The 57,671-nt window shown below is 62.7% G+C and carries 50 protein-coding genes, 2 tRNA genes and 1 rRNA gene (1 of these 53 running past the window's edge); 22 read left to right on the top strand and 31 right to left on the bottom strand.

Annotation, left to right across the window (positions count from 1 at the left end):
- Positions 1-118 (bottom strand): 16S ribosomal RNA (locus MKZ40_RS09490); the annotation flags it as partial.
- A gap of 573 nt (positions 119-691) precedes the next feature.
- Positions 692-1,900, bottom strand: a complete 1,209-nt coding sequence (tyrS, locus tag MKZ40_RS09495; protein WP_175089064.1) for a tyrosine--tRNA ligase — start codon at positions 1,898-1,900, stop codon at positions 692-694.
- A gap of 156 nt (positions 1,901-2,056) precedes the next feature.
- Here tyrS and MKZ40_RS09500 point away from each other — a divergent pair, with 156 nt between their 5' ends.
- Positions 2,057-3,205 carry an anhydro-N-acetylmuramic acid kinase gene (locus MKZ40_RS09500; protein WP_175089063.1) on the top strand — a complete coding sequence of 383 codons (1,149 nt, stop codon included), beginning with the start codon at positions 2,057-2,059 and terminating at the stop codon, positions 3,203-3,205.
- A gap of 91 nt (positions 3,206-3,296) precedes the next feature.
- On the opposite strand, the gene MKZ40_RS09505 is transcribed toward MKZ40_RS09500, so the two are convergent.
- Positions 3,297-4,451 (bottom strand): PilT/PilU family type 4a pilus ATPase, encoded by a 1,155-nt coding sequence (locus MKZ40_RS09505; protein WP_175089062.1) that lies wholly within the window; start codon positions 4,449-4,451, stop codon positions 3,297-3,299.
- 139 nt (positions 4,452-4,590) lie between these two features.
- A complete protein-coding gene (locus MKZ40_RS09510; RefSeq protein ID WP_175089061.1) occupies positions 4,591-5,622 on the bottom strand; it encodes a type IV pilus twitching motility protein PilT in 1,032 nt (343 codons plus the stop codon).
- A gap of 195 nt (positions 5,623-5,817) precedes the next feature.
- Between MKZ40_RS09510 and MKZ40_RS09515 the strand changes: the two genes are divergently transcribed.
- The 6 genes from MKZ40_RS09515 (at position 5,818) to MKZ40_RS09540 (ending at position 11,052) form a co-directional block, all read left to right on the top strand.
- Entirely contained in the window at positions 5,818-6,570 is a 753-nt protein-coding gene (locus MKZ40_RS09515; RefSeq protein WP_175089060.1) for a YggS family pyridoxal phosphate-dependent enzyme, read from the top strand.
- Between the two features lie 88 nt (positions 6,571-6,658).
- A complete protein-coding gene (gene proC, locus MKZ40_RS09520) occupies positions 6,659-7,501 on the top strand; it encodes a pyrroline-5-carboxylate reductase (protein ID WP_175089059.1) in 843 nt (280 codons plus the stop codon).
- A 149-nt stretch (positions 7,502-7,650) separates the two neighbouring features.
- A complete protein-coding gene (locus MKZ40_RS09525; protein WP_043333437.1) occupies positions 7,651-8,232 on the top strand; it encodes a YggT family protein in 582 nt (193 codons plus the stop codon).
- A gap of 269 nt (positions 8,233-8,501) precedes the next feature.
- A complete protein-coding gene (locus tag MKZ40_RS09530; protein ID WP_175089058.1) occupies positions 8,502-9,704 on the top strand; it encodes a homoserine O-acetyltransferase in 1,203 nt (400 codons plus the stop codon).
- On the top strand, positions 9,697-10,311 hold the full coding sequence (gene metW / locus MKZ40_RS09535) for a methionine biosynthesis protein MetW (protein ID WP_175089057.1): 615 nt from the start codon (positions 9,697-9,699) through the stop codon (positions 10,309-10,311). Before MKZ40_RS09530 ends, metW begins: the two co-directional genes overlap by 8 nt.
- Positions 10,312-10,560: 249 nt before the next feature.
- Positions 10,561-11,052 (top strand): hotdog domain-containing protein, encoded by a 492-nt coding sequence (locus tag MKZ40_RS09540; RefSeq protein ID WP_175089056.1) that lies wholly within the window; start codon positions 10,561-10,563, stop codon positions 11,050-11,052.
- A gap of 144 nt (positions 11,053-11,196) precedes the next feature.
- Here the strand turns inward: MKZ40_RS09540 and MKZ40_RS09545 are convergent, their stop codons facing one another.
- Positions 11,197-12,279: a ChaN family lipoprotein gene (locus tag MKZ40_RS09545; protein ID WP_175089055.1), complete on the bottom strand. Its 1,083-nt coding sequence runs from the start codon at positions 12,277-12,279 to the stop codon at positions 11,197-11,199.
- Between the two features lie 185 nt (positions 12,280-12,464).
- Here MKZ40_RS09545 and MKZ40_RS09550 point away from each other — a divergent pair, with 185 nt between their 5' ends.
- Complete coding sequence (locus MKZ40_RS09550) at positions 12,465-12,797, top strand: Rieske 2Fe-2S domain-containing protein (RefSeq protein ID WP_175089054.1); 333 nt, start codon at positions 12,465-12,467, stop codon at positions 12,795-12,797.
- 49 nt (positions 12,798-12,846) lie between these two features.
- Here the strand turns inward: MKZ40_RS09550 and sfsA are convergent, their stop codons facing one another.
- A complete protein-coding gene (gene sfsA, locus MKZ40_RS09555; RefSeq protein ID WP_175089080.1) occupies positions 12,847-13,689 on the bottom strand; it encodes a DNA/RNA nuclease SfsA in 843 nt (280 codons plus the stop codon).
- Complete coding sequence (locus MKZ40_RS09560) at positions 13,689-14,873, bottom strand: aminotransferase class I/II-fold pyridoxal phosphate-dependent enzyme (protein WP_175089053.1); 1,185 nt, start codon at positions 14,871-14,873, stop codon at positions 13,689-13,691. Before MKZ40_RS09560 ends, sfsA begins: the two co-directional genes overlap by 1 nt.
- 274 nt (positions 14,874-15,147) lie before the next feature.
- Between MKZ40_RS09560 and dksA the strand changes: the two genes are divergently transcribed.
- The 10 genes from dksA (at position 15,148) to MKZ40_RS09610 (ending at position 25,243) form a co-directional block, all read left to right on the top strand.
- On the top strand, positions 15,148-15,585 hold the full coding sequence (dksA, locus tag MKZ40_RS09565; RefSeq protein ID WP_175089052.1) for an RNA polymerase-binding protein DksA: 438 nt from the start codon (positions 15,148-15,150) through the stop codon (positions 15,583-15,585).
- Positions 15,586-15,719: 134 nt separating this feature from the next.
- Positions 15,720-16,655: a tRNA glutamyl-Q(34) synthetase GluQRS gene (gene gluQRS / locus MKZ40_RS09570; protein ID WP_175089051.1), complete on the top strand. Its 936-nt coding sequence runs from the start codon at positions 15,720-15,722 to the stop codon at positions 16,653-16,655.
- Between the two features lie 142 nt (positions 16,656-16,797).
- Complete coding sequence (locus MKZ40_RS09575) at positions 16,798-18,384, top strand: sigma-54 dependent transcriptional regulator (RefSeq protein WP_254627033.1); 1,587 nt, start codon at positions 16,798-16,800, stop codon at positions 18,382-18,384.
- 362 nt (positions 18,385-18,746) lie between these two features.
- Positions 18,747-19,040, top strand: coding sequence for a hypothetical protein (locus tag MKZ40_RS09580; protein WP_175089050.1), 294 nt, complete (start codon positions 18,747-18,749; stop codon positions 19,038-19,040).
- 454 nt (positions 19,041-19,494) lie between these two features.
- The gene (pcnB, locus tag MKZ40_RS09585; protein ID WP_175089049.1) at positions 19,495-20,895 is read left to right on the top strand and encodes a polynucleotide adenylyltransferase PcnB; all 1,401 of its coding nucleotides are present in this window, start codon (positions 19,495-19,497) and stop codon (positions 20,893-20,895) included.
- Between the two features lie 46 nt (positions 20,896-20,941).
- On the top strand, positions 20,942-21,439 hold the full coding sequence (gene folK / locus MKZ40_RS09590; RefSeq protein WP_175089048.1) for a 2-amino-4-hydroxy-6-hydroxymethyldihydropteridine diphosphokinase: 498 nt from the start codon (positions 20,942-20,944) through the stop codon (positions 21,437-21,439).
- 169 nt (positions 21,440-21,608) lie between these two features.
- The gene (gene panB / locus MKZ40_RS09595) at positions 21,609-22,400 is read left to right on the top strand and encodes a 3-methyl-2-oxobutanoate hydroxymethyltransferase (RefSeq protein WP_175089047.1); all 792 of its coding nucleotides are present in this window, start codon (positions 21,609-21,611) and stop codon (positions 22,398-22,400) included.
- Complete coding sequence (gene panC, locus MKZ40_RS09600; RefSeq protein WP_175089046.1) at positions 22,400-23,254, top strand: pantoate--beta-alanine ligase; 855 nt, start codon at positions 22,400-22,402, stop codon at positions 23,252-23,254. Before panB ends, panC begins: the two co-directional genes overlap by 1 nt.
- Positions 23,255-23,376: 122 nt before the next feature.
- Positions 23,377-23,757 carry an aspartate 1-decarboxylase gene (panD, locus tag MKZ40_RS09605; protein WP_175089045.1) on the top strand — a complete coding sequence of 127 codons (381 nt, stop codon included), beginning with the start codon at positions 23,377-23,379 and terminating at the stop codon, positions 23,755-23,757.
- A 304-nt stretch (positions 23,758-24,061) separates the two neighbouring features.
- The gene (locus MKZ40_RS09610) at positions 24,062-25,243 is read left to right on the top strand and encodes an acetyl-CoA C-acetyltransferase (RefSeq protein WP_175089044.1); all 1,182 of its coding nucleotides are present in this window, start codon (positions 24,062-24,064) and stop codon (positions 25,241-25,243) included.
- Positions 25,244-25,412: 169 nt separating this feature from the next.
- Here the strand turns inward: MKZ40_RS09610 and pnp are convergent, their stop codons facing one another.
- The 15 genes from pnp to rlmE form a co-directional block, all read right to left on the bottom strand.
- A complete protein-coding gene (gene pnp / locus MKZ40_RS09615) occupies positions 25,413-27,554 on the bottom strand; it encodes a polyribonucleotide nucleotidyltransferase (protein WP_175089043.1) in 2,142 nt (713 codons plus the stop codon).
- 248 nt (positions 27,555-27,802) lie between these two features.
- Positions 27,803-28,072, bottom strand: a complete 270-nt coding sequence (rpsO, locus tag MKZ40_RS09620) for a 30S ribosomal protein S15 (protein ID WP_065392421.1) — start codon at positions 28,070-28,072, stop codon at positions 27,803-27,805.
- A gap of 98 nt (positions 28,073-28,170) precedes the next feature.
- Entirely contained in the window at positions 28,171-29,100 is a 930-nt protein-coding gene (gene truB, locus MKZ40_RS09625; protein WP_175089042.1) for a tRNA pseudouridine(55) synthase TruB, read from the bottom strand.
- On the bottom strand, positions 29,100-29,525 hold the full coding sequence (rbfA, locus tag MKZ40_RS09630) for a 30S ribosome-binding factor RbfA (RefSeq protein ID WP_043333400.1): 426 nt from the start codon (positions 29,523-29,525) through the stop codon (positions 29,100-29,102). Before rbfA ends, truB begins: the two co-directional genes overlap by 1 nt.
- Before the next feature lie 27 nt (positions 29,526-29,552).
- Positions 29,553-31,991 (bottom strand): translation initiation factor IF-2, encoded by a 2,439-nt coding sequence (gene infB / locus MKZ40_RS09635; RefSeq protein WP_175089041.1) that lies wholly within the window; start codon positions 31,989-31,991, stop codon positions 29,553-29,555.
- 28 nt (positions 31,992-32,019) lie between these two features.
- Positions 32,020-33,513, bottom strand: coding sequence for a transcription termination factor NusA (gene nusA, locus MKZ40_RS09640; RefSeq protein WP_054556444.1), 1,494 nt, complete (start codon positions 33,511-33,513; stop codon positions 32,020-32,022).
- Positions 33,514-33,589: 76 nt separating this feature from the next.
- Entirely contained in the window at positions 33,590-34,048 is a 459-nt protein-coding gene (gene rimP / locus MKZ40_RS09645) for a ribosome maturation factor RimP (protein WP_175089040.1), read from the bottom strand.
- A 123-nt stretch (positions 34,049-34,171) separates the two neighbouring features.
- A tRNA-Met gene (locus tag MKZ40_RS09650) sits at positions 34,172-34,248 on the bottom strand.
- Between the two features lie 103 nt (positions 34,249-34,351).
- Positions 34,352-34,438: transfer RNA gene (locus MKZ40_RS09655), tRNA-Leu, on the bottom strand.
- A gap of 62 nt (positions 34,439-34,500) precedes the next feature.
- Positions 34,501-34,887 (bottom strand): preprotein translocase subunit SecG, encoded by a 387-nt coding sequence (gene secG / locus MKZ40_RS09660; protein WP_043333391.1) that lies wholly within the window; start codon positions 34,885-34,887, stop codon positions 34,501-34,503.
- Positions 34,888-34,892: 5 nt separating this feature from the next.
- A complete protein-coding gene (gene tpiA, locus MKZ40_RS09665) occupies positions 34,893-35,639 on the bottom strand; it encodes a triose-phosphate isomerase (RefSeq protein ID WP_175089039.1) in 747 nt (248 codons plus the stop codon).
- Positions 35,640-35,854: 215 nt separating this feature from the next.
- Positions 35,855-37,204 (bottom strand): phosphoglucosamine mutase, encoded by a 1,350-nt coding sequence (gene glmM / locus MKZ40_RS09670; protein ID WP_043333386.1) that lies wholly within the window; start codon positions 37,202-37,204, stop codon positions 35,855-35,857.
- Entirely contained in the window at positions 37,201-37,992 is a 792-nt protein-coding gene (gene folP, locus MKZ40_RS09675; protein WP_175089079.1) for a dihydropteroate synthase, read from the bottom strand. Before folP ends, glmM begins: the two co-directional genes overlap by 4 nt.
- Positions 37,993-38,509: 517 nt before the next feature.
- Complete coding sequence (gene ftsH, locus MKZ40_RS09680; RefSeq protein ID WP_175089038.1) at positions 38,510-40,501, bottom strand: ATP-dependent zinc metalloprotease FtsH; 1,992 nt, start codon at positions 40,499-40,501, stop codon at positions 38,510-38,512.
- Positions 40,502-40,984: 483 nt separating this feature from the next.
- Entirely contained in the window at positions 40,985-41,608 is a 624-nt protein-coding gene (gene rlmE, locus MKZ40_RS09685; protein WP_225347478.1) for a 23S rRNA (uridine(2552)-2'-O)-methyltransferase RlmE, read from the bottom strand.
- A gap of 279 nt (positions 41,609-41,887) precedes the next feature.
- On the opposite strand from rlmE, the gene yhbY reads away from it, so the two are divergent.
- A complete protein-coding gene (gene yhbY / locus MKZ40_RS09690) occupies positions 41,888-42,202 on the top strand; it encodes a ribosome assembly RNA-binding protein YhbY (RefSeq protein WP_043333380.1) in 315 nt (104 codons plus the stop codon).
- A gap of 106 nt (positions 42,203-42,308) precedes the next feature.
- On the opposite strand, the gene MKZ40_RS09695 is transcribed toward yhbY, so the two are convergent.
- The 5 genes from MKZ40_RS09695 to dapB form a co-directional block, all read right to left on the bottom strand.
- Positions 42,309-42,761: a hypothetical protein gene (locus MKZ40_RS09695; protein WP_175089037.1), complete on the bottom strand. Its 453-nt coding sequence runs from the start codon at positions 42,759-42,761 to the stop codon at positions 42,309-42,311.
- A 125-nt stretch (positions 42,762-42,886) separates the two neighbouring features.
- On the bottom strand, positions 42,887-43,363 hold the full coding sequence (greA, locus tag MKZ40_RS09700; protein ID WP_043333374.1) for a transcription elongation factor GreA: 477 nt from the start codon (positions 43,361-43,363) through the stop codon (positions 42,887-42,889).
- Positions 43,360-46,590, bottom strand: a complete 3,231-nt coding sequence (gene carB, locus MKZ40_RS09705; protein WP_175089036.1) for a carbamoyl-phosphate synthase large subunit — start codon at positions 46,588-46,590, stop codon at positions 43,360-43,362. Before carB ends, greA begins: the two co-directional genes overlap by 4 nt.
- Positions 46,591-46,657: 67 nt before the next feature.
- Positions 46,658-47,803 (bottom strand): glutamine-hydrolyzing carbamoyl-phosphate synthase small subunit, encoded by a 1,146-nt coding sequence (gene carA, locus MKZ40_RS09710; protein WP_175089035.1) that lies wholly within the window; start codon positions 47,801-47,803, stop codon positions 46,658-46,660.
- A 614-nt stretch (positions 47,804-48,417) separates the two neighbouring features.
- Positions 48,418-49,224, bottom strand: a complete 807-nt coding sequence (gene dapB, locus MKZ40_RS09715; RefSeq protein WP_043333367.1) for a 4-hydroxy-tetrahydrodipicolinate reductase — start codon at positions 49,222-49,224, stop codon at positions 48,418-48,420.
- 210 nt (positions 49,225-49,434) lie between these two features.
- Between dapB and MKZ40_RS09720 the strand changes: the two genes are divergently transcribed.
- Entirely contained in the window at positions 49,435-50,463 is a 1,029-nt protein-coding gene (locus tag MKZ40_RS09720) for an esterase-like activity of phytase family protein (protein WP_175089034.1), read from the top strand.
- Between the two features lie 175 nt (positions 50,464-50,638).
- Here MKZ40_RS09720 and dnaJ read toward each other — a convergent pair whose 3' ends face one another.
- The 3 genes from dnaJ to grpE all read right to left on the bottom strand — a co-directional run bounded on the left by dnaJ (position 50,639) and on the right by grpE (position 54,709).
- The gene (dnaJ, locus tag MKZ40_RS09725; RefSeq protein ID WP_175089033.1) at positions 50,639-51,790 is read right to left on the bottom strand and encodes a molecular chaperone DnaJ; all 1,152 of its coding nucleotides are present in this window, start codon (positions 51,788-51,790) and stop codon (positions 50,639-50,641) included.
- A gap of 169 nt (positions 51,791-51,959) precedes the next feature.
- Positions 51,960-53,882, bottom strand: coding sequence for a molecular chaperone DnaK (dnaK, locus tag MKZ40_RS09730; protein ID WP_175089032.1), 1,923 nt, complete (start codon positions 53,880-53,882; stop codon positions 51,960-51,962).
- Positions 53,883-54,085: 203 nt separating this feature from the next.
- Positions 54,086-54,709, bottom strand: coding sequence for a nucleotide exchange factor GrpE (gene grpE / locus MKZ40_RS09735; RefSeq protein WP_175089031.1), 624 nt, complete (start codon positions 54,707-54,709; stop codon positions 54,086-54,088).
- A gap of 377 nt (positions 54,710-55,086) precedes the next feature.
- Here grpE and recN point away from each other — a divergent pair, with 377 nt between their 5' ends.
- Positions 55,087-56,757: a DNA repair protein RecN gene (gene recN, locus MKZ40_RS09740; RefSeq protein ID WP_175089030.1), complete on the top strand. Its 1,671-nt coding sequence runs from the start codon at positions 55,087-55,089 to the stop codon at positions 56,755-56,757.
- 194 nt (positions 56,758-56,951) lie between these two features.
- On the opposite strand, the gene fur is transcribed toward recN, so the two are convergent.
- Positions 56,952-57,374: a ferric iron uptake transcriptional regulator gene (fur, locus tag MKZ40_RS09745; protein ID WP_043333352.1), complete on the bottom strand. Its 423-nt coding sequence runs from the start codon at positions 57,372-57,374 to the stop codon at positions 56,952-56,954.
- Between the two features lie 78 nt (positions 57,375-57,452).
- On the opposite strand from fur, the gene bamE reads away from it, so the two are divergent.
- Positions 57,453-57,671, top strand: partial view of an outer membrane protein assembly factor BamE gene (gene bamE, locus MKZ40_RS09750; protein ID WP_166019032.1) — the 5' portion only. The gene runs 210 nt beyond the window's last position; the window shows 219 of its 429 coding nt (coding positions 1-219); its start codon is at positions 57,453-57,455; its stop codon lies off the right edge, out of view.

Here is a 57,671-nt window from a genome sequence, read left to right on the forward strand (position 1 = left end):
TTACTCACCCGTCCGCCGCTCGACGCCTTCTAGCAAGCTAGAATCGTTTCCGCTCGACTTGCATGTGTTAAGCCTGCCGCCAGCGTTCAATCTGAGCCATGATCAAACTCTTCAGTTGAAAGCTTGATAGTCTGTTAAGCAGACCAAACTTGGTTCAGAGTCAAACTTCTCGTGAGAGGCTTGCTCCGATATTTGATGACCTTGTCACCACTCATCGGCAAGCGCTCACACGAATTACCTGATCAAATTTTTAAAGAGCGTCGCTGTGAAGCGAGGAGGCATATTCTACCCAGAACGCTTGAAAAGTCAAGCACTTGATGATGAGTCAGTCGACTGCCTCTAAGCATCATCAAGCGGTGAGGAGCATTGCTCGATCACCTGTTCCGTAAGGAGTGCGGCGTATTCTAGCGAATCGCCCGGGATTGTCAATCGATGATTCCGAAGCGAACTTCAAAAACATCAAGCAAAACAATCACCTGCAAACCTCTTTCACCGCTGGTAACGCCATGCGTCCCCGGCAGCGGATGCGTACTTTACGCACGAACCGCCGTGAGGGCAAGGGCTTTCTTGAGAGAATCTCGCCACGATGAGGCCAGGCGCTCAGAACGCGCTCGGCCCCACCATGTCTGGTGAGGCCGAGCGGGAGGTGACTTACGACAGCGACTTCTCAGTAATAGTACATCTGAGTACCTCAGCGCGTCACGGTCACTCGTGCGTAGCGCTTCTTGCCCGCCTGGATGACGATGGTAGTATCGAAAGGTGCCATATAGGAAGGCTCGACCACTTCGCCATCCACTTTCACGCGGCCATTCTTGAGCATGTCCTTGGCCTGGGCACTGTTGTTGGCCAGACCCGCACGATTGATGACCGCCGCGATCGGCGCCACCTCGGCGCCCTCCAGGCTGACGGTGACATCCGGCATGTCCGCCGGCAGCTCGCCGTCAGCCAGCTGATTGCCGCTGGAAAGGTGCGCCGTCGCCGCCGCGTCTTCATCGTGGAAGCGTGCCACCAGCTCGCGTGCCAGCTCCATCTTGATATCACGCGGGTTGGCGCCGTCGTCGATGCTGGCCATCAGCGCCTTCACTTCATCGAGAGGACGCAGCGACAGCAGCTCGAAGTAACGCCACATCAGCGAATCCGGCATGGAGACGATCTTGTTGAACATCTCGCCCGGGCGGTCATTGATGCCGATGTAGTTGCCCAGCGACTTGGACATCTTCTGCACACCATCCAGGCCTTCGAGGATCGGCATGGTGATCACCACCTGCGGCTCCTGGCCGCGCTGGCGCTGAAGCTCACGCCCCATCAGCAGATTGAACTTCTGATCGGTGCCGCCAAGCTCGATATCCGCTTCCAGCGCCACGGAGTCATACCCCTGGATCAGCGGGTAGAGGAACTCGTGGATGGAGATCGGCTGATTGCCACTATAGCGCTTGTCGAAATCGTCACGCTCGAGCATGCGCGCGACCGTGCTGGAGGCCGCCAGCTCGATCATGTCACCCGCGGAGAGCTTGCTGATCCATTCGGAGTTGAAGGCTATGCGCGTCTTCTCCTTGTCGAGAATCTTGAAGACCTGCTCCTGATACGTCAGGGCGTTGGCCTTCACATCCTCTTCGGTCAACGGCTTGCGCGTCACGCTCTTGCCGGTGGGGTCGCCGATGCGGCCGGTGAAATCACCGATCAGGAAGATGATCTCGTGACCGAGGTCCTGCAGCTGGCGCAGCTTGTTGATCAGCACCGTATGACCGAGGTGCAGGTCCGGCGCCGTCGGATCAAAGCCCGCCTTGACCTTGAGCTTGCGCCCGGACTCGAGCTTCTTGATCAGCTCTTCCTCGACCAGTACCTCATCGGTACCGCGCTTGATGATCTCCAGCGCTTCCACTACTGACTTGTCGCTCATCCTGCCCTCTCTGACCGTTGCTGCTCCCCTCGTAGCGGGGCATGTTGGCCGAGAATGTTAGCATGACGAGCATGGCATGCACCCCCTGCCGCAGGGCGGCGTGCTCACGAGCTTCACGCCCCTGTTGCACGCCCCTCCAATGATCGGGAGATCCCAATGGCGCTTTACCTTGGCTTGATGACCGGCACCAGCCTGGACGGACTCGATATCGCCTTGCTCGATATCGCCCCCTCCTCGCCAGACCACGAGCGGATTCGCTTCATTGATGGGCTCGACCTGCCGCTGCCCGAGACACTGCGGTCTCGCCTCTGGCAGCTGATGCATTGTGATGAAGCATGCTTCGCGGATCTCGCCGCCGCCGAGAAGGCGTTGGCTGAACTGGCTGCCAGCGCGGTGACGCGCTTGCTGACACGCCAGCAACTGACTGCAGAGGAAGTCACGGCCATTGGCAGCCATGGCCAGACCATCGAGCATCGCCCCTATGGCTTCAGCGATCAGCCATGCCACACGCCCTACACCCTGCAGCTCGACAATCCCAGCCTGCTGGCCGAGCTGTGCGGCATTCCCGTCGTCGCTGACTTCCGGCGCCGTGATCTGGCCGCCGGCGGTCAGGCGGCCCCGCTGGCGCCCGCCTTCCACGCTGCTCTCTTCAGTCAGCCAGGCCAATGGCATGGGCTGCTCAACCTGGGCGGCATCGCCAATCTGACACTACTTCCCCCTCAGGGCTCCACAGCTGACATCATCGGCTTCGACACCGGCCCCGCCAACTGCCTGCTGGATGCCTGGCATGCGCGTCATCGTGGTACCGCAGTGGATCAGGACGGTCAGTGGGCCGCCAGCGGCAAGGTGATTCCCGACTTGCTCGAGAGATTGCTGTCGGCCGATTACTTCCGCCGACCACTTCCCAAGAGCACCGGCCGCGAAGACTTCCATCTCGACTGGCTGGCTCAGCATCTGACCGGCGACGAGTCACCGGCCAACGTGCAGGCCACGCTCCTGAGTCTGACCGTCGAAAGCATCGTGCGAGCATTGGAGCAGACCGGCGTATCACTGGCCGCGCTGACCCCCTGCGGTGGCGGGGCACGCAATGGCGCCCTGCTCACGCAGCTGGAGCAGCGCCTGGCGCAAGGCGAGCAGGCGACGCCCCTCGTATCCTGCACTGACATGGGCTGGAATGCAGACCTGCTCGAAGCCAGCGCATTCGCCTGGCTCGCGGCACGCAGAGTACTGGAGCGCCCCGGCAACCTGCCCAGCGTCACTGGCGCGAGCGGCCCGAGAGTGCTGGGCGGCCTCTACGCTCGCTGACCCTCATCGGATACGAAAAAGCCGCCCTTCTCGTGATGAAGAGGGCGGCTTTTGATTGAGACAATCACTGCGCTGGCATCACCGACACGCCTCAGTCGTCATCCCCTTGCAACGAGAAGCGACTGGCGGCGTTCATGACATCCAGCTGGGCTTCCTGGGCACTATCGGAATCACCGAACTTGATCATCAGGCGCAGGTCGTTGGCGGAATCGGCATGCGCCAATGCCACTTCCTCGGTGATCAAGCCCTGCTGATGCAAGGCGTAAAGCGATTGATCGAACGTCATCATGCCCTGTTGCTGCGAACGCTTCATGACGTCCTTGATCTCGACCACCGCGCCCTTGCGGATCAGGTCGACAATCAACGGCGAACGCAGCATCACCTCAATGGCAGGCACGCGCTGGGTGGTGTTGCCGCTCTTGTGAGGCAACAGCTGCTGGGCCACGATGCCCTTGAGGTTCAGCGACAGATCCATCCACACCTGTTCGTGACGCTCCTCCGGGAAGAAGTGGATGATGCGGTCCAGCGCCTGGTTGGCATTGTTGGCATGCAACGTCGCAAGACACAGGTGACCTGTCTCGGCGAAGGTCAGCGCGTGCTCCATGGTCTCACGCGAGCGGATCTCGCCGATCATGATCACGTCCGGCGCCTGACGCAGCGTATTGCGCAGCGCCACCTCGAAGGACTCGGTATCGATTCCCACTTCACGCTGCGTCACGATGGAGCGCTGATGGGGATGGATATACTCGATCGGGTCTTCGATGCAGATGATATGCCCGCTCGAGGTCTGGTTGCGGTGCTGTATCATCGCCGCCAGCGAGGTCGACTTGCCGGCGCCGGTACCGCCGACGAAGATCACCAGACCACGTTTGGTTTCGGAAAGCCCCTTGATGATCTCCGGCAGCCGCAACTCTTCCAGGCTGGGAATCGACAGCTGGATGCGGCGAATCACCATGCCCATCTGGCTGCGCTGGTAGAAGGCGCTGATCCTGAAGCGCCCGACTCCCGGCAGACTATGCGCGAAGTTGGCCTCGCGCTCTTCCTCGAAGCGCTCGCGCTGCATGTCACTCATCGGTGCGAGCACCAGCTCTCTCACCTGATCGACACCCAGCTTCCTGTCACCCAGCGCCACCATGCGGCCATTGACCTTCATCTGCGGCGGTGTGCCAGTGGAGATGAACAGGTCCGAGCTGCCCTTGCTGACCATCAACTGCAGAAGTTCATGCAGCCATTCATGAGGAGTCATGAGTTGTATCCCGATATGCGCCTTGAGAGTCGCGCCCAAGGCCTCGCGCTGAAATGCCGTCCCATGAACCTGAAAAGTTGACGTGTTCCGGCCCCTGCCCCACCTACCTGCAACGTGATTGTCGGCCCTCCTGGCGAATTCAGCTCAACAAGCCCTTGGCTTTCGCCTGAGCATCTTCATTGGTCACCAGCCCTTCAGCCAACAGACGCGTCAGCGCTGCATCCAATGTCTGCATGCCCAGGGCACCACCGGTCTGGATGGAGGAGTACATCTGCGCCACCTTGTCCTCGCGGATCAGGTTACGAATGGCAGGCGTCGCGATCATGATCTCGTGAGCCGCCACCCGGCCACCGCCAATCTTCTTGAGCAGTGTCTGGGCGATGACGCCCTGCAGGGACTCGGACAGCATCGAGCGCACCATTGCCTTCTCCTCGCCGGGGAAGACGTCAATGATACGGTCGACGGTCTTGGTCGCGGAGGTAGTGTGCAGGGTGCCGAATACCAGGTGACCCGTCTCGGCCGCGGTCAGAGCCAGACGGATGGTCTCGAGATCTCGCAGCTCCCCGACCAGAATGACATCCGGGTCTTCACGCAGCGCTGAACGCAGCGCGGGCGCGAAGCCGTGGGTATCACGATGCACTTCACGCTGGTTGACCAGACACCGCTTGGACTGGTGCACGAATTCCACCGGGTCCTCGATGGTGAGAATGTGGTCGTACTTGTTCTCATTGATGTAATCGACCATTGCCGCCAGCGTGGTGGATTTACCGGAACCGGTCGGCCCGGTGACAAGAATCAGGCCGCGCGGCAGCATGCACATCTTGCGGAAGGCTTCACCGAGCCCCAGATCCTCCATCGTCAGCACTTCCGAGGGGATGGTGCGGAAGACAGCCCCCGCGCCACGCCCCTGATGGAAGGCGTTGACACGAAAGCGCGAGACACCCGGCACCTCAAAGGAGAAATCGGTCTCGAGGAATTCCTCGAAGTCACGGCGCTGCTTGTCGTTCATGATCTCGTAGATCAGCGCGCGCACCTGCTTGTCATCCATTGACGGCACATTGATGCGCCGCACATCACCGTCGACACGAATCATCGGTGGCAAACCTGCGGACAGGTGAAGATCCGACGCGTTCTGTTTTGCCGAAAAAGCCAGCAGTTCGGTAATATCCATGCAGTTCCCTCGCGAAGACCGAAGCTCTTGTACCAACGAGTCTTGTGTACTCTGGTGAAAGTGTGAAGTGGCTCTTCAGTAGATAGTGCGATGGGCACCATGTCACCAGGCCTGTCACGCCCATGCCATTGATGACATGCCTGACACCGTGCCAGCCATCGCCAGGTTGTTCCGCAAATTCTGGAGCCGAGCCGCATGACCGCAGTCCCCGACGACGAAGCTTGTGTTACCCAGTGTATCCTAGAGGCCCGTGCGCGGCTGGAAAAGGCATTGCAGGCAAGTAAACGCAACGCTGAATCGGCGCAAGTGCTGGCCGTCAGCAAGACCAAACCCGCGACGCTGATGCGCGCTGCCTGGCAATCCGGCCAGCGGGCCTTCGGCGAGAACTATCTGCAGGAAGCGTTGGACAAGCAGCAGGCGCTGTCGGACCTCACCGATATCGAATGGCATTTCATCGGCCCCATCCAGTCCAACAAGACGCGCGCCATCGCTGAGCACTTCGCCTGGGTGCATACCGTGGAACGCGAGAAGATAGCACGCCGACTGAGCGAGCAGCGCCCCGGTGAGCTTGGCGCGCTCGATGTCTGTCTGCAGGTCAATATCTCCGGCGAAGCCTCCAAGGCTGGCGTGGCACCCCAGGAACTGCTGGCGCTGGCCGAGACGGTGATCGCGCTGCCCGGGCTGCGCCTGCGCGGCCTGATGGCGATTCCGGCCCCCTGCGCCGCCGATGCCAGTGAGACCGAGCGCCGTGCGCCCTTCCGCCAGCTGCGCGAGCTGCTGGAGCGACTGCAGACGCGCTTCCCCGCCGCCAGCTACCCGCAGGCCCAGCTCGATACTCTCTCGATGGGCATGAGCGCGGATCTTGAGGCCGCCGTCGCCGAAGGCGCGACACTGGTACGCCTCGGCACTGCCATCTTCGGCGCACGTGACTACTCCCACGACCACTGAGTCCAACGCTCGCTGAGGCAAATCCAACGCTCACGCAAGGCTCTCGAGCTTGCCGCCAGCCCTCCCACTGAATGACCAGGAGCACCGCATGACGCACCAGAGCACCGCTACACCGCGCACCATCGCGTTCATCGGCGCCGGCAACATGGCCAGCGCCATCTTCGGCGGCATGGTCGATGCCGGCTATCCCGCGGACCGCATCATCGCCACGGCTCGCTCGCGCGAGACACTCGATGCCCTCGAGCAGCGCTACGGCGTAAGCACGACCCAGGACAACGCCTACGCCGTCTCGCAAGCCGATGTAGTGGTGCTGGGCGTCAAGCCACAGATGATGCATGACGTCTGCCAGGCGCTGACCCCTGCGGTGCAGAACCGCAAGCCGCTGATCGTCTCGGTAGCGGCCGGCATCACCTGCGACAGCCTCGAACGCTGGCTGGGCGGCGACCTCGCCATCATCCGCTGCATGCCCAACACGCCGTCACTGGTCGGTGTCGGTGCCAGCGGCCTCTATGCCACCCCCCAGGTGACGGAGGAGCAGCGCAGCTTGATGGATGAGATGCTGACCGCGGTCGGTATCGTCGAGTGGGTCGAGGAAGAAGGTTTGCTGGAAGCCGTCACCGGCATTTCCGGCTCCGGCCCGGCCTATTTCTTCCTGTTCATCGAGTCGCTCGAAGCGGCAGGCATCGAGCTGGGGCTGAACGCCGAGACCGCGCGCCGCCTGGCGATCCAGACCGCCCGCGGTGCCGCCGAGATGGCCTTCTCCAGCGAGCATGAGCCTGCCGAGCTGCGCCGTCGCGTGTGCTCGCCGAATGGCACCACGGAGCGCGCCATCAACAGCTTCGAGGAGGATGGGCTGCGCGATATCGTCGAGCGCGCCGCCAAGGCCTCCAGCGTGCGCGCCGCCGAGCTTGCCCGCGAGCTGGATCGCTGACAGCCTCTGCTCCACTGACAACTCCTGCAGGCCGCTGGCAGCCCGGGCCACAACAGGCCATCATGCGCTGTTCATCCGTTGTTGGCATGCTAGCGGCATGACGCGTGCTCTAACGCGCGCCCACTTCTCACCGTCTTAAGGAAAGCCCCATGGGTGCTATGGGTAATATCGGACTTCAGCTGGTCACCATCCTGCTGCAACTGTTTGTCTACATCCTGATGCTGCGCTTCCTGCTGCAGCTGTCCCGCGCGGACTTCTACAACCCGGTCACCCAGTCAGTGGTCAAGGCGACCAACCCGCTGGTGGCCCCATTGCAGGGCATCCTGCGCCCGCTGGGTCGCTTCGACATCGCCACCCTGGCCGCGGCCTTCATCGTCGTCAGTCTGGTACTGGTCGCGATCGGCGCCCTGTTCGGTGGCGGCATGCTGCCGGTCGGCTTCATCGCGCTGACGGCACTGGGCACCATTCTCGACAGCATCATCAACATTTACTTCTTCGCGCTGATCGCGATGATCATCCTGTCGTGGGTCGCTCCGCAGGCCAACCACCCGGGCGCCATCCTGGTCCATCAGCTGGTCGATCCGATCATGAAGCCGGTGCGCAAGGTGATTCCGTCGATCGGCATGCTCGACCTGTCTCCGATCTTCGTGTTCATCGCGCTCAACCTGGTCGGCAGCCTGATCAACCAGACCCTGCCGTCACTGGGCATGCTGCGCAGCGCCTTCAGCTAAGCCGGGACTCCGCCAGCAAGGATGGCTCGCAGGCGCCCAAGGCACATGCCGACGAAATCAGCGCCCGCCACGGACTCCCGTGGCGGGCGCTCTTGCATCGCGTGCCACTGGATCACGCGTGCGCACGCTGTGCTAGAGTGAGCCCTCGGCCGAAGCCAGAACCACGGTGCACGAGACGCCCACAAGGCGCATCACCGCGGCTTCGCGCCCCGGACACGGGCCTTGCCCCGAACACTCTGCTGGACATGATGCTGGAAACCTTCACCACGATGCCTGATTCCCTGCCCCCGGATTCGGTCGGTCTCGTCACGCCTCAGACTGCCCACTTCGATACCCCGCTGGAGCTGGCCTGCGGCAGACGCCTCGAGCAGTACTCGCTGGTCTACGAGACCTACGGCGAGCTGAACGCGGACGCCAGCAACGCCATCCTGATCTGTCACGCCCTCACCGGCCACCATCATGCGGCTGGCTATCACGCCATGAGCGACCGCAAGCCTGGCTGGTGGGACGACTACATCGGCCCCGGCAAGCCCATTGATACCTCGCGCTTCTTTGTGATCGCGCTGAACAACATCGGCGGCTGCCACGGCAGTACCGGCCCGACCTCGATCAACCCGGAGACGGGCGAGCAATGGGGGCCTGACTTCCCGTTGGTAACCGTGCCGGACTGGGTCGAGAGCCAGAAGCGCCTCGCCGAGTCTCTCGGCATCATCCGCTTCGCGGCGGTGGTCGGCGGCTCGCTGGGTGGCATGCAGGCGCTGCAGTGGGTGATGGACCACCCTGATCGCGTCGGTCACGTCGCCATCATCGCCTGTACGCCGAAACTATCGGCACAGAACATCGCCTTCAATGAAGTCGCGCGTCAGGCGATTCGCTCTGACCCGGAATTCCATGACGGCTGGTATTCGCGTGTCGATGCCGTGCCCAGACGCGGCCTCAAGCTGGCGCGCATGGTCGGTCACATCACCTATCTTTCCGAGCATTCGATGGGTACCAAGTTCGGGCGTGACCTGCGTCAGGATCGCCTCAACTTCGGTTACGACGTCGACTTCCAGGTCGAGAGCTATCTCCGCCACCAGGGCGATACCTTCTCCACCGCCTTCGATGCCAATACCTATCTGCTGATGACCAAGGCGCTCGACTACTTCGATCCTGCCGCCACGGCAGGCGATGACCTGTCCGCGGCCATGGCGCCGATCAGCTGCCCGGTACTGGTGGTCAGCTTCACCACCGACTGGCGCTTCGCGCCGTCACGCTCGCGCGAGCTGGTCAACGCCATGATCCATGCCGGCAAGTCGGTCAGCTACGCCAACATCGACTCGCCGCACGGGCATGACGCCTTCCTGCTGCCGGGCGAACGCTACCAGACGGTGCTGGGCAACTTCCTGACTCGCGCTTACGACCACGCCTGTGGCGCCAAAGCCACGAAAAAGCCGAAAAAGCCGAGCACCAGGGAGACCAGCCATGCGTAACGACCTCGCCCAGATTCATGACTGGATTCCCGAAGGCGCGCGCGTGCTGGATCTGGCCTGCGGTGACGGCACCCTGCTGGCCTCCCTCAAGGAGACCAAGCAGGTCTTCGGCTATGGTCTGGAGATCGACCCCGACAACATCAGTGCCTGTGTCGCCCGTGGCGTGAACGTCATCGAGCAGAATGTCGATGACGGCCTGGCCAACTTCGCCGATGACACCTTCGATCGTGTGGTGATGTCCCAGGCATTGCAGGTACTGCGTCGCCCGGACCGTGCGCTGGAGGAGATGATGCGCGTCTCGCGTGAGGCCATCATCACCTTCCCCAACTTCGCCTATTGGCGTCACCGCCTGCACCTGGGCCTCAAGGGGCGCATGCCGGTCTCCAAGTCGCTGCCTCATGCCTGGTACGACACGCCGAACATCCATCTGTCGACCTTCGCGGACTTCGAGCGCCTGTGTCGCGCCCAGGGCCTCAAGATCATCGACCGCGCGGTCGGCAATGGCGATCACGAGCCGCATCCGGCGGCGACCTGGTGGCCGAACCTGTTCGGGGAAGTGGCTATCTTCCGCGTCTGTCGCGACAACTGCTCGCCCGACCAGCGCTGAGTCAAGGCGCGCTACAGCAGTCGCCACAGACCCAGCGCCAGGTACCGCAAGAAAACGGCCGACAGGACACTCCTGTCGGCCGTTTCGCGTCATGACACCACCAATTCTTCCGCGCCGCGATAGCGCTGCACTATCCGGGCCATGCACAGACAGTCGCAACTAAAGTCTATATACTTTCGAGGTAAACGCAGCTGAGGATCACGGCTCGCACTTCCGGTGAGGTGCGCCGGCATCCCGAGGAGAGAGTGCATGAACTTCCATACCCGCAAATGGGTCAAGCCCGAAGACCTCAACCCCAACGGCACCCTGTTCGGTGGACGACTGCTGGCCTGGATCGATGAAGAAGCGGCCATCTACGCCATCGTCCAGCTGGGCACCTCGCGCGTGGTCACCAAGTTCATGTCGGAGATCAACTTCGTCTCCAGCGCGCGTCAGGGCGACATCATCGAACTGGGCATCACCGCCAGCGCCTTCGGTCGTACCTCGATCTCGCTGTGCGTCGAGATCCGCAACAAGATCACCCGCGAACGCATTCTGACCATCGACCGCATCGTGCTGGTCAGCGTCGATGCCGACTTCAAGCCCGTGCCCCACGGCCGCACGCGTATCACCTATATCGAAGACCGTTTCCGTGAGCAGGCCGGCAGCAATGACAGTCATAACGACGGTCACAGCGACGAGACGCCGCAGAAGGCACCGCGTCGTCGTGCCGACAGCGCGTCGGACCTCAAGAACGCCTGATCGCGTCGCTATTCAGGTCGCGACACGCAGGTCGCACCAACGAAAAAGGCACCTCACAAGAGGTGCCTTTTTTCATGCCGAGCATTCAACCCGCTCCAGTGCTGCTGATGTCCGGGGCCTGACCAGGCAGGGCCTGACTAGCCTCTAGCTGACGGTCGTCTGCATCGTCTCACGCAAGCCTTCACAGGCATCCACGACTGGCGCCGTCGCCGGCGTGAACCACACCAGATCGTAAGCCGGCGCCGCACCGGCGCTCTCCGGCAGATAATCGGCGAGATGCGTCAGCGGCTGCCCCGCGTCATCCCAGGCGACCGGCATCAGCGCTACGGACAGCGTGCTGCCATCCAGCCAGCGCGGCACGCCGATATCGCGACGGGCATGGCCGGAGCCACACACCAGCAGGCTGGTGGTGCCATCAGCCGCCAGGCCTTCCAGACGTTCTGCCATCTGCTGATCCCGCGCCAACTGCGCACGCAGCATCGCGTCCAGGCGCTCTGCGCCCAGCAGGCCACAATGGCCTTCATCCAGTGCCTCACGCTGCAGGCGCAGGACCGCTTCCGGCAGTGCCAGCGGCGACTGCCCCGGTGCCATGCTGGCCTCCAGCTGTGCCACCGACAGGCTGGCAGACGCCAGTGGCGCACCACTGTCCAGCGCTCCGCGCAGCAGAGGGGCGTAGTCGGTGAAGGGCCAGCGCGCATTCCAGGCCAGCAACTGCTGGAGCTCATCATCCGGCAATCCCGAGACCGCAAGCGAGGTACGATTGGTCAGTGATAGCGCGGCGTCCTGGGTCGTGTCCAGCATCTCCAGCGCCACACCGCCCAACTGACGCCGCGCGACCAGCGCATCGATCAACCAGCGTTCCAGCTGGTGATGATCCGGATTGTCGTGATGCTCGCCCAGCAGCACCATCGAGTGCGCCTGGCTCCAATCGACCAGCGCCGCTGGCGATAGACGACGATTGCCCTCCGCGACCAGAATGCTGCCCAGCAACGGGTGGGACGCCTCGGGATCATGCCAAGCCGGCAGCGGTGGCAATGGCCCGTTGGCCGGCTGAGCGGCCTGTGCGAGCGGGGTGCTCAGTGCCGTGCCCAGCACGGTAAGCCCGCCCGCCGAGACGGCCATGCCGGCCAGCAACTGGCGACGGCTCACCCCGGCCGTGCGCTCAGGTGTCCCGGATTCGTTGCTGGAGCGGAAGCTGGAAGTGATCGAGCGGCGAAATAGCGACATGAAGATGACTCGGCATGGAAGGAAGCGGCAAGACACGGTAAAAGACCACAAGAGAGCGTGCCAACGCTGCCATGATACCCGATGCGAGCCCCCTCATGTCCGAAAGGCCACCAACACTCCCCCAAGGGCCCTCATCCAGGCTGTGCTTGAGACTGCCGCTGCCATCACTGCCCGTCGGCCGCAGCATGCCACTGACACTCGATGATGGCCGCCCGGCCCTGCTGGTGATGCAGCCCGATGGCCCGCGCGCCTTTCTCGACCGCTGCCCACACCAGGGCAGCCGAATGCTGACCGAGGACGAGACTGACGATCCCTACATGGACGCGACCGGCGGCTTGATACTCTGCCACCGCCATCAGGCCTGTTTCGAGCCGCATCACGGCACTTGCATCAGCGGCCCCTGCGTCGGCCAACGATTGACGGCGCTAGACGTTGAGCTGGTGCACAACGACGCCTCGCCAACACTGTTGCTGCTGTGGGAGACCGCAGGCAGCGGTGGAGACATGAGGGAGAAATGATGGAAAGAGACATGAGCGCTGACTGACAGGCTGAGCGCCAGCGACCTGATCAGCCAGCAAAGCGCACGTCATGCAGTGGCAGCGCGCGCGTCAGGCCCAGTCTTGCTCGCCACAGTGGCTGGCCCGCATCCGAGAGAGACTCTTCGAGGGTGATCTGCATGCCCAGCGCCAGCACCTCGACACCGGCGGCCTGCGCCCGGGCAAAGGCCTGCGCATAGGCCGGGTCGAGATGCGCCGCCGGTGCGACATCCTCGATCCCGTCATGGGCGACGCAGAACACCAGCACGCAACGGTGACCTGCTGCGACCAGCGCCGCGAGACTGGCCAGATGACGCTGGGCACGCGTACTCACCGAGTCCGGGAAATAGCCGTGACCGTCGGCTTCGCGCAGTGTCAGTTGCTTGACCTCCAGATAGATCGAGGCCGCGCCCTCCTCCTTCGGCCACATCTGGAAATCGAGCCGTGAGCGCTCCGGCGTGTCATTTCCCGGCAGCAGGACCTCGACACGTGACTCGCGCTTGAGGCGCGCAAAGTCGGCGAGCCTCATGTCGTGCAGCGCGCTGACGCTGGCCTGCTGCAGCGCCGCCTCGACATGGGCATTGGCACGTCCGGTGTGCACCGCCACCAAGGCCTCACGCCGACCGTCAGCGCCGGGCGGATCCAGCGGCAGGCGAATCAGCTCCCAGGTCCAGGCGAGCTTGCGCTTGGGGTTGTCGGACGGCGACAGCCATACCTCACAACCTTCCACGCACACCGCGCGCATCGAGCCGGTATTCGGACAATGCGCCGTCACCACCTCACCTGCCCGCTCCCCCTCGAGCAGCTCCACCTCGGCGAAGAAGCGCTTGTAGCGACGGATCAGGCGACCACGATACAGCCCCTCAAGCACCATCAAGCCGACACTCCTGCCCGGGTGACACGCCGCTCAAGGAAACGCTCCATGCGGGCCAGGGCCTCGCGCAGACGCGCCTCATCGGCGGTGAAGGCGATACGCACATGGCGACGCCCTTCGGCCAGCGCGAAGTCCGTACCCGGCGTGATGGCGACATTCTCTTCTTCCAGCAGTGCGCGGCAGAAGGCCTCGCTGTCATCACTCAGATGCGAGATATCCAGCCAGACGTAGAAGGCACCCTGCGGCGGCACCGACGGCGCCAGCCCCAGGCGCTCTAGCCCGTCCAGCAGTACGCCACGACGGGCTTCGAGTACCTGCCGACGACGCTCGAGCTCTGTTTCGCATTCCGGCGTGAAGGCCGCCAGCGCCGCATGCTGTGCAGGAGTCGACGCGGCCAGGAAGACATTCTGCGCCAGGCGTGACAGTGGCTCGACCGCGGCTTCCGGTGCCACCAGCCAGCCCAGCCGCCAGCCCGTCATGCCGAAGTATTTGGAGAAGCTGTTGATGACGAAGGCGTCCGGGCACTCCGCCAGTGCGGTGTGCGCAGGCACGCCATAGGTCAGTCCCTGATAGATCTCATCCACCAGCAGTTGGGCATCTCGCGACTGACACAGCTCGCCCAGCGCCTTCAATTCCTCGGGCGACAGCACGTGTCCGGTGGGGTTGGAGGGCGATGCCACCATCACGGCCCGCGTGTTCTCGCGCCAGAAATCATCGGCAAGTTCAGCGGTCAGCTGCCAGCCACTCGCGGCACTGACGGGCACCACATCCAGCTGGGCATCCACCAGGCCCATGAAGTGACGATTGCAGGGGTAGGTCGGGTCAGCCATCAATACGCTGTCGCCACGCTCGGCGCACAACAGCGTGGCCAGCAGCAGGGCACCGGAGGCGCCGGGCGTGATGATGATACGGGAAGGGGAGACCGTGACGCCGTGACGGCGCTGATAGTCAGCCGCGATGGCCTCGCGCAGGGCCGGCAGGCCGCAGGCGGGGGTGTAGCGCGTCTGACCGGCCGCCAGCGCCGCTTGGCCGGCGGCGATCACCGCCGCAGGAGTCGGGAAGTCGGGCTCGCCCACTTCCAGATGGATGACGTCATGGCCCGCGGCCTCGCGCGCCTGAGCGGCTTCCAGCAACGTCATCACACGAAAGGCGGCAACGGATTCAAGACGACGGGCAAACTGCATGATGGCACTCCTCGGGGTCGAAGCATCATTCTAGGCAGCTGCCGAGCCCCATTCCCACCCCCTTGGCACAGGAAACTCCGTGTTTTCTCGAACCCGCCTGTGCATGAGTCGGTACAAACTATCGTCGGAGTTCGGTTGCAAACTTGCCATATTTACGCTAAATAAGCTGATCTTCTCGCGAGGGCAGCAGTCAGGACAGCCCCCTCGCCGTGGCCAAGGAGGCAGTGCAACAGACTGTCGACGGCCCAAGTCACTTGCGGAATGAGGCGGTCCCATGCCATTAGCTGAAACCAAGCCGGAAGCGCTTAAGAAATTCACCCCGTATGAGCCGGCAGCGGGTGAAGAGTACATGAACGAGAAGCAGCTAGCGCACTTCCGCCAGATCCTGATGGAGTGGAAACAGGAGCTGATGGAAGAGGTCGATCGCACCGTGCGTCACCTGCAGGAAGATGCCAACAATTACGCGGACCCTGCAGACCGTGCCACTCAGGAAGAAGGCTTCAGCCTCGAGCTGAGAACACGTGATCGCGAGCGCAAGCTGCTGAAGAAGATCAACGAGACCATCGAGAACATCGATGAGGACGACTACGGTTTCTGCGAGTCCTGTGGCATCGAGATCGGTATTCGCCGTCTGGAAGCACGTCCGACCGCTACCCAGTGTGTCGACTGCAAGACACTGGCCGAGCTGAAGGAAAAGCAGCTGGGCCGCTAAGCCCTGCTGTCGATGAAGCGACGTCAGGCCGTCGCCCTCATCCCCCATACGGGCACCCTCCTCGGAGCGGTGCCCGTATGCGTTCAGGCCCTGCTGCCTGCGAATCCCCTACCACGAAGGATGACGGAGCCCACATGCCTACCGCCTACCGTGGCCGCTTTGCCCCCACCCCTTCCGGTCCGCTGCACGCGGGCTCACTTCTGGCTGCCGTCGCCAGCTATCTCGATGCCCGCCATCACGGCGGCGAGTGGCTGGTGCGTATCGAGGATATCGACCCTCCTCGCTGCCCCGCCGGGAGCGCCGATACCATCCTGCGCCAGCTGGATGCCTTCGGTCTGCAGCGGGATGGTGAGCTCCGCTATCAGAGCCAGCGTCACGCCGCCTACGCCGATGCACTGGAACAACTGAAGGCCAGTGGTATCGCCTACCCGTGTGACTGCTCGCGCAAGCAGTGGCGCGAGCATGCCATCTACCCCGGTTGGTGCCGTGAGCGGACCGAACCGCCCGAGGGCGAGCATGCCTGGCGGCTGGACGTGCGCGCGGCAGAGCGCTTCGGCGGCTCCCGGGCCATCGCTGGCTGGCAGGACCGCCTGCAGGGCACGGTCCAGCTGGATCTTGTCACGCTAGGCGACGTGGTGCTCAAGCGACGCGATGGCCTGTGGGCCTATCAGCTGGCCGTGGTGGTGGATGATGCCGAGCAGGGCATCACCGATGTCGTGCGCGGGCTCGATCTGCTCGACAACAGCCCCTGGCAACGTCTGCTGCAATCCGCGCTCGACCTGCCGATGCCACGCCTGACGCACCTGCCGCTGATCACGGCCGACAATGGCCAGAAGCTCTCCAAACAGAACCTGGCGCCGGCCCTGCCGGAAGACGCCAGCGCGATTCGAACGCTGCTGCACCATACCCTGACACTGCTCGGTCAGGCGCCGCCGCCCGAACTGGCGACCGCCAGCCCCGCTGAGCAACTCGCCCACGCCACTCCTCGCTGGTCACTTGCGGCGGTCGGCACCGCGCCGTCACTCAGTGCAGCCACTGCTCCAATGACAAGGACTGATGAAGGCAGCTGAGGGCAGCCGAGACCGGATACGCCATACAGTCGGAACGCCTGACAACAGCCACGATTGTCGGATTGCCACCCCTGTGGGAACAGGACAGACTCGAGCGACAGTCATCCCCTCATGCACACCCTCAGGCGAGCGACATCACCCCATGGCCCGGATTCTGATCGTCGAAAAGGAAGGTGCTTCGCGCAACACGCTGCAGCATCTGCTGGAGCGCGAGGGTCACGACGTGGTGCAGGCCAGCGGCCTGGAGGATGCCCGTCTGCAGCACCCCGCCGACTTCGCGCTGGTGATCTGCGACAGCGAACTGGCCGGAGACCATGCCGTCCCGATCCTGCGTGCCAGCCGGCCGACCCCCGTGCTGCTGCTGGCCGACGACCCCAGCCTGCATGCCGCCATCGGCTGCCTGAAGGCGGGGGCAGCCGACTATCTTCCCAAGCCGTTTGACCAGCAGGCCTTCGCGCGCAGCGTGCGAGATGCGCTGTCTCTGCCACGCCTGGGGGCGCCGAGTGCTGCGCCGCCTCCGCCCCAGACGCATGCTGGCACGACCAACAAGCCGGTGGAGATGATTGGCCATTGTCGCGCCATGCAACAGGTCTACACCCGCATTCGCAAGGTAGCGCCCGCCGATGTCACCGTGCTGGTACTGGGTGAGTCCGGCACCGGCAAGGAGCTGGTCGCGCGCGCCATTCATCGCCAGAGCGAACGCCATCAGGCGCCGCTGATCTGCGTCAACTGCGCCGCCATTCCCGAGACGTTGATCGAGTCCGAGTTGTTCGGCCATGAAAAAGGTGCCTTCACCGGCGCCACCAGCTCGCGCACAGGCCTGATCGAAGCCGCCGATGGCGGCACACTGTTTCTGGATGAGATCGGTGAACTGCCGCTGGATGCCCAGGCACGCCTGCTGCGGGTGCTGCAGGAGGGCGAGATTCGCCGCGTGGGGGCCATCGAGACCCGCTACGTCGACATTCGCCTCATCGCCGCGACCCACCGCAACCTGCATCAGCTCTCGGCCAGCGGCGAGTTCCGCCTCGACCTCTATTACCGCTTGAACGTGATGGAGATCGACCTGCCGCCCCTGCGTGAGCGTGGAGATGACGTGCTGGAACTGGCCGAGCATCTGCTGGCCGGCATCGCCCGCAAGCATGGCCGCGATGGCATGCGACTCTCCCAGCGGGCGCGCCAGGAAATCCATCACTACGCCTGGCCCGGCAATGTCCGTGAGCTGGAAAACGCCCTCGAGCGGGGCGTCATTCTGGCGGAGCGTCGCATCATCGCCCCTGAGGACCTCGGCCTGCGCACGCCCTCAGGGCAGCCGCTTCAAGCAGCGCCCGCCGCCACAACAGCCGACTCGGTGCCCTCCAGTGTTCAGGTGCCCAAGACAGCGGGCAAAGGGGCGGCGAAAGGTGCAGTGAAAGGTGCCGCCAGTGGCTCAAGTCCCGGAACGACTTCCGCGTCTGTCACAGGTCAGCCCGCGGCCGGCCAACAGGGCACGGGCCTACCACCGCCTGCGGACACCCCGCGCAGCGGCCTCTCGGTGATCGGCGATGCCGGTGAGGAGGAAGACCTCTCGCTGGAGGACTACTTCCAGCACTTCGTGCTCGAGCATCAGGACCACATGAGCGAGACAGAGCTCGCGCGCCGCCTCGGCATCAGTCGCAAGAACCTCTGGGAGCGGCGTCAGCGCCTGGGCATTCCACGCCGCAAGGGCCGCCGCAGCTCTCCCGCAAACTGACATTGGCGTGATGAAGCTTGAGCGGCACTGGAGCACTGACGCTGGCGCACAGAAGTCACTGCGCTGAAGTCACTGCGCTGAAGTCACTGCACCATGCAGGTGCCCTCCCGGGCGAGCAACCCGCCTGCGGCGCCACCTTGCCTGCCATAGATCCCCGCATCATCGATGGCATCGCTAGACTTTAGTGTCGAAAGACTCGAAAAAAACCCAGCTCAATCATTAGCTTGCAAGCCACTTCGTTAGACCTTCGCACCAATTGTTACCATCGACCCCAAATCATGACCCCATCCAGCGCACCAATGGCCACGTCAGGTAACACCTCGCACCTCTCTACACCTCACGTCTCAGCTACCTATGTCTAAATGACTGAATTGCTGGTTTTTTTTAAGCTGTGGCACATCCGATGCAATAACACGGTCAAGAAAAAGAACAACCGGAAATACGAAGCGCGCCCAACAACAACAAGAACGCGCAATGCTTCGAAAACCCTCGACACCAACAAGAACAATACCCGTCGAGCGCGTGACATTGATGATGAACCGCATGCCTCACTACATGAGTGGTGGCAGGCAAGAGCCAAAACAAGAACAAACGGCCGCAGTTCATCATCCGCCGATCCAACAACAACAAGATATCGGCAGTCCGGAATCTACTGACCAGGACGCGACGAATCCGGCCTCGAGCACCAACAAGAACAACAGGCTCGACCCCGGATCACCCCCGAAACAACAACAACTCGCGGGGGGAGGCTACTCAGCCGTCGGTGAATGGAAGATTGTTTTGAATACGAGATGGTCACCGAACAGACAGCCAGACAACAACAACATGATCTGCAACACGAAGGATCTGTCTGCATTGATTTGTGACTGTGGTGCGTATTCAGGGCGATGCGCCATCACGAAAAAGAACATCCGCTCAAGGATGCGTGTACCCTACCTGCAAGGGAGACCGAGTGATCGGTCTCCCTTTTTCCTTGTCTGAGAGGTGATTCTTGCCTCGTCAGACGCCTTGAAGTGCAGAGTCGGCCCCTGGATGGCAGACCGGCGCTTTGCCAAGGTATCTGCCCTCGGCTACACTGGGCGGCCTGCCACGCACGAGTCGAATCGCTGCATGCTCAAAGGATTTACCCGCTTTCTACAACGCCCCGGTGACCGCTTGAAGACGCTTTTCAATGCAACTGACGCGCCCGCGGCCCCATTGCCCAGCCTGCGTGTGATACCGCGGGATGAGCATCCCGTGTCCCGTCGCCAGCTCAGCGAGAATGCGCTGAAGGTACTCTATCGCCTGCAAAGCGGTGGATATCAGGCCTATCTGGTCGGCGGCTGTATCCGTGATGCCCTGCTCGGACAACGCCCCAAGGACTTCGACGTGGCCACCAACGCCACGCCGGAACAGGTCCGCGAGCTGTTCCGCAATGCCCGCATCATCGGCCGTCGTTTCCGTATCGTGCACGTGCGCTTCGGTCGTGAGGTGATCGAGGTCACCACCTTCCGCGGCAAGCCGGCCGATAGCACGCCCAGCCAGCATACCCAGCAGTCGGAAGACGGCATGTTGCTGCGCGACAACGTCTTCGGCTCCATCGAGGAGGATGCGCTGCGCCGCGACTTCACGATCAATGCCCTCTATTACGACGTGTCCGATTTCACGATCCATGACTGGGCCAATGGCGTACGCGATATCGAAGCGCGCATGATTCGCCTGATCGGGGATCCGGAAACACGCTATCGCGAAGACCCGGTGCGCATGCTGCGTGCCGTCCGCTTCGCCGGCAAGCTGGACTTCGACATCGAGGAGGCCACGGCCGAACCGATGTACGAACTGGCCCCGCTGCTGCTGCAGATTCCGCCGGCGCGGATGTTCGAGGAAGTGCTCAAGCTGTTCATGTCCGGCTATGCACTGGAAACCTTCCATCTCCTGCGTGAGTTTGGGCTGTTCCAGATGCTGTTCCCCGAGACGGAAGAAAGCTTCGCGCATTATCACTGGTCCATGCCGCTGATCGAGAAGGCACTGGCCAGCACGGACGACCGCATCCGCGAAGACAAGCCGGTCACGCCGGCCTTCCTGTATGCCGCCCTGCTGTGGCCGGGCGTCAAGGCGCGTACCGATCAGCTGATCGCCAGTGGCATGCCCGACATTCCGGCAGCCCACCAGGCGGCCCAGCAGGCGATCGCTCGCCAGCTCAACCACACCTCGATCCCGAAGCGCTTCAGCATTCCGATGCGCGAGATCTGGGACATGCAGGCCAAGTTGCCGCGTCGCCGTGGCAAACGCGCCTTCCAGACCCGCGAGCATCCTCGCTTCCGCGCCGCCTACGACTTCCTGCTGCTGCGTGAATTCGCCGGCGAAGTGAAGCCGGGGCTGGGCAAGTGGTGGACCGACTTCCAGGAAGTCGATGCTCGCACCCAGGTCACGATGATCGAAGGTGTCTCCGATGAAGGCCCCGCCGGCAGCAAGCCAGCCGGCACCAAGCGTCGCGGCAAGCGTCGGCGCAATGGTCGCGGCCAGGGCTGAGCAGTGGCTCGCCTGAGCCACTGCCGTCTCCACGCAGGAACTCCGCATGATTTCGACAGCCTTGATTGGCCTCGGCGCCAATCTTGACGATCCGCGCGCTCAACTGGAGCGCGCGCTTGAGGCTCTCGACCGGCTGCCGCTGACCCGCTGCACGCGACATTCTCGCCTGTATGCCAGCAAGCCGGTCGGCCCGCAGGACCAGCCCGACTTCGTCAACGCCGTTGCCGAGCTAACGACCCGCCTGTCCCCCCTCGCTCTGCTTGATCAGCTGCAAGCCCTTGAACAGCAGCATCGTCGCGTGCGACTGCGTCACTGGGGTCCCCGCACACTGGATCTTGACCTGCTGCTCTTCAATGACAGCAGGATCTCGACGCCGCGTCTCGTCGTACCCCATCGCGAAATGCTCAAACGTGGTTTCGTGATGCGTCCGTTGGCTGACCTGCTGGGCCCGCAGTGCCTCAGCGTGCTGGGCGAGGAGAATCTCGAAACACTGGCGTCTCGAGTTGAGGGCGATGACTTGCTCCCCCTCGGACCTCAGGAGTAGAGTTTCGCCATCTTGTTACCGTCGTGCCCACTTTGGCCTGTGCGGTAACACTTTCTGGTAACACCGGCCCGTGTCGCTCGCAGTCCGCCCTCGGCGGCCTTCTCGCGATCGCGGCTGCTCGACGCCACGGGCAGCCGCGTCATACGCGCCGCAACGAGTAAGCGTCCCGATGAAAAACGTCACCCTGAGCACCCTGCGCCGCCTCAAGGCCGATGGTGAGACGTTCAGTTGCCTCACCGCCTACGATGCCACCTTTGCTCATCTTGCCAGCGATGCCGGCATTGAAGTGCTGCTGGTCGGCGACTCTCTCGGCATGGTCCTGCAGGGCCATACCAGCACCCTGCCCGTCACCATCGATGACATCTGCTACCACACCGCCGCCGTGGCACGTGGCAAGCAAGGCAGCCTGCTGATGGCCGACCTGCCCTTCATGAGCAATGCCAGCACCGACATCCTGCTCGACCATGCGGCGCGTCTGATGCGTGCCGGTGCCGAGATGGTCAAGGTGGAAGGCGAAGCCTGGCTGGCCGGTGCCGTCACTGCACTCGTCCAGCGTGGCGTGCCGGTCTGCGTGCACATGGGCCTGACGCCACAGCACGTGCATGCCTTCGGCGGCTACAAGGTACAGGGCCGCGACGAGGCCCGCGCCGAGCAGATCATCTCCGATGCCCGCACGCTGGAAGCCGCGGGTGCCGCGATCATCCTGCTCGAATGCGTGCCGTCCGAGCTGGCCGCGCGCATTCGTGATGCTGTCGAGGTGCCGGTGATCGGTATCGGTGCCGGCGTGGACGTCGATGGCCAGATTCTGGTCATGCACGACATGCTCGACCTGACGCCCGGCCGCAAGCCGCGCTTCGTCAAGAATTTCATGAGCGATGCCGGCAGCGTGCAGGAGGCCTTCGCCGCCTACCACCAGGCGGTCAAGACGCGCAGCTTCCCGGCGCCGGAGCACGGCTTCTGATGAAAACCGTCTCCCAGATCAACGCCCTGCGCGAGCAACTCGCCCAGGCACGCCGCGATGGCCTGCGTATCGCGCTGGTGCCGACCATGGGCAACCTGCATGCCGGCCACCTGTCGCTGGTCCGTGAAGCGCGCCGCCATGCCGACATGGTTGTCGCGAGCATCTTCGTCAATCCGCTGCAGTTCGGCCCCGGCGAAGACCTCGACAGCTATCCGCGCACCCTCGAGGCCGACCAGAATGCGCTGGCCGCCGAAGGATGTGACCTGCTGTTCGCCCCCTCGACGGCAGAACTCTACCCCACGGGCCGCGACGGGCTGTGCAACGTGCAGGTGCCGGGCGTTTCCGAAGGCCTGTGCGGCGGCAACCGTCCGGGTCACTTCGATGGCGTCGCCACCGTCGTCAGCATCCTGTTCAATCTGGTACGCCCTGAAGTCGCCTGTTTCGGCGAGAAGGACTTCCAGCAGCTGGCAGTGATCCGCAAACTCAACCGCGACCTGCATTTCGGCATCGAGATCATCGGTGTGCCCATCGTGCGTGCAGAGGATGGTCTGGCGCTGTCATCACGCAACGGCTACCTGAGTGAGCAGGAGCGCGCCATCGCGCCGCGTCTCAAGCAGTGCCTCGATGCCCTGAAAGCTCGTCTTGAGCAGGGCGTGGCACGCGATGTGGCGCTACGCGAGGCCCTGGCCGCCATCAGCGAGAGCGGCTTCAAGCCGGACTACCTCGAACTGCGCCGCGCGGCTGACCTGGGGCCAGTCGAGAATGACACCCGCGAGGCGGTGATACTGATCGCCGCACACCTGGGCCGTACGCGCCTGCTCGATAACCTGAAGGTCGCCTTGCCGGTGGCCTGATGCCTGATTAGACTGCGCCGCCTTGCACCCTGGCGTGGCACTGTCCGCCACGTCAGACGCGCCATGGCCCTGGTCCCAGGGCCTTGATCTGCGCCCGGCGGCGCTCAACTGGAGACATCCTGATGCAAGCCATCATGCTCAAGGCCAAGCTGCACATGGCCCGCGTGACTCACGCCGTCCTCAACTACGAGGGCTCCTGCGCCATCGATGGCGACCTGCTCGACATGGCAGGCATTCGTGAGTACGAACAGATCCAGATCTACAACGTGGACAACGGCAAGCGCTTCACCACCTATGCCATTCGCGGCGAAGAAGGCTCGAAGATCATTTCGGTGAACGGCGCCGCAGCCCACCAGGCCGACGTCGGCGACCGCGTGATCATCTGCGCCTTCGCCAACTATGCCGAGACCGAACTGGACGCGCACAAGCCCTCCATGGTCTACCTGATGGAAGGCAACGAGGTCAGCCATACAGCTAATGCCATTCCGGTCCAGATGGCCTGAGCACGCCTTGCTGCCTGCTGCTCTACGCTCGGAGGGCTGATGATTCAGGCCTCGAGCCTGCCGCGAGCGCTCCAACACGACGCCAGCCCTGCCTGCCAGAGCGCTGGCGTCGTGCCGTCTAGATAAGCGATACGTATGGCTAAAGGCTGACACTGGAGATGTCCTTTGGCGATTGCCGCACCGCACAAAACTGCCTTATGCTGGAATCTCACCTCAGCAGGACTGCGCCTCGCCCGCTTGATGGCATGGCCATAGTCGCAGCCAATTGACTCAGACAGTCTCGCAAGAGAACAGGAGCGTTCAGATGCAGGATGTGGTGATCGTAGCAGCCCGTCGTACCGCCGTAGGCGCCTTCGGTGGCAGCCTGGCTGACATTTCCGCCGCGGATCTCGGCGCACATGTCATCAAGGATATCCTCGCCAGCACGGGCGTCAGTGGCGATCAGGTCGATGAAGTGCTTCTGGGCCAGGTGCTGACAGCAGGATGCGGTCAGAACCCGGCACGTCAGGCGGTCATCAAGGCAGGCTTGCCGGAAGGCGTGCCCGCCATGACCATCAACAAGGTCTGCGGGTCTGGCCTCAAGGCGCTGCACCTGGCCACCCAGGCCATCCGTTGCGGCGATGCCGAGCTGATTCTGGCCGGCGGTCAGGAAAACATGTCCCTGTCTCCGCACGTGTTGCCCAACTCGCGTAACGGCAAGCGCATGGGCGACTGGAAGGCGATCGATTCCATGGTCCACGACGGTCTGTGGGATGCCTTCAATGACATCCACATGGGCATCACCGCCGAGAATCTGGCCGAGAAATACGAGATCAGTCGTGAAGCCCAGGACGCCTTCGCGGCCGCCTCTCAGCAGAAGGCCTGCGCAGCCATCGAAGCTGGCCGCTTCAAGGGCCAGATCGTCCCGGTCGAGATCCCGCAGCGCAAGGGCGACCCGATCGTCTTCGATACCGACGAGAACCCGCGCGCCGGCACCACGGCCGAGAAGCTCGCGGGCATGCGCCCGGCCTTCAAGAAGGACGGTACCGTTACCGCCGGCAATGCCTCGGCGCTCAACGACGGCGCTGCCGTGGTCATGCTGTGCTCCGCCGACAAGGCACGCGAGCTGGGTCTGACGCCGCTTGCAACCATCAAGGCCTACTCCAACGCGGGTGTTGATCCGAAGATCATGGGCATCGGCCCGGCGCCGGCGACTCGCCTGTGCCTCAAGAAAGCCGGCTGGAGCCTGGAAGACCTCGACCTGATCGAAGCCAACGAAGCCTTCGCCGCCCAGGCCCTGTCGGTCAACAAGGAGCTGGGCTGGGATGTCGACAAGGTCAACGTCAATGGCGGCGCCATTGCCCTCGGCCACCCGATCGGCGCCTCCGGCTGCCGTGTGCTGGTCTCGCTGGTCCACGAGATGATCGAGCGTGATGCCAAGAAAGGTCTGGCGACCCTGTGCATCGGTGGTGGTCAGGGCGTCGCGCTGGCCATCGAGCGCAGCTGATCGCTCCCATCTGTACCCCCGCCTGAACCCTCCCTGCTCGCGCAATCTTGAGCAGGGAGATATGCAAAAGCCCCCGCCAGGGCACTGGCGGGGGCTTTTTCTTGCCCGGAGAGCTCACCTCTCACGCAGAGCAGGCAAGACCGGGGCGGGGACGATCCGCGACGATCGGTCAGTCCTGGGCGACGGCCTCTTCAGCCTGAGCAGCGGCAAAGGCCGCCTTCTCTTCTTCGCTGATCTCTTTCAGCGACAGCTTGACGCGATTGCGGTTGTCGATGTCGAGCACCTTGACCACCACCTCATCGCCTTCGTTGAGGTAGTCACGTACGTCATTGACCCGCTCCTCGACGATCTGCGAGATGTGCAGCAGACCATCGGTGCCCGGCATGAAGGTGATGAAGGCACCGAAGTCGGCGATGCGCGCCACCTTGCCGGCATAGAGCTTGCCGATCTCAGCCTCGGCAATGATGCCCTCGACGTATTTGGCAGCCGCCTGAGCCTGCGCCTTGTGCTCAGCATAGATGCGCACGCTGCCATCATCGTCGAGATCGACATTGGCGCCGGTCTCTTCACAGATCTTGCGGATGGTGGAGCCGCCCTTGCCGATCACGTCACGCACCTTGTTGGGGGCGATCTTGAGGGACAGCATCGCCGGGGCATTGTCCGAGACTTCCTGGCGACTGGCGGCCAGTACCTCATTCATCTGCGCGAGGATGGTCAGACGTGCCTCGAGGGCCTGTTCCAGCGCCTGCTCAAGAATCTCCTCGTCGATCCCCTCGATCTTGATGTCCATCTGCAGCGCGGTAACGCCTTCGGCGGTCCCCGCGACCTTGAAGTCCATGTCGCCGAGGTGGTCCTCATCGCCGAGGATATCGGTCAGTATCGCGACGCCATTGTCGTCCTTGACCAATCCCATGGCGATACCCGCGACCGGTGCCTTGAGCGGCACACCGGCATCCATCAGCGCAAGAGAGGCCCCACAGACGGATGCCATCGAGCTCGAACCATTGGATTCGGTGATCTCGGAGACGACACGGATCGCGTAGGGGAAGGCCTGCAACGACGGCAGCATGGATTCGATGCCCCGACGCGCCAGACGCCCATGGCCGATCTCACGCCGCTTGGGCGCGCCGATGAAGCCCGTCTCGCCGACGCAGTAGGGCGGGAAGTTGTAGTGCAGCATGAAGCGGTCCTGCTTCTCGCCGGACAGCCCTTCGATCAGCTGTGAGTCGCGCGTGGTCCCCAGGGTGGCAGTGGCGATCGCCTGGGTCTCACCGCGGGTGAACAGCGCCGAGCCATGCGCCTTGGGCAACACGCCCACCGCCATGTCCAGCGGTCGCACGGTGCGGGTATCACGACCATCGATACGCGGCTCGCCGGCGATCACGCGCTGACGCACGATACGCTTCTCGAGCGCCGCGAAAGCCGTGGCGACAGCCTCGACACTGAAGCGCGCATCATCCTCGGCGCCCAGCAGGTCGATGGCCTGCGCCTTGAGCGCCGACAGACTGTCCTGCCGCGCCATCTTGTCACTCAGGCGATAGGCATCACCGATCTGGGTGGCGAAGCTCTGCTCCAGCGCCTCGACCAGCACGCGGTCGAGTTTCTGCGGCACCCACGCCCACTTGGGACGATTGACCTTGGCGGCGAACGTCTCGATCCCCGTGATGGCTTTCTGCATCTCGTGATGGCCATAGAGCACGGCGCCGAGCATCTCGTCTTCCAGCAGCTCCTGGGCTTCGGATTCGACCATCAACACGGCCTTCTCGGTGCCCGCCACCACCATGTCCAGCTCGGAATGCGCCAGTTCGCTGTAGCCGGGATTCAGGAAGTAGCCGCGCTGCTCGCTGAAGCCGACGCGCGCCGCACCCACGGGGCCAGCGAAGGGCACACCGGAGATGCAAAGCGCTGCTGAGGTGCCGAGCAGTGCCGCGATGTCCGGGTCGACATTGCGCTCCGCCGACATCACCGTGCAGACCACCTGCACCTCATTCATGAAGCCTTCGGGAAACAGCGGGCGCATCGGACGGTCGATCAAGCGTGAGGTCAGGGTTTCCTTCTCGGTGGGACGCCCTTCGCGCTTGAGGAAGCCGCCGGGGATACGCCCCGCCGCGTAGGCCTTCTCCTGATAATGGACCGACAACGGGAAGAAGGACTGGCCGGGTTTCGGCGACGCCTTGGCCACCACGGTGCACAACACCGAGGTATTGCCCATGGTCACCATCACGCTACCGGTCGCCTGACGCGCGATGCGGCCGGTCTCGAGGGTGATGGTGTCATTACCGTACTGGAAGCTGTGCGTTACCGGGTTCACGGCGCATGTCCTTTAATCTGATAGTCATCGATGCCAGGCGCTCATGGTAAAGCGCGCCACAGGCAATGAAAAGCGGGTTGATCCCACGCGACAAGCGGGCTGCAGCGCGGGTCGAGCCTCTGATCTGAAGCCCGGATCACCTCGGTATCAGGCACAAAAAAACCGACACCGCCCGCAGGCAGTGTCGGTTTTCCTGTGCCCACCGGGGGCCCGCCATGCACCGAAGTGCATGGCGGCAACATCGCTGATTAGCGACGCAGACCCAGACGCTGGATCAGAGCGGTGTAACGCTCGAAGTCCTTGCGCTTGAGGTAGTCAAGCAGCTTGCGGCGCTGGTTGACCATGCGGATCAGACCACGACGGGAGTGGTGATCCTGCTTGTTGGCCTTGAAGTGACCCTGCAGGCCATCAATGTTGGCGCTCAGCAGAGCAACCTGAACTTCCGGGGAACCGGTGTCGTTCTCGCCACGGCCGAATTCGGAAACGATCTCAGCCTTCTTCTCAGCGGTAAGTGCCATCTGTCTCTCCAGTAAGCAATATGCTTGATAGATTGGAAATGTCGAAGACCACGCATATTTGCAGTCTTCATGCGGCTTGCGGCGAGGCCGCAATCAGCTCACCCAGCCGCCGCCTCGACGGCAGAACTGAGCAGTCGGCGAGGAGCGATGACGCCCTCCGCCGCAATCCGGACCAGCCCGAGCAACTGCTGGTCCTGATACACACGAGCCAGGGAATCCACTTCCAGCGATCCTGTCGTCGTTTCGGCCTGCTGACCACGCAAAATCATCCGCGCCATCCCGGCAGTGATGTCGAGACGCGGGAGATGATCGAGCAGGATGTCGACAGGTAACAGAACGCCTTCACGTGCCTGCTGATCAGCCAGCGCTTCGAGGCGCTCGAAATCCAGCATGGCATCACCCGTGAACGGGCCCGTCTTGAGACGACGCAGTGCCGTGAGGTGGGCTCCACAGCCCAGCGCCTCGCCGATATCCTCGGCCAGACTGCGTATGTAGGTACCCTTGCTGACCGCCACTTCGATCTCGATGCCATCGGAGTGCCGCGCAAGAAGCGACATATTGTAGATGGTAACGCGACGAACTGCACGCTCGATTTCAACCCCCTGGCGCGCCAGCTCATAGAGCGGACGTCCCTGGTGCTTGAGCGCGGAGTACATCGGCGGCACCTGATCTATCTCGCCACGGAACCTGTCCAGCACCGCGTCCAGCTCGGCCTGCGCAATCTCGGGAATCTCCCGCTCGCGAATCACCGTACCTTCCGCATCACCGGTATCGGTGACCTGGCCAAACTTGACCCGTGCCCGATAGACCTTGTCTGCCTCAAGAAGATGCGAGGAGAACTTGGTCGCTTCCCCGAAGCAGACCGGCAACAGGCCTGTCGCCATCGGGTCGAGCGTGCCGGTATGACCGGCCTTCTGTGCCTGGTAGAGGCGACGAGCCTTCTGAAGCGCATAGTTGCTGGACATGCCCTTGGGCTTGTCCAGCAACAGTACGCCATCGATCGGCAAGCCGCGACGACGACGGCCCATCAGGCGTCCGGCGTGGTGCCCGGGGCACCGTCTTCGCTGTCGTCATCACCACGTTCTGCACTGCGCTTGCGATCGTCGGCGACCGCATCGTTGATCAGTGAGGACAGGTGATGGCCACGAACGACGCTCTCATCGTAATGGAAGCGCAGTTCCGGTACATGACGCAGCTGAATGGTGCGCGCCAGCTGGGAGCGCAGGAAACCTGCCGCGCGCTTGAGCACGGCGAGGTTCTCCTTGATGCGTTCCGGGCTGTCGTCACCCAGCAGGGTCACGTAGACATCGGAGTAGGACAGGTCGCGGCTGACCTTGGCGGCGCTGACCGTCAGCATACCAAGGCGCGGGTCCTTGACCTCGCGCTGAATCAACAGCGCGAGCTCTTGCTGGATCTGGTCCGCCACGCGGTCAGTACGGCTGTATTCACGCATCCGTGATCTCTCCTTGCAGGGGCGCTATCAGAGCGTGCGCTCGACCTGGATCTGGTCGAACACCTCGATCTTGTCGCCAACCTGCACGTCGTTGTAGTTCTTGACGCCGATACCACATTCCATGCCGTTGCGGACTTCGTTGACGTCATCCTTGAAGCGACGCAGGGATTCCAGCTCGCCTTCATAGATGACCACGTTGTCACGCAGCACGCGGATGCGCTTGGAGCGGTACATGGTGCCTTCGACGACCATGCAACCGGCGATCGCGCCGATCTTCGGTGCCTTGAAGACATCACGCACTTCGGCAACACCGACGATCTGCTCGCGGAATTCCGGTGCCAGCATGCCAGTCATGGCCAGCTTGACCTCGTCGATCAGCTGATAGATGACGCTGTAGTAGCGCAGATCCAGACCTTCACGCTCGACGATCTCACGCGCGGAGGCGTCAGCACGGACGTTGAAGCCGACCAGGATCGCTTCGGAAGCGAGTGCCAGGTTGGCATCGGTACCGGTGATGCCACCGACACCGGAAGAGACCACGGCCACCTTGACTTCTTCGGTGGAGAGTTCTTCCAGCGCGCCACGAATGGCTTCCAGAGACCCCTGCACGTCGGCCTTGAGGACGACGTTGACCTTGGCGACTTCGTCCTGGCCCATCTGGGAGAACATGTTCTCCAGCTTGGCCTTCTGCTGACGTGCCAGGCGCACTTCGCGGTACTTGCCCTGACGGAAGTTGGCGACTTCACGTGCCTTCTTCTCGTCCGGTACCACGGTGAACTCTTCACCGGCGTCCGGCGTGCCACCCAGCCCCTGGATCTCGACCGGCATGGCCGGGCCCGCGGAATCGACCTGCTTGCCGAGTTCGTTGATCAGCGCACGCACACGGCCGTAATGCAGGCCGGCGAGGACGATATCGCCCTTCTTCAGCGTACCGTTCTGGACCAGCACGGTCGCGACCGGACCACGGCCCTTGTCGAGACGGGACTCGACCACGACGCCCTTGCCCGGCGCGGACGGCACGGCCTGAAGTTCGAGAACCTCAGAAACCAGCAGGACACCTTCGAGCAGCGCGTCGATGTTCTCGCCGGTCTTGGCGGAAACGTGGACGAACTGGGTATCACCCCCCCATTCCTCGGAGATGACACCGTGCTGGGACAGCTCATTCTTGACGCGGTCCGGATCAGCACCCGGCTTGTCGATCTTGTTCACCGCCACGACCATCGGGACACCCGCGGCCTTGGAGTGCTCGACAGCCTCGATGGTCTGCGGCATCACGCCGTCATCGGCAGCCACCACCAGGATGACGACGTCGGTCGCCTTGGCACCACGAGCACGCATGGCGGTGAACGCCGCGTGGCCCGGGGTATCCAGGAAGGTGATGTCACCGTTGTCGTGCTCGACGTGGTAGGCACCGATGTGCTGGGTGATACCACCCGCTTCACCTGTGGCGACCTTGGTGCGACGGATGTAATCCAGCAGCGAGGTCTTGCCGTGGTCGACGTGACCCATGACGGTGACAACCGGCGCGCGGGTGATCTGCTCACCTTCGTAGGAGATGCCTTCGAGAACGGCTGTCTCGAGTGCGTCATCCTTGATCAGCTTGGGCGTGTGACCCATTTCCTCGACCACGATGGTCGCGGTTTCCTGATCGATCGTCTGGTTGATGGTGACCGCAGCGCCCATGTTGAACATGGTCTTGATCACTTCAGACGCCTTGACGGCCATCTTGTCGGCGAGGTCTGCCACTGAGATGGACTCAGGGATGGAGACTTCACGGACGAAGGTCTGGACCGGCTTCGGCGGCTGACGGTTGGCATCACGGCCACCACGACGACCACCGCGACGCTCGGCGCGCTTGACCTTCTTGGCCCCGCCACGCTTGCGTTCACTACGGTCTTCACGGGCTTCGCGACGATCACGTGATTCATCACGCGGCGCAGCCTTGGCGCGACGCGGTGCATCACCACGCGGCTCCTTCGGCGGCGCATTGACTTCCGGCGCAGCGTCGGCGGCCGGCGCAGCAGCCGGTGCACTCTGACGAGGACGCTCTTCGCGACGGTTGTCATTGCCACGACGCTCTTCGCGCTGCGGTGCCGCAGCCGGCTTGTCCGCAACGGCAGCTGCCGGTGCAGCAGCCGCCGGCGCTTCTGCAGCCTGCTCTTCGCCCTCTTTGACGTAGGTACGCTTCTTGCGCACCTGCACCTCGATGGACTTGCCGCGACCACCACCTGTGTTGATGCGAGACTTGGTCTTGCGGGTCAGGGTAATGCGATTCTTGGGCGCTGCCGGAGCCGCGCCACCACCGTGGCTCTTGGTGAGGTGATCAAGCAGCTTCTGCTTGTCGACCTCAGAGACGGCGTCGTTCTCTGACTTGTGCTTCAGACCCGCTTCATGCATCTGTTCCAGTAGGCGGGCTGACTCGCGGCCCACCTTCTTGGCGAATTCTTTGACTGTCATTTCTGACATGTACGACCCTCCTGAGCCCGTGACCTAGTTACTGTTCGCTTGCGAACCAGGGCGCGCGGGCGGTCATGATCAACGCCGCTGCTCGCTCTTCGTCGACGCCTTCGATGTCTTTCAGATCATCGATGGCCTGCTCAGCAAGGTCTTCCATGGTGACGATACCCTTGCTGGCCAGGATGTATGCCAGATGACTCTCCATGCCTTCCATGTTGAGCAGGTCTTCGGCCGGCTGTGCGCCGTCCAGTTGCTCTTCAGTGGCGATGGCGAGATTCAGCAGTTCATCCTTGGCCCGAGCGCGCAGCTCCTCGACCAGATCCTGGTCAAAGCCCTCGACCTCGAGCATTTCCTCGAGCGGGACATAGGCGATTTCCTCGAGTGAGGTGAAGCCCTCGTCCACCAGGACACGGGCTAGATCCTCTTCAATCTCGAGATGAGTGATGAAATATTCGACAAAACTGTCGATTTCCTGCTCGCGCTTGCCCTCGGCTTCCGCCTCGGTCATGACGTTGAGCTGCCAACCGGTCAGCTCACTGGCCAGACGAACGTTCTGACCGCTGCGACCGATGGCCTGGGCCAGGTTGTCCGCAGCGACAGCGACATCCATGGAATGGGTGTCTTCGTCGACCAGAATGGAACCGACATCTGCCGGCGCCATGGCGTTGATGACGAGCTGGGCAGGATTGTCATCCCACAGGATGATATCCACGCGTTCGTTACGCAGTTCATTGGACACGGCCTGCACGCGTGAACCACGCATGCCGACACAGGCACCGATCGGATCGATGCGCTTGTCGTTGCTCTTGACCGCGATCTTGGCGCGCGAACCCGGGTCACGGGCAGCCCCCTTGATCTCGATCAGCTGCTCGGCGATTTCCGGGACTTCGATCTTGAACAGCTCGATGATCAGCTCAGGACGCGTACGCGACAGGATCAGCTGAGAACCACGAGCATCCGCGTCGACTTTCCACAGCAGGGCACGAACCCGCTCGTTCAAGCGGTAGCGCTCGCCGTGAATCATCTCACCGCGCGGCAGGAAGCCTTCGGCGTTGTCGCCCAGATCGATGATGAGGCCATCACGTGTCGTCTTCTTGACGATACCCGCGACCAGCTCACCTTCACGCTCGGCGTAAAGACGCACCACTTCCGCACGCTCGGCCTCGCGCACCTTCTGCACGATGACCTGCTTGGCGGTCTGTGCCGCGATGCGACCGAACGCTTCGGATTCGATCTGCTTCTCGACCACGGCACCCAGCGCCAGCGGCTCTTCGCGCTGTTCGGCGATGCTGGCCTTGATCTCGTAGTCCGGCGTCTCGAACTCGTCGTCTTCGACGACGGTCCAGCGACGGTAGGTCGCGTAATCACCGGTGACACGATCGATCTTGACGCGGATATCCGCCTCTTCCTGATCGAAACGCTTGCGTGACGCCGAAGCCAATGCCGCTTCGACGGCTTCGAAAATCACATCCCGCGGCACGCCTTTCTCGTTGGAGATGGCGTCAACGACCAGCAGAATCTCTTTGCTCATGACTTTGCCTCGCCAGAAACCTGTCCTTGCGCATCGACCCGGGCTCGCAACGCGAGCGGTGTGCCGACAACGTCAGTTATTTGAACTGCGGCACAATGCGTGCCTGGTCGATGCTTTCAATGGGAAAGCAGTATTCTTCTTCATCGACCCGGATCACGACATCACCGTCTTCGGTGCCAGTCACCAGCCCCTGGAACTTGCGCTGGCCATCGAAGGCCTGGCGAAGTCGCAGTGCCACCACGTGACCGATGTAGCGCTCGTACTGGTCAAGCGTGAACAACGGACGATCCATGCCTGGAGACGAGACTTCAAGCTGGAACTGACCGGTAATGGGGTCCTCGACATCCAGTACGGCACCTACCTGACGACTGACGCTTGCGCAGTTGTCCACGGTAATGCCATCGGGATGGTCGATATAGATCACCAGACGGGACTGCTTGCCTTGGGAGAGATAGTCGATACCCCAGAGCTCGAAGCCCAGAGCAGAGACGACTGGATCGATAAGCGCGTTAAGCGCAGCGTCCTTGGTTGACACAGACGAGGCTCCTACAGCAGTTGCATCAGGCACCTGACCGGGAGTAGAGAAGAGAGCTAGGTGGCTGATTGGCACTGGTGCTAACAAAAAGCCCCTTCATAGGAAGGGGCCTTTCAAGAAACTTGGTAGCGGGGACCGGATTTGAACCGATGACCTTCGGGTTATGAGCCCGACGAGCTACCAGACTGCTCCACCCCGCAACAATAGTCGGACGATGGTAATGTCACCGAAAAAGGAGGTCAAGGAATGACGTCTTTCCAAGGTGGCAGAGTTGCGTCCAGACTGCCAATCGATCTAACAAGATGGTGCCGAAGGGGGGACTTGAACCCCCACGACCGTAAGGTCACTACCCCCTCAAGATAGCGTGTCTACCAATTCCACCACTTCGGCACGGGGGCGGGTATCGCCTGAGACGTTACCCGGAAGAATTCAAAGTCAACGCCTTGAATTCCTTAGAGTGCTGGCTGGTCTGCGTTGCCGCTTTCCTCAAGCACTGGCGACGTATTCTCCACACTTTCCTCGGAGTCGTCAAGTGATGGCAGTGAATTTTTCTGCTGCTCGATCACGCTGGCATTCGGAATGCCCGCTTCGACTGACGGCTGGTTGGCATTGGATGCGAACCAGGCCAGTGTCAGAGAGGTCGCGAAGAAGCCCGCGGCCAGAACACCCGTGAAGCGCGCGAGGAAGTTGCCGCTACCGCTGGACCCGAAAACGGTCTGGGAAGCACCACCGCCACCAAAGGCAGCGCCAGCTTCGGCACCCTTGCCCTGCTGGAGAAGGACGAGCACGATCAGCGCGACCGCGAGTACCACATGGACCATCAGAACGGCTACTTGCATGAGATTCAACCTGCAGACTGGCAAATGGCTAGGAATTCGTCGATCTGGAGCGAGGCACCGCCCACGAGACCGCCGTCGATATCCGGCTGCGCAAGCAGCTCGGCGGCATTGGCAGCTTTCATGCTACCGCCGTACAACAATTGCATTGCCTCGGCGAGCGAGGAAGACCACTCGGCCAGGCGCGCGCGAATGGCCGCATGGACCTCCTGCGCCTGCTGGGGCGAGGCGGTGCGCCCGGTACCGATGGCCCAGACGGGCTCATAGGCGACGACCAGACGCGTGCGCTCATCGGCGGAGAGCGCGGAGAACACCGCCTCCAGCTGTCCCAGCACGACACGCTCCGTGTCACCGGCTTCACGCTCCTCGAGCGTCTCACCGACGCACAGCACCGGTGTGAGGCCAGCGGCAAGCGCCGCCTCGACACGCGCCAGCACCGCCGCATCGTCTTCAGCATACAGGCTTCGACGCTCCGAGTGCCCGACCAGCACCATCGCGGCACCGACATCCTTGAGCATCTGACCCGCCACTTCGCCGGTAAAGGCACCCTCGCTCGCCGGGTTCAGCGTCTGCCCCGCCAGCGCCACGCTCACAGGCATGCTCGCGCGAGCGGCGCTCAGATAAGGGAAAGGCACTGCCAGCGCCACCTGAATGCCCTGCGGCAGCTCAGCCGCCTGCAGGCCCCGGGCAAACTCATCGACCAAGGCAAGATCACCATTCATCTTCCAGTTTCCGGCAATCAGCGGTGTACGCATGTGCTTCTCCCTTGTGAGCAGTGCGAGGATGGTAATGGAGCCGCCCTTGACTGACAACCTTCGCGACCCCTGTCAAGCCCCGTGATCCGGCACGATCAGGCTCGGGGCAACTGCCAGAAACGACAACAGGCGCACTCGGCGCCTGTTGTCGTCCTGCGCAACCCGACCGCTCGGCGACGTGAACCGTCACCCCGGCGAGCTGCCTTGTCAGCGCATCACGCCGACATGCTGGATTCGACCGTCGCGGCGATCTGGCCCGCCAGCGCATCGACATCGAAGTGCGGACGGCCTTCGACCATGACGCGAATCAGCGGTTCCGTACCGCTGGGACGCAGCAGCACGCGCCCTTCATTGCCCAGCGTCTGCTCCACTTCGACCACCGCGGCCTGCACGGCGTCCGCCGCCATCAGCGCCTTGTTGTCGCAGCCCGGCGCCAGACGCACATTGATCAGCGCCTGCGGAGCCTTTTCGAAGCCGACCAGCAATTCACTGAGCGAGCACTCTTCACGCGCCATGATCGCCAGCACCTGCAGCGCCGAGACGATGCCATCACCGGTGCTCTGGATATGGCTGCAGACGATGTGACCGGAGGATTCGCCGCCCAGCTGCCAGCCGTTGGCTTCCAGACGCTCGATGACGTAGCGATCACCGACCTTGGCACGCTCGAAGGGGATTCCCAGACCTTCCAGCGCCGCCGCCAGACCGAAGTTGGACATCAGGGTGCCGACGACACCGCCGCCCAGCACACCGCGCTCGTGACGGTCACGCGCGATCATGTAGAGGATGTCGTCACCATCGATGACACGGCCATCGGCATCGACCAAGATCAGGCGGTCACCATCCCCATCGAAGGCCACGCCCAGATCGGCGCCCTGCTCGATGACAGCTGCGCGCAGCGCCTGCGGGTGCGTGGAGCCGACGCCCTGATTGATGTTGAGGCCATCCGGCTCACCGCCGATGACGCTGACCTTGGCACCCAGCTCACGGAAGACGTTTGGCGCGATGTGATAGGTCGCACCATGCGCGCAATCCAGCACCACCTTCATGCCGTGCAGACCCAGACGGCCCGGCAGCGTGGACTTGCAGAATTCGATATAGCGGCCGGCCGCATCCTGGATGCGTGACGCCTTGCCCAAGCTATCCGGGCCGACGATCACGATATCGCGGTCCAGCTCGGCTTCGATCTCGGCTTCCAGCGCATCATCCAACTTGGTGCCGGCTGCGGAGAAGAACTTGATGCCGTTGTCCGGATAGGCGTTGTGGGAGGCCGAGATGACGATACCGGCATCGGCGCGGAAGGTGCGCGTCAGATAGGCGATCCCCGGTGTCGGCATCGGGCCGAGCAGGGAAACATCGACACCTGCTGCCGAAAGGCCGGACTCGAGCGCGGATTCGAACATGTAGCCCGAAATGCGCGTGTCCTTGCCGATCAATACCTTGCCGCGGCCGTGACGGGCGAATACGCGCCCTGCCGCCCAGCCCAGCTTGAGCATGAAGTCTGGCGTGATGGGGAATTCCCCAACCGTGCCGCGAATACCATCCGTACCAAAATAACGTCGACTCATCGTATCGTGCCTTCCTGTAGCACGGCCCATGCCATATCGACAGCGTCGACAGTCGGGGCCACGTCGTGAACGCGAAACAGCCTGGCCCCGTCACGAACGGCCAATGCCGTCAGCGAGAGGTTACCAGCCAAGCGATCCTCTACCGCGCGCCCGAGGGCATTGCCGATCATGCTCTTGCGTGAGGTGCCGATCAGCAGCGGGAGGTTGAATTCATGCAACTGCGCCATGCGGTGATACAGGCGCAGATTGTCTTGCAGTGACTTGCCGAAGCCGAAACCGGGGTCCAGCAACAGTCGCTCACGCGCGATGCCTGCCGCCTCACAGGCCGCGATGCGCGCCGCCAGAAACGTCCGGACTTCCTGCTCGATGGACTGAGCATAATGCGTATCCTGCTGCATGGTGTCCGGCTCGCCGCGCATGTGCATCAGACAGACGGGCAGCCCGCTGTCAGCGGCAGCCTCGAGCGCGCCGTCTCGATTCAGCGCACGCACGTCATTGATCATGCCGGCCCCCAGCTGTGCGGTCTCGCGCATGACTTGCGGGTTGCTGGTATCGATGCTCACCAACGCGCCCAGCTCGCTCACCAGCCGCTCCACCACCGGGCAGACCCGCTCAAGCTCTTCTTCGGTACTGACCGGCGTCGCCCCGGGGCGTGTCGACTCACCGCCGACATCGATCATCGCGGCACCATCAGCCAGCATCTGCTCGGCATTGCGCAGCGCGGCGTCCAGTGTCGCGCTGCGACCGCCATCCGAGAAGGAGTCCGGGGTCACGTTGAGAATCCCCATCACCCGCGGACGCGAAAGATCGAGAAGGTGTCCACCACACTCCAGCGACATCAGATGGCCCACTCGAGGCTCTAGAGGCGTACTCAAGGCAGAATTCGTCATGGCATTCCATGCAGGCGAGAGGGGCACGAAGGTGTCTTCGCAGCCCGGTCAGAAATGATTGCGCACCACTTTAAAGAGCCAGCCCATGGCGCGCAAGGCGTGGAATGGCCGCCACACGGGGCGTCAGCAGATGGCAACGCCATTGGCTCAGACCTTTCACCCCACGCTCATCATGGCGCTGACAATGCCCGTGCAGAGACATGAGTCGACGCCGCCACGCCACGGCGTAGGCAACTCATCAGCAGCACCTTAACTTCACCAGCGTCATTGCTGCAGCGGCACAGGCCACCACTGCTGCAGACAAGAAAACGCCCGACTGGCAAGCCAGTCGGGCGTTTTTCCTTTCTGAGGCTCAGACATCGCATGCGATATCGGGCGCCCCTTATGCCTAGATCAGGCCTAGATCAGGCCTACATCAATGACCGCTCGGACCACCCAGCGGGTCAGACGGGCGACGGCGGTTGCTGTCGTCATCTTCACTGCCATCAGCGTCATCATCCGCCTTGGGAGCTTCCGCCTTCGGAGTGTCGGCAACCGGGGCCACCAGGCCACCGTCACCGCCGCTTGCCGGGCCACCCCAGTCTTTCGGCGGACGCGGAGTACGACCTGCCATGATGTCCGCCAACTGCTCGGCATCGATGGTCTCGTAGGTCATCAGCGCTTCGGTCATCGCATCCAGCTTGTCGCGATTCTCTTCCAGGATCTGCTGCGCCTTGGCGTAGCACTCGTCGATGATACGACGCACTTCCTTGTCGAGACGCGAGGTGGTGTCGCCAGACTTCAGCTTGCCACCACCCTGACCCGGACCACCGAGGAACTGATGGGACTCGTCCTCGTCGTACATGATCGGGCCCATCTCGCTGGAGAGACCCCACTTGGCGACCATGTTGTGGGCAAGCTCGGTAGCACGCTTGATGTCGTTGGACGCACCGGTGGTGACACCATTCGGGCCCAGCGTCATCTCTTCGGCGATACGACCACCGAACAGCGAGCAGATCTGACTGATGATCTGCTGGCGCGAGTAGCTGTAGCGATCCTCTTCCGGCAGGAACATCGTCACACCCAGCGCACGACCGCGCGGAATGATCGACACCTTGTAGACCGGATCATGCTCGGGCATCACCAGACCGATGATGGCGTGGCCAGACTCGTGATAGGCCGTGTTGCGCTTCTCCTTCTCGGACATGACCATCGACTTGCGCTCGGCGCCCATCATGATCTTGTCCTTGGCCAGCTCCAGCTCTTCCATGCCGACCAGACGCTTGTTGCGACGCGCGGCGAACAGGGCGGCTTCATTGACCAGGTTGGCCAGGTCAGCACCGGAGAACCCCGGCGTACCACGTGCAATGTTGACCGGCACGACGTCGTCGCCCATCGGCACCTTGCGCAGGTGCACGCCGAGGATGTGCTCGCGACCACGGATGTCCGGCAGTGCAACGGTCACCTGACGGTCAAAGCGGCCCGGGCGCAGCAGCGCAGGGTCAAGCACGTCAGGACGGTTGGTCGCGGCGATGACGATGATGCCATCGTTCGCCTCGAAGCCATCCATCTCGACCAGCAGCTGGTTCAGTGTCTGCTCACGCTCATCGTGACCACCGCCCATGCCGGAGCCACGGTGACGGCCGACGGCGTCGATCTCATCGATGAAGATGATGCACGGCGCCTGCTTCTTGGCCTGCTCGAACATGTCACGCACACGAGAGGCACCGACACCGACGAACATCTCGACGAAGTCAGAGCCGGAGATGCTGAAGAACGGCACCTTGGCCTCACCGGCGATCGCCTTGGCGAGCAGAGTCTTACCGGTACCCGGCGGGCCTACCATCAAGACGCCACGTGGGATCTGACCACCAAGACGCTGGAACTTGCTGGGGTCCTTGAGGAAGTCGACCAGTTCCTCGACCTCTTCCTTCGCTTCGTCACAGCCTGCGACGTCGCTGAAGGTGGTCTTGATCTGGTCCTGGCTCAGCAGCTTGGCCTTGGACTTGCCGAAGCTCATCGGGCCACCCTTGCCGGCACCGCCACCCTGCATCTGGCGCATGAAGAACATGAAGATGGCCAGAATGATCAGAATCGGGAAGCTGGCAATCAACAGGCGTGTCCACAGCGACTGCTGCTCAGGCTTCTTGCCGATGACCTCCACCTTGTTGGCAAGCAGGTCATCCATCAGCTTGGGGTCGGACGCCGCCGGCCGGATGGTGGTGAAGCTGGAGCCATCGGCCCGCTCACCCTCAATGGTGTAACCATCGATGGTCACACTCTTGATCCGGTCGTTCTGCACCTGCTGGACGAACTGTGAATAGTTCATCGCCTGCGGCGAGGTATCGACGCTGAAGTTGTTGAACACCGTCAGCAGCACTGCTGCGATGATCAACCAGAGAATCAGGTTCTTCGCCATGTCGTTCAAGGGGACACCCTCATTGCATGAATCTGTCTTGGCATGCCGTGAATACTCCGACTGCCGTCTTGTGGTGGCCTGCCATGCTATCTGATCGTGCCTGCGGGGTATCAAGTCAGCGCAACGCGCCACTTCGCCCTACCGAGTCACTCAAAGCTTGCCGTGCATTGTGCTACTTGCCTGCCAGCATCGGTAAGGCATTGAAACCCACCGAACTGTCACTGGCCCATCGTACTCAAGACCCAATGATATCGACACTACACCAGATGGGGGCTGGCAACCATTGCTTAAAGCCCGACAATGGACTATTGCGCCGATAGACAGCCTGCATCAGCCAGCGCCAGTGATTCGCCCGGACACATTGGCACCAGCTTGGACGAGCATCGCATGGCTCGCCTTAACCCGCGATGAAGCATGCGACCAGCAACGTGGGAATCTCGCCACCGCGAGCCGATGCCTGCCGCATGCAGCGCCGGACAAGGACACTTACCGTCAACCCTTGAAGCCCTGCCCCAGCAGATAGACTTCGCGTGAGCGAGCACGCGACGCTTCCGGCTTGCGGGTCACGACCTTCTTGAAGCTGCCGCGCATGTCCTTCAGGTAGGCATCGAAGCCCTCGCCCTGGAAGACCTTGACCAGGAAATTGCCGCCCGGCTTGAGAGTCTGGCGCGCCAGATCCAGCGCCAGCTCGACCAGGTACATGCCGGCAGGCTGATCGATCGCGCTCATGCCGCTCATGTTGGGCGCCATGTCGGAGATCACAAGGTCCACCGGGCGGTCGCCCAAGGTGGCCAGAATCTGGTTCAGCACGGCCTCTTCGGTGAAGTCGCCCTGAATGAAGTCGACCCCGGCCAGGGCGTCCATCTCGAGAATGTCGGAGGCGATGACCACGCCTTCCATGCCGACGCGGTCCGCGGCGATCTGGCTCCAGCCACCGGGGGCTGCGCCGAGGTCAATGACGGTGGCGCCCGGCTTGAGCAGGCGGTCCTTGTCATCGATTTCAATCAGTTTGTAGCTGGCACGGGAACGATAACCGTCGGCCCAGCTGCGCTGGACATAGGCGTCATCAAAGTGTTCCTTCATCCAGCCAGCACTGCTCTTGCTGGGGTGAGCCACGTTGTCACCTGGAATGTCGGGGAAAATCGAATACTGGCGGGAGATAGCGCGGGGGATAACGACGACACGAAAGGCGTGGCGAGCTTGCGCACGGGTCGTGTCATGAGCGTCGTCATGGAGTAGAATGGCGGGTCCTGCGCGCGGTTCCGCCCGCGGGCACAGACATTGCCTGCGCAACAGACGGGTTCACACCCCTGGATTTCAAGCCCTGGAGTCGACCCTGTCTTTCGCTACGCTCCCCGCTCCCATCGGACGCCAACAGGGAAACTTTACGATACCATGAGCTTGTCACAGTCACAAAAGAAAGCATTTCGCAGCATCGGGCACCATCTTGACCCGATCGTCACCGTCTCGGAAAACGGCCTTTCCGAAGGCGTCGTGACCGAACTGGAGCGCGCACTCCACGATCACGAACTGATCAAGCTGAAGCTGGCGATCAACGATCGCGAAGCGCGCGGCGAGGTGGCTCGCCACCTGTGCAGCGAAACCGGCGCGACCCTGATCCAGAGCATCGGCAAGATCGCTCTACTGTATCGCCGGAACCCGCAGGCCAAGCCGAAGCTGTCGAACGTACAGCGCTTCAGCGAGAAGTAAGCCGCCAGGCCCAGGCCTGACGAGGCTCACCTCGCACGCCACGCCTGCCGCAGACAGAAACGCCGCCCTCATCGAGGGCGGCGTTTCTGTTTTCTGTTGCTGACAATCACGACCTGACGCGCTGATTCAGCTCGAAGGTGATGTCGTCCAGCGCCCGCTGGGTGACCTGATGACGCTTGAGTGTCGTCTGCCTGGACTCCCCATCACCGTTACCGGCATCGCGATACTTGATGACCAGCGTCTTCTTGTCGAAGGTGAAATCATCGATCAGCTCATAATCGATCTTGCGACACCCCATGAGTGGTGACGGCCGCAGATAAAGCGCCTGATCTCCGAAGTGCGCCAGCGGCATCACCAGGTGGAAAACTCCCCTCGCCAACAGGGCACTCCCCAGGAGCAATGATGGCGTCAACAGCACCGAGTCCCCGGTGTACCGATAGGCAAACGACTGGGAGGCCACATAAGCCACCCCGAACAGCATGAACCCGAGCACCATGAAGATGGCCACCATGGAGGTTGCCATGATGCGCTTTTCCGGCTGACTTCCCTGTACTTCCATCACTCCCTCCCTGAAGGTTTTCGTGCCCGCAGGCAAAAAAACAGCCCTGCCGGGATGACCGGCAGGGCTGTCACGACATCAGGATCTGACGAATCAGAGACGATGCACTTCAGATGTGACGTGCTTCAGATGTGATGCACTTCGGAGATTTCATACTCCACATCGCCACCCGGGGTACGCACGACCACGACATCCCCTTCTTCCTTGCCGATCAGCGCACGCGCGATCGGAGAGGTGACGGAGATCTTGCCGTCCTTGATGCTGGCTTCATCTTCGCCAACGATGCGGTAGCGCACTTCGCTATCGTCATCGAGGTTCATCAGGTCGACCGTGGTGCCGAAGATCACCTTGCCGGTCTTCGGCAACTTGGTGACGTCGATCACCTGGGACATGGAGAGCTTGGACTCGATCTCCTGGATACGACCCTCGATGAAACCCTGCTGTTCACGCGCGGCGTGGTACTCGGCATTCTCCTTGAGATCGCCGTGCTCACGGGCTTCCGCGATGTCAGCGATGACCCGGGGACGCTCAGTGCCCTTTAGGTGCTCGAGCTCCTTGCGAAGGCGGTCTTCGCCTTCGACGGTCATCGGACTTCTACTCATATCATGACTCCTGCATGCATATCCTGGAGACGACGGACCTTGACGTCGTTGCCGTAGGCAAGCGCCATGCACACGGCATTGGCTCCCGCCAGCGTCGTGGCGTAGGGCACCTTGTGTGCCAGCGCCGTGCGACGGATCACGGACGAGTCATTGATGGCCTGACGTCCCTCTGTGGTGTTGACGATATAGGCGATCTCGCCGTTCTTGATCATGTCGACGATATGCGGCCGCCCTTCGAACACCTTGTTGACGGGTTCAACCTCGAGGCCGGCAGCGGCGATCACCTCTGCCGTGCCACGGGTAGCACAAAGCGTAAAGCCTAATGTTACCAGAGAGCGGGCTACCTCGATAACGCCCGCCTTGTCGAACTCACGCACGGACAGGAAGGCCTTGCGGTCGCCAGTCAGGGTCGGTATGGCTTCACCGGCACCCAGCTGCGCCTTGTAGAAGGCTTCCGCGAAGGTATCGCCAGAGCCCATCACTTCGCCGGTGGACTTCATTTCCGGCGACAGGATCGGGTCGACCCCCGGGAACTTGGCGAACGGCAGCACCGCTTCCTTCACACTGTAGAAGGTCGGCACGATTTCCTGGGTGAAACCGGTCTCTTCCAGGGTCTGGCCAGCCATGCAGCGTGCGGCGATCTGCGCCAGCGACTGGCCGATGCACTTGGAGACGAACGGCACGGTACGTGAAGCGCGCGGATTGACCTCGATGACGTAGATCACGCCATCCTGCCAGGCCAGCTGCACGTTCATCAGGCCGACGACGTTGAGTTCCAGTGCCATGCGCTTGACCTGCTCGCGCATCTCTTCCTGGACGTCTGCCGGCAGCGAGTACGGCGGCAGGGCGCACGCGGAGTCACCGGAGTGGATACCGGCCTGCTCGATGTGCTGCATGATGGCGCCGATCACGACCTGCTTGCCGTCGGACACCGCATCGATGTCGACTTCGATGGCCGCGTTCAGGAAGTGGTCCAGCAGCACCGGCGAGTCATTGGAGACCTTGACCGCGTGGGTCATGTAGTTCTCGAGCTCGGCGGCGGAGTAGACGATTTCCATCGCGCGACCGCCCAGCACGTAGCTCGGGCGCACCACCAGCGGGTAACCGATGACCTCGGCCTTGACGAAGGCTTCCTCAAAGCTGCGCGCGGTGGCGTTTTCCGGCTGGATCAGATCGAGCTTCTCGATCATCTGCTGGAAACGCTCGCGGTCTTCGGCGCGGTCGATGGCGTCCGGCGTGGTACCGATGATCGGCACACCGGCGGCTTCGAGCTCACGCGCCAGCTTCAGCGGCGTCTGGCCGCCGAACTGGACGATGACACCGACCGGCTGTTCCTTGTCGGCGATCTCCAGCACGTCTTCCAGGGTGACCGGCTCGAAGTAGAGGCGATCGGAAGTGTCGTAGTCGGTCGAGACCGTTTCCGGATTGCAGTTGACCATGATGGTCTCGTAGCCGTCCGCGCGCATGGCGAGGGAGGCGTGGACACAGCAGTAGTCGAACTCGATGCCCTGACCGATACGGTTCGGCCCGCCACCCAGCACCATGATCTTCTTCTTGTCGCTGACTTCCGCCTCGCACTCTTCCTCATAGGTGGAGTACATGTAGGCGGTGTCGGACGCGAATTCGGCCGCGCAAGTGTCGACGCGCTTGTAGACCGGACGGATGCCCTGCTTCTGACGGTGCTTGCGGAAGGCCTTCTCGGACACGCCCATCAGACGCGCCAGGCGCGCATCGCTGAAGCCCTTGCGCTTGAGGCGGAACAGACGATCGGCGTCCATCTCGCCCAGCGAGCTTGCGGCCACTGCGCCTTCCTGGGCGATCAGGTCGGCCAGCTGCACCAGGTACCAGCGGTCGATGTTGGTGAGACGGAAGATCTCTTCGATATCGAGGCCGGCACGCATGGCATCGGCGATGTAGAAGATACGCTCGGCACCAGCGGCCTGCAGCTCGCCCTTGATGCGCGCCATGTTCTCGTCGCTGAAGTTCTCGACGATCGGATCGAGACCGTCAACGCCGGTCTCCATGCCACGCAGCGCCTTCTGCAGGGATTCCTGGAAGGTACGGCCGATGGCCATGACTTCGCCGACCGACTTCATCTGCGTGGTCAGGCGGTCATTGGCCTGCGGGAATTTCTCGAAGGTGAAGCGCGGAATCTTGGTGACGACGTAATCGATGGACGGCTCGAATGACGCCGGCGTCTTGCCACCGGTGATGTCGTTCTGCAGCTCATCCAGGGTGTAGCCGACGGCCAGCTTGGCGGCGATCTTGGCGATCGGGAAGCCGGTCGCCTTGGAAGCCAGTGCCGAGGAACGCGACACGCGCGGATTCATCTCGATCACGACCATGCGGCCAGTGTCCGGGCAGATGCCGAACTGGACGTTGGAGCCGCCGGTCTCGACGCCGATCTCGCGCAGAACGGCCAGCGACGCATCACGCATCAGCTGGTATTCCTTGTCGGTCAGAGTCTGGGCCGGGGCGACGGTGATGGAGTCACCGGTGTGCACACCCATCGGATCGAAGTTCTCGATGGCGCAGACGATGATGCAGTTGTCGTTCTTGTCACGAACGACCTCCATCTCGTATTCCTTCCAGCCCAGCAGCGACTCGTCGATCAACAGCTCGCGGGTCGGCGACAGCTCGAAGCCGCGATGGCAGATCTCTTCGAATTCTTCACGGTTGTACGCCACGCCGCCGCCGGAACCGCCCATGGTGAAGCTGGGGCGGATGATGGACGGGAAGCCCAGCTCGGCCTGGATTTCCCAGGCTTCTTCCATGGAGTGCGCGACCTTGGCCTTCGGGCACGCCAGACCGATCTTCTTCATCGCCTTGTCGAAGCGATCACGGTCTTCGGCCTTGTCGATGGTGTCGGCGTTGGCACCGATCATCTCGACGCCGTACTGCTCGAGCACGCCTTCGCGCTCCAGTGCCAGTGCACAGTTCAGCGCGGTCTGGCCGCCCATGGTCGGCAGGACAGCATCCGGGCGTTCCTTCTCGATGATGCGCGCCACGGCTTCCCAGGTGATCGGCTCGATGTAGGTCGCATCGGCCATCACCGGGTCGGTCATGATGGTTGCCGGGTTGGAGTTGACCAGGATGACCCGGTAACCCTCTTCACGCAGGGCCTTGCAGGCCTGTGCGCCGGAATAGTCGAACTCGCACGCCTGGCCGATGACGATGGGGCCGGCGCCGATGATCAGGATGCTTTTCAGGTCTGTACGTTTAGGCATGTCTCTTCCCGCAATGATCTGGTGACTGAACTCAACGATGGATCAGGCCCTCGGGCCTGCGCTCGGCTCAGCGTCGCGCGCGCATCATCTCGATGAAACGATCGAACAGCGGGGCGACGTCCTGCGGGCCGGGACTGGCTTCCGGGTGCCCCTGGAAGCTGAAGGCCGGGCGGTCGGTGCGCTCGATGCCCTGCAGGCTACCGTCAAACAGCGACTTGTGGGTCGCGCGCAGGTTGCTGGGCATGCCCGCTTCATCCACTGCGAAGCCGTGGTTCTGGCTGGTGATCATCACCACACCGCTGTCGAGGCCCTGCACCGGGTGGTTCGCACCGTGGTGACCGTGGCCCATCTTGACCGTAGTCGCGCCGGAGGCCAGTGCCAGCAGCTGGTGGCCCAGACAGATGCCGAAGACCGGCGTGTCGGTCTCGAGCACTTCACGAATCGCCGTGATGGCGTAGTCGCAGGGCTCGGGGTCACCCGGGCCGTTGGACAGGAAGATGCCATCCGGATTGAGCGCCAGCACCTCAGCGGCAGGCGTCTGCGCCGGCACGACGGTCAGGCGGCAGCCGCGGGAGGCCAGCATGCGCAGGATGTTGTGCTTGACGCCGTAGTCGTAGGCGACCACGTGGAAGGGGCGTTCGGACTCACGGGTATCGGCGTAGCCTTCGCCCAGTGTCCATTCGCCTTCGTGCCACTCGAACTGCTCGCTGCAGGAGGCTTCCTTGGCCAGGTCCATGCCCTTCAGACCCGGGAAGGCGCGTGCCGCTTCCAGCGCGCGTTCCACGGCGTCATCACCCCGGGCATCTTCACCGGCGAGGATGGCACCGTTCAGGGAACCCTTCTCGCGCAGGATGCGCGTCAGGCGACGCGTGTCGATGTCAGCGATGCCGACGACATTCTCGTCGCGCAGGTACTGATCGAGGGAGCGAGTGGAGCGGAAGTTGCTGGCCAGCAGCGGGAGGTCGCGGATGACCAGGCCGGCGGCTGCGACGCTCTCGGACTCGGTGTCCTCGTCGTTGATGCCGGTATTGCCGATGTGCGGATACGTCAGAGTGACGATCTGTCGGGTGTAGGAGGGATCGGTCAGGATTTCCTGGTAGCCGGTCATGGCAGTGTTGAACACTACCTCGCCGCTGGTCTGCCCATCAGCACCGATGGCGCTGCCGTGAAATACACTGCCGTCTTCCAAGGCCAGTATCGCGGGTTTGATCAACGCAACGTCCTCCCCATAGTGTCCACTTTCCTGCCCGGAATCCGCGGTCGAACACCGGACATGCTGCTTGATTATCGTGCTCGGCATTCGCCGAGCCTGTGTCCCGCTGCCGACTTCTGCCAGGCGCCTGTCACTGGACAGACGCGCGCCAGAAGCGGCAAATTCAGGTTGCAAAAAAGCGGGACGAAACCGAAAAATCAGGTTTCATCCCGCTTGTTATCATTCTTCGGAATGCTGCTGGCCCGAGCGCTGCCAAAACGGCAACCAATAGGGCGGCCCAATAGGGCGGCCAAGAACGTGGCCAAATTGGGTAGAGATTACCGGAATCCTTGAGTGCTGACCACCCCGCGCATGCCCCGCCAGCAGGCGACAAGGCCCACGATACGGCCGTTTCGTCGCTGCGGTCAGCTTGACGAAACCCTTGGCCGGGCCAGTACACTGCACACCACTTGCAAAGCGAGGCAGTCCAGCGGCACAAGGCGGCCCCAATGGCTCACACTTGCGCCGCATCCTGCCCACCAAGACAGCTTTCAAGAAATGCTCCTGAATGTCGCCAGACGGTCATCTCAGCGCTTCGCTCTGCATTCCGCTTGCCCCTTTGCTCTCCACTTCGCTCACTTGAGCCCCAGCACATCCTGCATGTCATAGCGGCCGACTTCACGCCCTGACAGCCATTCGGCCGCGCGTGCCGCACCCTTGGCGAAGGTCATGCGGCTCGACGCCTTGTGGGTGATCTCGATGCGCTCGCCTTCGGTGGCGAACATCACGGTGTGCTCGCCGACGATGTCACCGGCACGCACGGTAGCGAAGCCGATTTCCTTGTCGGTACGCGGGCCACACTGGCCTTCACGCGCAAAGACACCATGGGTGGCGAGATCACGCCCGATGGAATGTGCCACGGCCTCGCCCATCGCCAGCGCCGTGCCGGACGGGGCATCGACCTTGTGACGGTGGTGCGCCTCGATGATCTCGATGTCATAGCCGGCATCGCCCAGGGCACGCGCGGCGGTCTCCAGCAGCTTGAGGGTCAGGTTGACGCCGGAACTCATGTTGGCCGCGAACACGAAGGGCACGCTGTCACGGTAGCCATCCAGCTGCTCGAGCTGCTCCGGCGTGAAACCGGTCGTGCCGATCACCATGCGCTTGCCGTGCTCGGCGCACAGCGCCAGGTTGGCCAGTGTCACCTGCGGTGCGGTGAAGTCGATCACCACATCGAAGTCATCCACCACGGCAGCCAGACTGTCGCTGGCGACCACGCCCAGACGGCCCTGACCGGCCAGCTCACCGATGTCGACGCCCGCCAGGGAGCTGCCGGATTCGACGATGCCCGCCGCCAGCGTCAGACCTTCCACTGCACCGACGGCCTCGACCAACGTGCGTCCCATGCGTCCGGCGACGCCCATGATTGCGATACGGGTCATGCTGACTCCTGCCTGTTGTGGGTCTTGAGGGTGACAGCCCGCGAGCATGCCCCGAGCGTGCCACCTATGCTGTGCCACGAGTATATCAGCCGCCTGCAGCGTTGGCTGACGTCATGTATTTGTGCCGGTTACGCGCTAGAGTAGCCTCGTACCGGGTTGTCTCCTGTTGATCGTCATTTTTCTCTTCACCGCCCAGTCTCCGGAGTCAGCATGCCTGCACGCCAATTCTTCGCCTCGCGCCGCTGGCGCATGCTCCAGACCATCGCTGTCACCGCAGCGCTCGCCAGCCTGTTGAGCGCCTGCGGCGTCCACCCGCGCCCCTACACGCTGGCATCGCCGGAGCAGAAGAGCGAGTTCCCGGAAATCCAGTGGTGCGGCACGCTCAGGCTGCCGGGCAAATGGCTGGATGACACTCCCGTCGGTGGCCTGTCGGACATCGGCTGGGACCAGGACGAGTCACTGCTGTATGCCGTGTCGGACCGCGGCTGGCTGCATCGTCTGCGGCTCGCCTTCCGCCATGGCGAGCTGGTCGGAGCCAAGGCGCTCAATACCTACACCCTGCGCGACGAGACCGATGTCTCGCTGCGCGGCGCCCTCAGTGATGCCGAGGGCCTGCAGCTGCTGCGCGCGAACAATGACCGCCGCGGCGATTCCCGCCTGGTGATCAGCTTCGAGCAGCAGCCACGTGTCGAGCACTTCCTGCCCAGCGGCCTGGCCGTCAGCGAGCCCTTCACCCCGATGGGTGCGCGTGGCGCGGCGCCCAACAACGGCATGGAGGCCCTGACCCTGCACCCGCAATACGGCATGCTCGCCGGGCTGGAAGCCACGCCCGAGGGCATGAGCGAGGGCATGACGCGCATCTTCAGCCTCGACGACAAGCACGAGTGGAGCTACCCGCTGGCCAGCGACACCGGCTCGAGCCTGACCGCGATGGAGATGCTGCCCGACGGTGACATGCTGATGCTGGAGCGCGCCTTCTCACCGCCCTTCCCGCTGGTGATCAGTCTGCGCCGCGCGCATCTCGGCGAGCCCGGCACCCAGGCCGAGGTACGCACCCTGGCACGCCTGTCGAGCGGCGACGGCTGGTCGCTGGACAACTTCGAAGGGCTCACGCATCTGGAAGGCAATCGCTTCCTGATGATCTCGGATGACAACTTCAGCAGCTTCCAGACCACGCTGCTGAGCTGCTTTGCGGTCATCGAACCAGAAGCCTTCACGGCTGAATCAGCGCCGGAATAGCCATGCCCCGGGCTGCGTTACTGGACTGAATTGCCGGATTGAGCCACTGGACTGGATTGCCTGGCTGAGTCACCGGGCCTGAAACGCGAGAGCCCCGCACTCGAATTGTCGAGTGCGGGGCTCTCTGGCATGAAGGCCATCCACGGAACTGGCCCGCGAATGGCAAGGCGAATGCCTAGGGCTTCATGTCCTCGAAGAACTTCTTCACGCCATCGAAGAAGCTGTTCTCCTTCGGTGAATGGCTCTTGCCGGTATCACCGAGGCTCTGCTGGAACTGACGCAGCAGCTCCTTCTGCTCTTCATTCAGGCTGACCGGGGTCTCGATGACCACCTTGCACAGCAAGTCCCCCGCGGGGCCGCCGCGCACCGGCTTGACACCCTTGCCGCGCAGGCGGAACAGCTTGCCGGTCTGGGTCTCGGCCGGAATCTTCAGCACGACACGTCCGTCGAGGGTCGGCACGTTGAGCTCGCCGCCCAGCGCCGCATCGACGAAGCTGATCGGCACTTCACACTGCAGGTGACGACCATCGCGCTTGAAGATCTCGTGCTCGCGCAGGTTGACCTGCACATACAGATCACCGGACGGCCCGCCATTGACACCGCCCTCGCCTTCGCCATTCAGACGGATGCGGTCGCCAGTATCGACGCCCGGCGGAATCTTGACCGAGAGGGTCTTGGATTCCTGGACGCGGCCTTCGCCGTGACACTTGCGGCACGGCACGCTGATCTTCTCGCCACGACCGTGGCAGGTCGGACACGCCTGCTCGACCGCGAAGAAGCCCTGCTGCATGCGCACCTTGCCCATGCCATTGCAGGTCGGGCAGGTTTCCTTGCTGGAACCCGGCTCGGCACCATCGCCATCGCAGTGGTCACAGGCCGCCAGACGCGGCACGCGGATGTCGACCGTGGTACCGGCAACCGCCGATTCCAGATCGAGATCCAGGTTGTAACGCAGGTCGCTGCCGCGCTGCGGAGCGTTCGGGTTGCGACGACCACCGCCGCCACCGAAGATGTCACCGAAGACATCGCCGAACACATCGCCGAAGCCGCCGGCACCACCACCGCCAAAGCCGCCGCCACCGAAGCCGCCGCCGCCCTGACCATCGACACCGGCATGACCGAACTGGTCATAGGCGGCGCGCTTGTCAGCGTCGGACAGCACTTCGTAGGCTTCAGAGACTTCCCGGAACTTCTCGGCCGAAGTTTCATCATCCGGGTTGCGGTCCGGGTGATGCTTCTGGGCCAGGCGTCGGTACGCCTTCTTGATGTCCTTGGTGTCGGCGCCACGCTCGACACCAAGCACTTCGTAATAATCACGCTTGGACATGGATCAGGTCCGCCTGGATTGCTGGCAGCCTGAGGCTGCCGGTCTGTTCTGGAATGCCGGTTGTCACCGGTGGCTCGCGGCTAGCGCAGGGCGTCACCGATGCAAACGACAACGCGGGACACCTTCACAAGGCTCCCGCGCTGTCATCAGACGTCGTTCAAGAAATCCCTCAGGACTTCTTGTCGTCGTTGACTTCCTCGTACTCGGCGTCAACCACGTCGTCGTCCTGCTTCTTGCCAGCCTGACCTTCGGCAGCCTGCTCACCCTGGGCGCCCTGCTCGGCGTAGAGCTTCTGCGCCAGGTTGCCGGACGCTTCGGTCAGTGCATCCAGCTTGGCCTGGATCGCATCCTTGTCATCGCCTTTCAGGGCTTCTTCCAGCTCGGAGATCGCCGTCTCGATGGCTTCCTTCTCGCTGGCTTCAGCCTTGTCACCGGCTTCGGTCAGGGTCTTCTTGGTCGCGTGAATCATGCCGTCGGCCTGATTGCGCAGCTGGACCATTTCCTCGAACTTCTTGTCTTCGTCGGCGTTGGCTTCCGCGTCACGCACCATCTGCTCGATCTCGTCGTCGGACAGGCCGCCGGAAGACTTGATGACGATGGACTGTTCCTTGCCGGTCGCCTTGTCCTTGGCGGACACGTTCAGGATACCGTTGGCATCCAGATCGAAGGCGACTTCGATCTGTGGCACACCGCGCGGTGCCGGCGGAATGTCGGCCAGGTCGAAGCGCCCCAGAGACTTGTTCTGCGCGGCCTGCTTGCGCTCACCCTGCAGGACGTGGATGGTCACCGCGCCCTGGTTGTCTTCAGCGGTGGAGAACACCTGAGACTTCTTGGTCGGGATGGTGGTGTTCTTCTCGATCAGCGGCGTCAGCACGCCACCCATGGTCTCGATACCGAGGGTCAGCGGCGTCACGTCCAGCAGCAGCACGTCCTTGACGTCACCGCCCAGCACGCCGCCCTGGATGCCGGCACCGACAGCGACCGCTTCATCCGGGTTGACGTCCTTGCGTGCTTCCTTGCCGAAGAACTCGGCTACCTTGGACTGCACCAGCGGCATGCGGGTCTGACCACCGACCAGGATGACATCGTCGATCTCGGAGGCGGACAGGCCGGCGTCGGACAGCGCGGTCTGGCACGGCTTCAGGGAGCGTGCGACCAGGTCGTCGACCAGAGACTCGAGCTTGGAACGAGTCACCTTGACGTTCAGGTGCTTCGGACCGGTGTTGTCAGCCGTGATGTACGGCAGGTTCACGTCGGTCTGCTGAGCGCTGGACAGTTCGATCTTGGCCTTCTCGGCGGCTTCCTTCAGACGCTGCATGGCGAGGTTGTCGCCGGACAGGTCGATACCGCTGTCTGCCTTGAACTGGTCAACCAGGTAGTTGATCAGGTGCATGTCGAAATCTTCACCGCCCAGGAAGGTGTCGCCGTTGGTGGCGAGCACTTCGAACTGGGTCTCACCGTCGACGTCGGCGACTTCGATGATGGAGATATCGAAGGTACCGCCGCCCAGGTCGTAGACCGCGATGGTCTTGTCACCACGGGACTTGTCCATGCCGTAGGCGAGGGCTGCGGCAGTCGGCTCGTTGATGATGCGCTTGACGTCGAGACCCGCGATGCGGCCGGCATCCTTGGTCGCCTGACGCTGGGAATCGTTGAAGTAGGCCGGAACGGTGATGACGGCTTCGGTGACTTCTTCACCGAGGTAGTCTTCCGCGGTCTTCTTCATCTTCTTGAGGATTTCCGCACTGATCTGCGGCGGTGCCATCTTCTTGTCTTTCACCTGCACCCAGGCGTCGCCGTTGTCGGCTTCGACAATCTTGTACGGCACCATCTTGATGTCTTTCTGAACCACATCATCCTTGAACTTGCGACCGATCAGACGCTTGACCGCGAAGAGGGTGTTCTCCGGGTTGGTCACTGCCTGACGCTTGGCCGACTGGCCGACCAGAATCTCGTTGTCGTCGGTGTAAGCGATGATGGACGGTGTGGTGCGACCGCCTTCAGCGTTTTCGATGACCTTGGTTTTCTCGCCGTCGAGCACTGCCACACAGGAGTTGGTAGTACCCAAGTCAATACCGATGATGCGTCCCATAATCGTATACCTCGAATCTATTGCTAGCCTGAAAGATAAGTCTGGATGTCGGCACCTTGTGTCGGTGCCTGAACTTGTTTCTCTAGATGGGGTCGCGTGTCAGGGTTTCAAGACCCGGCCGGGCAAATTTTCCCGGGCCGGATCGCCCTGAGCCCCCACAGGGCGCGATCCAACGCCGACTGGGCGCTGGGAGCGCGCAGGCCTCATGAGGCCTTGCTGACTGCCACCATCGCCGGACGCACCAGGCGGCCATTGAGGGTGTAACCCTTCTGCATCACGTCGATGACGCTGTTCGGTTCCGCGTCCGGGGACGGCACCATGGCGACAGCCTGATGGTATTCCGGATCGAAGGGCTCGCCGTGCGGGTCCAGCTGCTCGACGCCTGACTTGTTCAGGGCATCCAGCTGCATTTTCAAGGTCATCTCGATGCCTTCGACGTGGGTCTTGGCCGCTTCGTCACCCGACATGGATTCCAGCGCCTTCTCGAGGGAATCCACCACCGGCAGCATTTCCTTGACGAACTTCTCCAGCGCGAACTTGCGCGCCTTCTCGGCGTCCTGCTCGGCACGACGGCGCGCGTTCTGCGCATCGGCAGCCGCGCGCAGCGCCTGGTCCTTGGCTTCCTTCACGGCCTGCTCAAGCTCTTCGACCTGAGCGGCCAGCATCTCGGCTTCCGGGTTGTCCACCAGAGTACCTTCGCCGCCGGTATCGTCGGCATCCAGTACGTTGTCGATCACTTCACCTTCCGGCGTTTCCGGCTGCGGCTCGGCATCGCGAGCGGCACGCTGAAGCTCTTCATCCATCGGGGTCTGCGGGTCCTGAGCCATGCTGATCTCCTGCGGGCCGGCGTCTATGCGCCATTGCCCTGATTCGTGGCCTGCTGAGCGTGTCGCGAAGCATCACACGCACTGGCTGACAGACAGGCCATGAGTTGCCTTGAGAGGCAGCAAGGCCAGGCCATTGCTGCCGACTGAAAGTGTCAGTGCCTCTATATGGGGACAGCACATCGCTTCTCAAGCCTTGCCGCGGGCTTTTCTCCCCACTGAACCCGGCATGGATTGAAGGCCACCCGAACGTGCTGTATAAAAAGCCATGATCACTGTATAAACATACTGTATGGCGACACCGTAGCCCGCCCATCGAGTCCGGGTCCGCTGATGTTCCCCCAGCACGGCGTACGTCAAAGCCCCCCTCGGAGGTAGTCATGCTGCTGCAACTCGCCATCCAAGATTTTGCCATCGTCGAAACGCTGGAACTCGATTTCCGCCGCGGCATGACCGCCATCACCGGCGAGACCGGTGCCGGCAAGTCCATCCTGCTCGGCGCCCTCGGCCTGTGCCTGGGCGAGCGTGCCGATGCCGGCAGCGTGCGCCATGGCGCCGACCGCGCCGACCTCATCGCGCGCTTCGATATCAGTGAGCTTGACGACGCTCGCCAGTGGCTGGATGAACGCGAACTAGGCAGCGACGACTGCCTGCTGCGTCGCGTCATCACCGCCAGCGGCCGCTCAAAGGCCTGGATCAACGGCACACCCTGCACCATCGCCGACCTTCGCGAGCTGGGCGAGCACCTGATCGACATCCACTCCCAGCACGCCCATCACTCCCTGCTCAAGGAAGAGACGCACCTGCGTCAGCTCGACGAATATGCGGGCCTGGAGACTCAGGCCGCCCAGCTGCGCGAGGACTTCCGTCACTGGCAGGAGGCGCATCGTCGTCTCAAGCGCATGAGCAATGATGGCGATGAAGTGCGTGCGCGCCGCCAGCTGCTGCGCTATCAGGTCGAGGAGCTCGATGAACTGGCGCTATGCGAAGGGGAACTGGAAGCCCTGGAGCAGGAGCAGGAAACGCTGGCCAATGCCGAGCAGATTCTGGCCGAGGCGCAGTCCGCCGCCGAGTGCTGTGATCACGACGAAGAAGGTGCGCTGTCTCGCCTCAACCAGGCCCTGGCCCGCCTGGCGCATCTGCCGGGCAACGAGCACGGCTCACTGGCCAGTGCGCTGGGCATGCTCGAGGAAGCGCGCATCCAGATAGAGGAAGCGGCGCGTGAGCTGCACCGCTTCGTGGAAGTCACCGAACTCGACCCCGAGCGCCTCGCCTTCGTCGATGAGCGCCTGAGCCGCATCCATCATATCGCGCGCAAGCATCATGTGATGCCGGACGAGCTGCATGGCCTTCATCAGCGCCTGAGCGAAGAACTCGACGGCCTGGGTGGCGATGAGGAGGCCATCGAAGCCTTGCGCGAAGAAGTGGCTCAGCGTCGCGAGGCCTGGAAGGGGCTGGCGAGTGAGGTGAGCGCCAGACGCGCCACTGCCGCCCCGCAACTGGCCAGCGACATCCAGGATCAGCTGGCCTTCCTGGGCATGGGCAAGGCCACCTTCGAGGTCGCCATCGAGGCGCGGGAGCGTCCGCAACCGGAAGGCATGGAGCGTATCCACTTCCGCATCAGCGCCAACCCGGGCCAGCCGCCACGTGCGCTGGCCAAGGTCGCCTCCGGCGGCGAGCTCTCGCGTGTGTCGCTGGCGATCCAGGTCGTGGCCGCCAGTCGCTCGACCATCCCCAGCCTGGTCTTCGATGAAGTCGATGTCGGCATCTCCGGCGCCACTGCCGAGATCGTCGGTCAACTGTTGCGTCGGCTGGGCGACAAGGGTCAGGTGCTGACCGTCACTCACCTGCCGCAGGTCGCCGCACAGGCGCATCAGCACCTGCATATAGAGAAGCAGGCAGAGAAGGACACGACCCGCACCCACATGGCGCTGCTGGATGAAAGCGGCCGCGTGCGCGAGCTGGCACGCATGCTGGGCGGCATTCACCTTTCCGAGCAGACCCTCGCCCATGCCCGCGAGATGCTGGGCGCTGCCGACAGCCGCCACTGAACGCTGCCGTCGACCTCCATGCACCGCTGCTGACGTCCATTCGTCCAATGACACTCCCCGGCAAGACGAGCGCTGGAGTCATGGATCGAGGAAAAATGAACGCCAGAGACACGAACGGCCGCCCTTGAGGGCGGCCGTTCGTGTCTCTGGCCGGAGAAGGCTCTCCGGCCACGTCATCCCTGACGCAACCCGCGTCAGCTATCGCTCTTGTCACCCTTGGGGCGCACGTAGAGCACTAGCGCATGCTCGACCAGCTCATAGCCGTGCTCCTCGACGATCTCGCGCTGACGGCGCTCGATCTCGGGATCACAGAACTCTATGATCTCGCCGCTGTCCAGACATACCATGTGGTCATGGTGTTCTTCCTGGGACAGTTCGAAGACAGCGTGACCGCCATCGAAGTTGTGGCGCATCACCAGTCCCGCTGTCTCAAACTGGGTGAGCACACGATAAACCGTCGCCAGACCGACATCTTCGCCAGCCTCAAGCAACGCCTTGTACACGTCCTCGGCACTCAGGTGTCGATCCGTCGATTTCTCGAGGATCTGCAGGATCTTGACTCGCGGTAGGGTCACCTTGAGTCCCGCCTTGCGCAGTTCATGGTTCTGATCGGCCATGCTGGGGTACTCTTCGCAGTCGCTTGATGTATCAGGTATGATCGGCCAAGGCAAAACGATAGGGAATCTTCAGGGCAAATGCAAAACTTGATCAAAACAGTCGCCTTTTGCAGCGCCCTGTCGCTGCTCACCGGGTGCAGCTACTTCAGCGTCTACAAGCGCGACCTTCCTCAGGGCAACCTGATCAAGCCGGAAATGGTCGAGCAATTGAAGCCGGGCATGAGCCGCGAACAGGTCATCTACGTGATGGGCTCACCGCTGCTGACCGCCCCCTTCAGTGAGGATAGCTGGGACTAC

The sequence above is a fragment of the Cobetia sp. BMC6 genome (assembly GCF_029991385.1).
In the GTDB taxonomy this organism is placed as follows: Bacteria; Pseudomonadota; Gammaproteobacteria; order Pseudomonadales; family Halomonadaceae; genus Cobetia.

Coding starts and splice junctions, on each gene's coding strand:
- dnaJ (WP_175089033.1), bottom strand. CDS start 51,790: ATGTCCAAGCGTGATTATTACGAAGTGCTTGGTGTCGAGCGTGGCGCC.
- infB (WP_175089041.1), bottom strand. CDS start 31,991: ATGTCAGAAATGACAGTCAAAGAATTCGCCAAGAAGGTGGGCCGCGAG.
- panD (WP_175089045.1), top strand. CDS start 23,377: ATGCAAGCCATCATGCTCAAGGCCAAGCTGCACATGGCCCGCGTGACT.
- MKZ40_RS09505 (WP_175089062.1), bottom strand. CDS start 4,451: ATGACTCCTCATGAATGGCTGCATGAACTTCTGCAGTTGATGGTCAGC.
- tyrS (WP_175089064.1), bottom strand. CDS start 1,900: ATGAGCGACAAGTCAGTAGTGGAAGCGCTGGAGATCATCAAGCGCGGT.
- MKZ40_RS09500 (WP_175089063.1), top strand. CDS start 2,057: ATGGCGCTTTACCTTGGCTTGATGACCGGCACCAGCCTGGACGGACTC.
- dnaK (WP_175089032.1), bottom strand. CDS start 53,882: ATGGGACGCATCATCGGTATTGACTTGGGTACTACCAACTCCTGTGTG.
- MKZ40_RS09510 (WP_175089061.1), bottom strand. CDS start 5,622: ATGGATATTACCGAACTGCTGGCTTTTTCGGCAAAACAGAACGCGTCG.
- fur (WP_043333352.1), bottom strand. CDS start 57,374: ATGGCCGATCAGAACCATGAACTGCGCAAGGCGGGACTCAAGGTGACC.
- truB (WP_175089042.1), bottom strand. CDS start 29,100: ATGGGCCGTCGTCGTCGCGGCTTGCCGATCGATGGCGTACTGTTGCTG.
- MKZ40_RS09515 (WP_175089060.1), top strand. CDS start 5,818: ATGACCGCAGTCCCCGACGACGAAGCTTGTGTTACCCAGTGTATCCTA.
- MKZ40_RS09530 (WP_175089058.1), top strand. CDS start 8,502: ATGCCTGATTCCCTGCCCCCGGATTCGGTCGGTCTCGTCACGCCTCAG.
- panB (WP_175089047.1), top strand. CDS start 21,609: ATGAAAAACGTCACCCTGAGCACCCTGCGCCGCCTCAAGGCCGATGGT.
- dksA (WP_175089052.1), top strand. CDS start 15,148: ATGCCATTAGCTGAAACCAAGCCGGAAGCGCTTAAGAAATTCACCCCG.
- metW (WP_175089057.1), top strand. CDS start 9,697: ATGCGTAACGACCTCGCCCAGATTCATGACTGGATTCCCGAAGGCGCG.
- folP (WP_175089079.1), bottom strand. CDS start 37,992: ATGGGGATTCTCAACGTGACCCCGGACTCCTTCTCGGATGGCGGTCGC.
- tpiA (WP_175089039.1), bottom strand. CDS start 35,639: ATGCGTACACCGCTGATTGCCGGAAACTGGAAGATGAATGGTGATCTT.
- MKZ40_RS09540 (WP_175089056.1), top strand. CDS start 10,561: ATGAACTTCCATACCCGCAAATGGGTCAAGCCCGAAGACCTCAACCCC.
- sfsA (WP_175089080.1), bottom strand. CDS start 13,689: ATGGTGCTTGAGGGGCTGTATCGTGGTCGCCTGATCCGTCGCTACAAG.
- MKZ40_RS09545 (WP_175089055.1), bottom strand. CDS start 12,279: ATGTCGCTATTTCGCCGCTCGATCACTTCCAGCTTCCGCTCCAGCAAC.
- dapB (WP_043333367.1), bottom strand. CDS start 49,224: ATGACCCGTATCGCAATCATGGGCGTCGCCGGACGCATGGGACGCACG.
- MKZ40_RS09720 (WP_175089034.1), top strand. CDS start 49,435: ATGCCTGCACGCCAATTCTTCGCCTCGCGCCGCTGGCGCATGCTCCAG.
- panC (WP_175089046.1), top strand. CDS start 22,400: ATGAAAACCGTCTCCCAGATCAACGCCCTGCGCGAGCAACTCGCCCAG.
- rbfA (WP_043333400.1), bottom strand. CDS start 29,525: ATGCGTGAATACAGCCGTACTGACCGCGTGGCGGACCAGATCCAGCAA.
- rpsO (WP_065392421.1), bottom strand. CDS start 28,072: ATGGCACTTACCGCTGAGAAGAAGGCTGAGATCGTTTCCGAATTCGGC.
- carB (WP_175089036.1), bottom strand. CDS start 46,590: ATGCCTAAACGTACAGACCTGAAAAGCATCCTGATCATCGGCGCCGGC.
- nusA (WP_054556444.1), bottom strand. CDS start 33,513: ATGAGCAAAGAGATTCTGCTGGTCGTTGACGCCATCTCCAACGAGAAA.
- yhbY (WP_043333380.1), top strand. CDS start 41,888: ATGAGCTTGTCACAGTCACAAAAGAAAGCATTTCGCAGCATCGGGCAC.
- MKZ40_RS09525 (WP_043333437.1), top strand. CDS start 7,651: ATGGGTGCTATGGGTAATATCGGACTTCAGCTGGTCACCATCCTGCTG.
- MKZ40_RS09550 (WP_175089054.1), top strand. CDS start 12,465: ATGCCACTGACACTCGATGATGGCCGCCCGGCCCTGCTGGTGATGCAG.
- greA (WP_043333374.1), bottom strand. CDS start 43,363: ATGAGTAGAAGTCCGATGACCGTCGAAGGCGAAGACCGCCTTCGCAAG.
- MKZ40_RS09610 (WP_175089044.1), top strand. CDS start 24,062: ATGCAGGATGTGGTGATCGTAGCAGCCCGTCGTACCGCCGTAGGCGCC.
- grpE (WP_175089031.1), bottom strand. CDS start 54,709: ATGGCTCAGGACCCGCAGACCCCGATGGATGAAGAGCTTCAGCGTGCC.
- MKZ40_RS09575 (WP_254627033.1), top strand. CDS start 16,798: ATGGCCCGGATTCTGATCGTCGAAAAGGAAGGTGCTTCGCGCAACACG.
- MKZ40_RS09560 (WP_175089053.1), bottom strand. CDS start 14,873: ATGCAGTTTGCCCGTCGTCTTGAATCCGTTGCCGCCTTTCGTGTGATG.
- folK (WP_175089048.1), top strand. CDS start 20,942: ATGATTTCGACAGCCTTGATTGGCCTCGGCGCCAATCTTGACGATCCG.
- recN (WP_175089030.1), top strand. CDS start 55,087: ATGCTGCTGCAACTCGCCATCCAAGATTTTGCCATCGTCGAAACGCTG.
- pcnB (WP_175089049.1), top strand. CDS start 19,495: ATGCTCAAAGGATTTACCCGCTTTCTACAACGCCCCGGTGACCGCTTG.
- proC (WP_175089059.1), top strand. CDS start 6,659: ATGACGCACCAGAGCACCGCTACACCGCGCACCATCGCGTTCATCGGC.
- glmM (WP_043333386.1), bottom strand. CDS start 37,204: ATGAGTCGACGTTATTTTGGTACGGATGGTATTCGCGGCACGGTTGGG.
- gluQRS (WP_175089051.1), top strand. CDS start 15,720: ATGCCTACCGCCTACCGTGGCCGCTTTGCCCCCACCCCTTCCGGTCCG.
- MKZ40_RS09580 (WP_175089050.1), top strand. CDS start 18,747: ATGACTGAATTGCTGGTTTTTTTTAAGCTGTGGCACATCCGATGCAAT.
- secG (WP_043333391.1), bottom strand. CDS start 34,887: ATGCAAGTAGCCGTTCTGATGGTCCATGTGGTACTCGCGGTCGCGCTG.
- MKZ40_RS09695 (WP_175089037.1), bottom strand. CDS start 42,761: ATGGAAGTACAGGGAAGTCAGCCGGAAAAGCGCATCATGGCAACCTCC.